Raw genomic sequence first — 55,642 nt, 5'->3', positions numbered from 1 at the left:
CCATCGCGAGGATGGTGATCCACGCGCCGGCCAGGAACTTGGTGATCAGCACGATCACCAGGACGACGGCCGTCATGCCCAGGCCGAAGGCGTTGATCGCCCGCGAGCGCATCATCCGGCGACGCACCGCCGGGTCGCGCTCGGTCCGCAGGTGCCGCGACCAGTGGCGGATCATGCCGAGCTGGCTGAGGTTGAAGGACACGAAGACGCCGACGATGTAGAGCTGGATGAGCTTGGTCGTCTCCGCGTCGAAGATCCAGATCAGCAGGATCGACATCGCCGCGAGGAAGACGATGCCGTTGCTGTAGGCCAGCCGGTCGCCGCGCGAGCCGAGCGACCGGGGCGCCAGGCCGTCCTGGGCGAGGATGGAGCCTAGCACCGGGAAGCCGTTGAACGCCGTGTTGGCCGCGAGCACGAGGATGACGCCGGTGACGGTGACGACGAAGTAGAACCCCGGCGAGAAGTGGTCGAAGACGCCGGCGGCGATCTGGGAGATCACGGGGTGCTGCACGTAGCCGTCGGGGACCGCGCCCGAGGCGGTGCGCAGCCGGTCCAGCTCGTGGGGGTCGACGTAGCGGATCGCCATCTGCTTGGCGAGCACGATGACGCTCATCATCATCGAGATCGCGATCATCCCGAGCAGCAGCAACGTGGTCGCTGCATTACGGCTCTTGGGCTTCCGGAAGGCCGGCACGCCGTTGCTGATGGCCTCGACGCCGGTCAGGGCTGCACACCCGGAGGAGAAGGCCCGCGCCAGCAGGAACATCAGCCCGACCTGGGTGAGCGGACCGTCCCAGCCCTCCTGGGGCCGGATCACCAGGTCGGCGCTCTCCGCGTCGGGCAGGTCGCCGGCGAGCAGCCGGAGCAGGCCGTACGCGCACATGCCGAGGATGGCGACCATGAAGAGGTAGGTCGGGACGGCGAAGAACGAGCCCGACTCGCGCACGCCGCGCAGGTTCATCGCGGTGAGCAGGACCACCGCCAGGATGCCGACCGTCGCCTCGTGCCCGATGAGGAACGGGATCGCACCGGCGGCGTACTGGGCGGCCGAGGAGATCGAGACCGCGACGGTGAGGACGTAGTCGACGAGCAGTGCGCTCGCGACCGTGACGCCCGCGTTGCGACCGAGGTTGACCGTGGCCACCTCGTAGTCGCCGCCGCCGGACGGGTAGGCGTGCACGGTCTGGCGGTAGCTCGCCACCACGGTGAGCATCACGAGCGCGACGGCGAGGCCGATCTTCCACGACCAGACGTAGGTCGACGCGCCGGCGACCGCCAGCATGATGAAGACCTCGTCCGGGGCGTACGCCACCGACGACAGGGCGTCGCTGGCGAAGACCGGCAGTGCGATGCGCTTCGGGAGGAGCGTCTCGCCCAGCTGGCTGCTGCGGAGCTTGCGACCCAGCAGGATGCGCTTCGAGACGTCACCGACACTCACGGTGGGGAAGCCTAGACCCGCGGACGTCGGATTCCCCGCTGGGATACGGTTCTGGCGTGCACGTCGTGATCATGGGTTGTGGCCGCGTCGGATCGACGCTCGCCCGCAGCCTCGAGGACCGCAACCACACCGTGTCGATCATCGACAGCGAGCCGGACTCGTTCCGGAGGCTCGGCCCGGAGTTCAACGGCGACAAGATCACGGGCTACGGCTTCGACCAGCAGGTGCTGGAGAAGGCCGGCATCCGCCGCGCCGACGCGTTCGCCGCGGTCTCGAGCGGCGACAACTCCAACATCATCGCGGCCCGCGTGGCGCGGGAGACCTTCGGGCTGCAGCAGGTCGTCGCCCGCATCTACGACCCGGGCCGCGCGGAGGTCTACCAGCGCCTCGGCATCACGACCGTCGCGACGGTGAAGTGGACCGCCGACCAGGTCCTGCGCCGGATCCTGCCCGCCGGCGCCGAGCCCGACTTCCGCGACCCCTCCGGCACGATCCGCGTCGACCATATCCCCGTGCCCGAGTCGTGGGTCGGCAACCGGACGGTGGAGTTCCAGATGCAGTCCCGCAGCCGGATCGCCTGGATCGACCGGCTCGGCGAGGGCATGCTGCCGACGCGCGAGACCGTCCTCCAGGAGGGCGACATGCTGCACATCGTGATCCGCGAGGAGAACGCCGCGCACGCCTACGCCGTGCTCGACTCCGGCCCCGAAGACGACTGAAGGAACATCTGAGACATGCGCGTCGCCATCGCCGGAGCCGGAGCCGTGGGCCGATCCATCGCCCGGGAGCTGATCGAGAACGGCCACCAGGTCCTGCTCATCGACAAGAACCCGTCCTCCATCCGTCCCGAGCGCGTCCCCAACGCCGAGTGGCTCCTCGCCGACTCGTGCGAGCTCTCCTCGCTCGCCGAGGCACAGCTCGGGAAGTGCGACGTGGTGATCGCCGCGACCGGTGACGACAAGGCCAACCTCGTGACGTCGCTGCTGGCCAAGACGGAGTTCGGCGTCCCCCGCACCGTCGGCCGCGTCAACCACCCCAACAACGAGTGGCTCTTCACCGAGGCCTGGGGCGTCGACGTCAACGTCTCGACCCCGCGCATCATGTCGGCCCTGGTCGAGGAGGCGGTCTCGATCGGCGACCTCGTCCGCCTCTTCACGTTCCGCCAGGGCAACGCCAACCTCGTGGAGCTGACGCTGTCGGCCGACTCCCCCTACGTGGGCACCCCCGCCGGGCTGGTCCCCTTCCCGGACAACTGCGCGCTGGTGACGATCCTGCGCGACGGGCAGGTCTACACGCCCGAGGCGGAACAGCCCCTCGAGTCGGGTGACGAGCTGCTGTTCGTGGTCCCGGCCGAGGTGGAGACCGAGCTCGAGCAGCTGCTGTCGCCGGGGAACCACCCGAGCTGAGCCGTGCCCTGACCTGCCGTGAGTCTCTCGGAGACTCAGGCCGGGGTCGGGTCGGCCGCGACCGGGGTCCGGTTGCGGGAGAGCAGCCAGATCATGCCGCCCAGGGCCGCGAGCTGGAGCGGCCATCCGAGGCCGAGCTTGGCGACGCCGAGGATGGCGATGGCCGTGTCCGGGTCCATCGCGCCCGAGCTGCCGGCCAGCCAGATCGGCGCCTGCACCGCGACGCGGACCAGGCACGGCAGCACCAGGAGCCAGGTGAGGCGGCTGCACAGTTTCACCAGCGGCTTGTCCTCGTGCCACGCCGTGGGGTCGCCGGTGATGCTGCCGACCATGAACCCGACCAGCGGCCAGCCGATGATGCAGGTGAAGGCGAGCACGAGGGCGTACCCGCCGTTGTAGAGGATCCCCGGCAGGAAGTACGCCAACGCGGCCTCCTGCTCCGACCCGCCCGACTGGAGCGTGCGGTAGGCGAAGTAGGCGCCGATGCCGATGCCGAACAGGGCGTTGACGACGAACTGGACGGTGGAGCGCTGCACGAGTCGCACGACGAGCAGGACGAGCGCTGCGCCGACGCTGACCTGGAGCGCGAGGGTGAGGTCCTTCGTGGAGAGCCAAATGACCGTGAAGAGGATCGTCGGGACGGCCGCCTCGGCCATCCCGCGACGCCCGCCGAGCGCCTTGGCGAGCTGCTGGCGCACCACGGCCTCGACCGTGTCGGCCGCCGGTGCCTTGTCCGCCGGTGCCTTGTCCGCCGGTGCCTTGTCCGCCGGTGCCTTGTCCGCCGCGGTCTCGTCGGTCACGGGAGGAGCTCGTAGCGGGGGTTGAACATGATCGGCACCCCGCCCTGGCGACCGATGCAGCCGGCGACCGTGACGGATCGGCCGGGGTCGACGCCGGTGATGCGGCGCCGGCCGAGCCAGACGACGGTGATCACGCCGGAGCCGTCGTCGAGCTCGGCCTCGAGCGCGGGGACCCCGCCGCGGGGGCGGAGGGTGACGGTGCGCAGCACTCCGTTGACCGTGACGCGCTCGCGCTCCGGCGCGTCGGCGATGGCGAGGGCCTCGTCCTTGGCGTGCGTCTGGCGCAGGTCGCGCTGGTGGGCCTCGGAGCTGTCCGCCCACTTCGACAGCGCCTGCCGGAGGCGGCTCTTCTCGGCCACGTGGTCACCTCACCCGTCGGGCGTCGTCCGGAAGCTTCACGGGCAGGGGCTCGCCGACCGGCATGGCGCCCTCGCCGCGGCGTACGACGACCTGCGCGAGGGCGTCCTCCCAGTCGGTGGTGGCGTCGGGATCGATCGCCGGGCGCCCGAGGAACGACGCGCGCAGCATCCACCGCTCGCCGTTGATGCCGATGATCCGCGAGGGCTGGGTCGCCGTGGTGCCGTCGGGGCGCTGGACGGGCATCTGGCAGACGAGCTCGGTGCCCCAGCGGCCCTCACGCTCGGTGGCCTGCCCGCCGCGGCGGACCATGTCCTCGGCGATCTGGGGTCGGACGTCGCCCCAGAGGTCGCCGTTGCGGGGGGCGGCGAAGGCCTGGAACTCGCACGCGCCGTCCTGGCCGGCGAGCATCACGGCCCGGACCTGGCCGCTCTTCTCATCGACCTGGAGCCGCAGCTCGCGCTCGGCGATCGCGGGGACCAGGACCGAGCCGAGGTCGGCGCGCTCGACGCCGTCGCCCTCGACCTGGGACACGTCGAACGGACCCGAGGCCGGGTCCGTCTGCGCTGCCGAGGCAGCGTCGGACGCACCGGCGGTCGCCTCGCCGCCCGACTGGGCGGCCTCGTCCGACTTGCGGCGGAACCTCACGTCACCACTCCTTCGTCACCACCGGTCAGGACCCCTGACCGGTACCTGTAGAACCGTAGCCCCCGGCCCCCCGGGACGACTCGGGCAGCACCCCCACCTCGACGAACCGCGCCCGCTCGAAGCGCTGGACGACGAGCTGGGCGATGCGGTCGCCGCGTGCGAGCGTGATCGCCTCGACGGGGTCGTGGTTGATCAGCAGCACCTTGATCTCGCCGCGGTAGCCCGCATCGACCGTGCCGGGCGTGTTCACGATGGACAGCCCGTGACGCGCCGCGAGTCCCGACCTCGGGTGGACGAGCGCGACGTAGCCCTCCGGCAGCGCGATCGACAGCCCCGTCGGGACGAGTGCCCGCTCGCCCGGCGCCAGGTGGACGTCGACGGTCGTGTGCAGGTCCGCTCCGGCGTCGCCCGGGTGGGCGTACGACGGGAGCGGCAGGTCGGGGTCGAGCCGGACGACGCTGATGTCCAGGTCGTGCTCAGGGTGGAGGTCGGGCACGAGGAGTGAATCTATAGGCTCTGCGCCGTGGACTACGCCGAACGCCTCACCGTCCCGCTGCGCTGGTGGGCGCAGGGCACGATGCTCGTGGCGTCCGTGTGGCTCGCGCTGGTCGTCGCCGTCCCGGGCATCCTCGCGTGGTCCGTCACGGCCGCCGCGCTGGCCCTGATGATTGCCCTCTTCGCCTCCTACGGCGGCGCCCGGGTCGCCGTGGAGGGATCGACCTTCCGCGCCGGTCGCGCGCACATCGGGCTCGAGCACGTCGGTGCCGTCACCGCGCTGGACCGCGAGGGGGTACGCCGGCTGGCCGGCGTGGACGCCGACGCCCGGGCGTACCTGCTCCTGCGGCCCTACCTCAAGCGGGGCGTGCGCGTGGACATCGAGGACCCCGCCGACCCGACGCCGTACTGGCTCGTCAGCTGCCGTCGGCCCGACGCGCTCGCCTCAGCCCTGGAGGCGGGGCGGAGCCGCCGGGCGGCTCGGTAGTGTGACGGACATGGCCTCTTCCTCGAAGGACAGCACCAGCAAGGTCTACTCCGCGTTCTCCCTCGTGGCCGCCATCGGCGCGGCCTCGGTGGCGAAGAAGGCCCTGAACTCGTCCTGGCGCGCTGCCACCGGCAAGAACCCGCCCGCGAACCCGGCGGACCCCGACGTCGGTCTCAGCGAGGCCGTGATGTGGGCCGCCGTCAGCGGGACCCTGATCGGCGTCGCCCGGATGCTCGCCACGCGCCGTGCCGCGCACTACTACGCCAAGTCGACGGGTCACCTGCCCCCGCAGCTGAAGAAGGACGGCCAGGACGCCAAGAAGGCGCCCGCCCCCGAGTCCTGAGCCGCCGCTCCGTCTCACCCTCCTGTGGGCGTCCTTTCCCGTGAGTCTCCCTGCGACTCAGGGTTGCCGGGCGACCCCGGGCCGCCGACCCGAGTCCGCGCACCCTCGCCCGTGAGTCCCTGAGCGACTCACGGGCGAGGGTGGCGTCTGGTCGGAGTACGCCCGGGGCCCGCAGCCGCGGACAGGCCACTGGGTGTCCACAGGGGTGCGACAGGACGTCTCAGCCCACCTGGCTGTGGATGAGCTGCCGGACTTGTCGGTGGTGCGCCGTGGGATGGCTGCACGAGCGCCCGACCGGGGCGCCGGGACAGCCAGTCAGGAGACCACGATGGAGGACACGACCGCACGCACCAGGTCCGGCGACGGCCCGACGACGGTCCGGCTCACGACGGTGCGCGAGCGCCACTACCCGTCGCGGGAGGAGTACGAGCGCCTCACCGACGACGAGCGGGAGTGGTGGTCGTTGGGGCCGTTCGCGGGCGAGGTGCCGGGGCTGGTCCGCAGGATCCGGCGCATCCTCGACGTCTCGCAGCGCGGGCTCGCCGCCCTCCTCGAGGTGTCCCAGTCGGTCGTGGCCCGGTGGGAGACCGGCCGGACCAGCCCCAGGGCGGACGTGCTGCAGCGCATGCTGCGGCTGGCGCGGGTCCGGACGTCCTTCCACGACGAGGAGTCGGGAGAGGTGGTGGAGCCGATGCGGGACGACGGTGCCCGTGACCGGGCCTGTCGCCGGTTCCCGGCGCACTGCGACCTCCGGCTGCGGGGGTGGTGGTTGCCGCGTCAGATGAGGACGTGGACCTCCGCCCACGCGCTGTTCGTCGAGCGGGAGTCGCGGCGGACGGGGCGCGTGGCGATCGGCTACCGGGCCTCTCCGTCCTACAAGCACCTCGAACGCACCCTGCGCGGCACGCCTGTCGACCACGCGGCCCGCCACCAGCTCGTCGCCGAGATGGAGCACCGCGACGAGTGTCACGCGGAGTGGAAGCGGCAGGTGCGCCTGCGCGCGGCGGGCGGTTCGTGAGGGGCCCCGGACACGGCACAGCGCCCGTCCCCCAGAGGGACGAGCGCCGTTGCGTACAGAGGTGGGCCGGGCTCAGATGCAGTCGCGGCAGATGAGCTTCTTCTCGTCGGCGAGCTGCGAGCGGTGGTGCACCAGGAAGCAGCTCATGCAGGTGAACTCGTCGTCCTGTCGAGGCATGACCTCGACGGCGAGCTCCTCGTGCGAGAGGTCGGCACCGGGCAGCTCGAAGGACTCGGCGGCCTCCGCCTCGTCCTCGTCGACCTTGCCGGAGTTCTTGTCGTGCCGGCGCGCCTTGAGCTCCTCGATGCTCTCCTCGCTCTGGTCTTCCTCTGTCTTGCGTGGTGCGTCGTAGTCGGTGGCCATCGGATCCCTCTCCCCATGCTGTGGTCGATGCCGTCCGGATCGCGGCCGGCATGACCCGTTGTGCACGTCGTCGGCGCCAGATTGTGCACCATGGACCGGCTCCGTGGTGAGACGGTCCGCAACGTGTCGCCAGAACAGCGGGTCACGCCCCGCTATTCCCTCCGGACCGGGGTGGCCCGGTGCACCCGTTCAGGCGACGAAACCGGCCGTCCTGAGCGCGACCACGAAGGTGTCCCAGCCGTCGGCCGGAGCGCCGACGACCACGTTGCGCGGGGGGTGCGACCCGAGGGCGAGGGTGCCGTCGAGGAGGTCGAACCGACCCCCGGCCTCACGCAGCACCAGTCCGCCCGCCGACCAGTCCCAGGGCTGGGGACCGGCCTCGACGTACGCGTCCCCGCTTCCCTCCGCGACGTGGCAGAGGTCGAGCGAGCACGAGCCCATCCGGCGGATGTCGCGGACCTCCGGGAGCAGCCTGGCGACGCACCCGGCCTGGTGCTCGCGCACGTGTCGTTCGTAGCCGAAGCCGGTCAGCACCAGGCGTTCCGCGAGCGGCGGGGTCGGACGAACGGCGATCGGCTGCCCGTCGCGGGTCGCGCCGTGGCCGAGCGCGGCGGCGTACTCCGTGCCGGTCGGGATGGTCACCACGGCCCCGGCGACGACCGTGCCCTCGACCTCGGCGGCGATCGACACGGCGCAGTCGGGCAGGCCGTAGAGGTAGTTCACCGTCCCGTCGATCGGGTCGACCACCCAGCGGACCCCCGAGGTGCCGGGGCGGTCGTCACCCTCCTCCCCCAGGATCGCGTCGTCGGGGCGCGCCGCGCTGATGCGCGAGCGGATCAGGGCCTCGACGGCGCGGTCCGCCTCGGTGACGACGTCGACCGCGCTGGTCTTGGTGTCGGCGACGTCGATCCCGCCGCGCCGCATCTCCCGGGCCAGGTCAGCGCCCTCGTGGGCCAGGGCGCGCGCCAGGTCGCGCAGGTCCTGGGGGGCGTCGCTCACGAGTCGCGGCCGCACAGAGCCGGTCGCTGGGGGTTGCGGGCGTTCGGGCAGCAGCCCGCACCGCAGATGTCCGGGCCCGCGGGCAGCGAGCCGACGGCGGGGCGCTCCGGCGACGCGCCGCGCTCAGCAGCCGCCCGCTCGAGGACGAGGTCGCGGACCATCGCCACGAACCGCGGGTCGGTCCCGGCCGTTGCTGCGCGCACCGCCTGGATGCCCAGGCGCTCCGCCGTCGCCATGGCCTCGGTGTCGAGGTCGTAGATGACCTCCATGTGGTCGGACACGAACCCGATCGGGATGAGGACGACCTGGGCGACGCCGTCGCTGGCGAGCTCCTCGAGGTGGTCGTTCACGTCGGGCTCGAGCCACGGCGTCGACGGCGCGCCGGACCGCGAGCAGTAGACGAGGTCGTGCCGGTGCGCGCGACCGGTGGCCGCACGCACCCGGGCGGCCACCTCGTCGGCGGCGCTGCGGTGCTGGCGCACGTAGGCCGGACGGGGCTGGCCGAGGGGGTCCTCCGAGCCGCTGGTCTCGGCCATCTCGGTCGGGATGGAGTGCGTGACGAAGACGAGCCGGGCGGCGTCCCCGTTGGTCGGCAGGTCGGCCAGCGCCGCGAGGCACGCGTCGACGACGGGCTCGAGGAAGCCCGGGTGGTTGTAGTACTGCCGGAGCTTGTCGAGGCGGGGAGCGCCCTCGGTCTGCTCGACGGCGTCCCAGAGGTTCTCGCGGTACTGCCGGCACGAGGACCACGACGAGTACGCCGAGGTCGCGAAGACCGCGGCGCGCTCGACGCCGTCGGCCGTCATCCGGGCGAGCGTGTCGGCCAGGTACGGCTCCCAGTTGCGGTTGCCGAAGTAGATGGGCAGATCGATGCCCTGGTCGGCGAAGTCCTTCTCCAGCTCGGCGATCAGGGCGCGGTTCTGGTCGTTGATGGGGCTCTTGCCGCCGAAGAGGAAGTAGTGCTCCCCCACCTCCGCCAGGCGCTCACGCGGGATGCCCCGCCCGCGCGTCACGTTCTCGAGGAACGGGACCACGTCGTCGGGCTTCTCCGGCCCCCCGAAGGAGAGGACGAGGAGGGCGTCGTACGGCTTCACGTCGGGGTGACCCGCAGGATTCATGTGGCCAGCGTAGAGCGGCCTACCATCCGGGTGATGCTCGACTCCTACCGCCGGGTCCTGTCGCGACCGGGCGCCCTCGCCTTCAGCAGCGCCGCGCTGGTCGCCAGGCTGCCGATCTCGATGGTCGGGCTGGGGATCGTGCTCCTCGTCGAGGGCCGCACCGGCTCCTACGGCCTGGCCGGGACCGTCTCGGCGGTCTTCGTGCTGTCCGAGGCGGCCTTCGCCGTGCTCCACGGCCGCTGGGTCGACCACCACGGGCAGGCGCGCGTGCTGCCGCTGGCCATCTCCGTCTTCGGCGCCGGGCTCGCGCTGATGATGCTCGCGGTCGAGCAGGACTGGGCGCGCCCGTGGACGCACGTCTTCGCCGCCGTCGCCGGCGCCGCACTCCCCCAGGTCGGTGCGAGCGTCCGGACCCGCTGGTCGCACCTGCTCGACGACGCCGGCGAGAAGCAGACCGCGTTCGCGCTCGAGGCGGTCCTCGACGAGGTCGTCTTCGTCGTCGGCCCGGTGCTCGTCACCCTGCTGGCCACGGGCTGGCACCCCGTCGCGGGCCTGACGGTCGCCGTCGTCACCGGCCTCGTCGGGACGTACGCCTTCGCGGCCCAGCGGAGCACCGAGCCTCCTGCCGGGCGGAGCGCGCCGAGCGGCGGCGACAGGACCCCGATGCCGTGGCGGCTCGTGCTCCCCCTCGCCGTCGTCTGCCTGACCCTCGGCGCGCTGTTCGGCGCGGCCGAGGTCACGACCGTCGCGTTCGCCGAGGAGCAGGGCCAGCGGTGGGTGGCCGGCTGGCTGCTCGCCGCCTGGTCGCTCGGCAGCCTGGTCGCCGGGCTCGTCACGGGCGCGGTGGTGTGGCGTCGCGGTCCGGACGTACGGCTCCGGTGGGGCTCCGCCGCGATGGCCGCGACGATGGCCCCGCTGATGTTCGTCTCGTCCGTCCCGGTGATGGCCCTCGTCCTGCTCGTCGGCGGGCTCGCCGTGGCCCCGACGCTGATCAGCGCGATGACGATGGTCGAGCAGGGCGTGCCGTCCGCCCGGCTGACCGAGGGGATGGCGATCCTCCACACGGGGATCGTGGCGGGCGTCGCTCCGGGCGCGAGCATCGCGGGCTTCGTCGTCGACCACAGCGGCGCCTCCGCGGCGTACGCCGTCGCGCTCGCGGGCGGCGTGCTCGGCGCGCTGGCCGCGCAGGCGGCGCGCCCCACGAGGACGCCCCGGAGCGTTAGCGTGCGGGCATGACCTCCCCCGTCCACGGCCACCTCTGGCGCAACTGGAGCGGACTCGAGGAGGCCGTCCCCCGCCACGTCGAGACCCCCGCCGCCGTCGGCGCCGTCGTCGCGGCCGTCCGACGCGCACGCGAGGCCGGCACCACCGTGAAGATGACCGGTACCGGCCACAGCTTCACCGCGATCGCCGCCCCCGAGCACACCCTCCTGCGTCCCGAGGCGATGACGGGGATCCTGGACGTCGACCGTGAGGCGATGACCGTCACCGCCCGCGCCGGCACCCCGCTCAAGGACCTCAACCTGGCCCTCGAGCGCCTCGGCCTGTCGCTGCACAACATGGGCGACATCGCCGAGCAGACGCTGGCCGGGGCGACGTCGACCGGCACCCACGGCACCGGCGGGACGGCCGCCGGCCTCGCCGCGCAGCTCGCCGGCCTCGAGCTCGTGACCGGGACGGGCGAGGTGCTCCGGGCCTCCGCCGAGGAGAACCCCGACGTGCTCGAGGTCGCCCGGGTGGGCCTGGGGGCGCTCGGGATCGTGACGAGCCTGACCTTCCACGTCGAGCCGCTGTTCGTGGTCGAGGCGCACGAGCAGCCGATGGGCTGGGACGAGGCACTCGGGTCCTACGACGAGATGGTCGCCGCGGCCCACCACGTCGACATGTACTGGTTCCCCCACACCGACCGCCTCGTGGTCAAGCAGAACGTGCGCACCGACCTCGACCCCGGCGAGCAGCAGCCGCCGTCCCGACTCGCTGCGTGGTGGGAGGACGAGCTGGTCTCCAACACCGTCTTCGGCGGCCTCTGCCGCCTCGGCGAGAGGGTCCCCGCCCTCGTGCCGCGGATCAACCGGGTCGCGGGGCGCGCCCTGTCCGAGCGTCGCTACAGCGACCTCGCGCACCGGGTGTTCGTCACGCCGCGCCGGGTGCGGTTCCGGGAGATGGAGTACGCCGTCCCGCGCCAGGTCGGCCTCGACGTGCTGCGCGAGTGCCGGCGGATGATCGACGCCAGCGACTGGCGCGTGGCGTTCCCGGTGGAGATCCGCACCGCACCGGCCGACGACATCGCCCTGTCCACGTCCCACGGCCGCGACAGCTTCTACCTCGCGTTCCACGTGCCCGCCGGCACCGACCACAGGGCGTACTTCGGCGGCCTCGAGCCCCTCCTGCGCGAGGCGGGCGGCCGCCCGCACTGGGGCAAGGTGCACACCCGTACGGCCGCGGACCTCGCTCCGGTCTACGACCGCTTCGACGACTTCCTCGCGATGCGGGACCGGCTCGACCCCGACCGGGTCTTCGCCAACGACTACCTGCGCCGGGTGCTGGGTCCCTGAGGTCGAGGCACCTCAGACGTTGGCCGGACCACGCGGCATCGGCGCCTGCCACCCACGCACCAGCGCGAGCAGCCGCCAGCCGAGGCAGGTCGTGAAGCCCGCCGCGGCCAGCCCCGCCCCGGGGACGCCCAGGCGGTCGAGCACGACGACCACGCCCGCGCCCGCCAGGGCCGGGGTGGCGTAGAGGGCACCCTCGAAGATCACCGGCACCCGACCGGCGAGCACGTCGCGCAGGATGCCGCCGCCGATGCCGGTGACCATGCCGAGCAGCGCGGCCGGCAGCGGTCCGAGGCCGTAGTCGATCGCCTTCAGCGTCCCCGTGACGCAGAACAGCGCGAGGCCGAAGGAGTCGAAGAGCGTGACCACCCGCTCGACCCGCCCGATCGCGGGGTGGAAGAAGAAGGTGAGCACGCCGGCGGCGGCCGGCACGAGGAGGTAGCGCCAGTCGGCGAGCGCAGCCGGGGGCGTGGCCCCGATGAGGACGTCGCGGATGAAGCCGCCGCCGAGGCCGGTCACGCCGGCGAGGACGGTGGCGGCGAAGAGGTCGAGGTTCTTGCGGACCGCGACGAGCGCCCCGGTCACCGCGAAGACGAAGATGCCGGTCAGGTCGAGCACCACCAGGGTGGTCGCGAACTCCGTCTCGGGCACATCCGAAGGTTAGGGCCACCGGCGCGCCGCAGGCGTGCCGGCCCGCTGCGATCCGCTGGCGTAGGCTCGCCGGAACGGTGCCGGCAGCGCCGTGATCGCACCCACCAGACCAGGCAGGAGCCCGCCGTCCATGGCCAAGCTGACGTTCACCGGACGCAGCCGGGACGGCAAGCGCCTGCGACTGGTGGACGAGTCGGGCCAGGAGCACAGCCTGGTGATCGACACCCGGCTCCGCCGCGCCCTCTCGAGCGCACCCGACAGCGACGCCCAGTTGGAGATCCCGATGGAATCAAGCCTCCGTCCCCGCGACATCCAGACGCGCATCCGTGCCGGGGAGACCCCCGAGGCGGTGGCGCACGCCGCCGGCACGTCGGTCGAGAAGATCATGCCGTTCGCGGCCCCCGTGCTGGCCGAGCGCGCCCACGTGGCCCAGCGTGCCCAGCTGGCCTCCGTACGCCGTCGCGCCGCCGAGTCGGGCGCCCGCACCCTCGGCGAGGCGGTCGACGCCCACCTGCGCTCGGTCAACGTCGACCCGGGAGCGGTCGAGTGGGACGCCTGGCGCCGTGAGGACGGCCGCTGGACGCTGACCGGCCTCTACGACGTGGCCGGACGCGTCGGCACCGCGACCTTCTCCCACGACCCCCGCGGCAACTACGTGACGGTCGACGACGACGACGCCCGCTGGCTGGTCGGCGACGCCGCGCCCGCCGCGGAGTCCGCCCCGGGACCGACCGCGGAGCCCGCCGCGGACGACCTCGCAGCGGCCCGGCAGCGACGGCTCACCGCGGTCGGTGACGACGTCCCGCTCGGCGACGACGCGATCGAGATGGTCACGCACGAGACGGTCACCGACGAGACGGTGACGGGCGCGTCGGCGACGGACGAGGCGGCCATGGACGAGGCGTCGGCGACCGAGACGACCATGGAGATCCGCGACGCCCCGGCCGAGCCGGCCGACGACGCCGCCGAGTCCGCGGACCTTGCCGGGAAGCCGGCCGAGTCCCCGGCCAAGCCTGCCCGCAAGCGTGGTCGCGCGTCCGTGCCGAGCTGGGACGAGATCATGTTCGGCGGCGGGCCGAGCGAGCGGTGAGGCTGCTCCAGCTCAACGTCCACCCCCTCAAGTCCGGCGCCGTCCGCCCGGTCCCGTCCGCGCAGGTGCTGGCGAGTGGCCTGGCCGACGACCGGTCGTGGATGCTCGTGGACGCCGACGGCCGGCTGGTCTCGGCGCGTGAGGCGCACGAGACGTTCACCGTCACCGCGGACACGCCGGCCACCGACCCCAGCGTCACCTCGGCGCTGCGGCTGCGCGCCCCCGGCCTGGAGGACCTCGACCTGGACGTGCCCACGGGGGACCCGGTCCCCGTGCGGCTCTTCTCGCTCGACCTGCACGCCGTCCCGGCGCCGGCTGCGGACGCGTGGGTCAGGCGGGCGGTCGGTCGCGACGACGTACGCCTGGTGTGGTGCCACGACCCGCAGGCGCGCAACCTCCAGCCCGGGTTCTCCGAGCCCACGGACTTCACCGCCTTCGCCGACGCGTTCCCGGTGACGGTCGCATCACTGGCCTCCTTGCGCCAGCTCGACGACTGGATCACCGAGCGTGCCCTCGAGCTCGGCGAGGAGCCGCACGACCCGATGCCCGTCGAGCGCTTCCGGGCGAACCTCGTGGTCGACGGCGAGGAGCCGTTCGCCGAGGACCACTGGACGAGCGTCGTCGTCGGCGAGGTGAGGTTCCGGGTGGCGAAGCCGACCAGCCGGTGCGTGATGACCACCATCGACCCGCGCACCCTCACCACGGCGAAGGAGCCGATCCGCTCCCTGGCGCGGCACCGGCTCGTCGGCGGCAAGACGATGTTCGCGGCGCACCTCGTGCCCGAGACGTCGGGCCGGATCAGCGTCGGGGACGAGGTCCGCGCCGGCTGACGCGATCGCCGCGCCGGGTCACTCCCCCGTGGCCACGGGACGCGTCGGGTCGGCGATCCACCCGCTCCAGCTGCCGGGGTAGAGCGCGGCGCCGATGCCGGCGACCTCCATCGCGAGGAGGTCGTGGGTCGCGGTCACGCCCGAGCCGCAGTAGACGGCGACGCTCGACGTCGTGTCCGCCCCGACCCGGGCGTACGCCTGGCGCAGACGCTCCGGGGAGCGGAACCGTCCCCGCTCGTCCAGGTTCTCGGTGGTCGGCACGTTGACCGCGCCCGGGATGTGGCCGGCGACCGGGTCGACGGGCTCGGTCTCGCCGCGGAACCGCTCCGCCGCGCGCGCGTCGACGAGCACGTCCACGGCGAGCACGTCGTCCGCCTCCACGAGCGGTGCGTGCGTCGCGGCCGAGACCGCGAAGTCGCCGGGCACGACGTCGGGGGCGCCCGTCTCGACGGGGTGCCCGTCCTCGCGCCACGCGGTCCACCCGCCGTCGAGGACCCGGACGTCGCGGTGGCCGTGGTGCCGCAGCAGCCACCAGGCGCGAGCCGCCGCGCGGCCCTGCCAGTCGTCGTACACCACCACCGGCCGGTCCGCGCGCACCCCCGCGCGGCGCATGGCCGCCTCGAACCGCGCCTCGTCGGGCAGCGGGTGGCGACCACCCGGGCCCGGCGGGTCGGCGAGGTCGGCGTCCAGGTCGACGTACGCCGCGCCCGGGACGTGGCCGGCGGCGTGCAGGTCGCGTCCCGGCGGTCCGCCCATCAGGTAGCGGACGTCCAGGACGGTGACCGAGCCGAGCGTGGCGGCCAGCTCGTCGGGGGTGATCAGTGGTCCGTCCGTCATGTCGGCAGCCTCCCACGGCCGGGCTGTGACAAGATCGCCCGGACATGGCTGAACTGCACTTCTTCACCGGCACGATGGACTCCGGCAAGTCGACGCTGGCGCTCCAGACCAACCACAACCACGCCGCCCGCGGACGGGTCGGCCGGATCTTCACCACCCACGACCGCGCGGGCGCCGCCGTGGTGTCCAGCCGGCTCGGGCTGACGCACGAGGCGCTCGAGGTGGACGGCGAGTTCGACTTCTGGGCGTACGTCGTCGACACCCTGACCCGCGGCGGGCGCATCGACTACCTCGTGTGCGACGAGGCGCAGTTCTACACCTCCGAGCAGATCGACCAGCTCGCGAAGGTCGTCGACGAGCTCCAGATCGACGTGTTCGCCTTCGGCATCCTCACCGACTTCCGCACGCTCCTCTTCCCCGGCAGCGCCCGCCTCGTTGAGCTCGCCGACCGGATGAACGTCCTCCAGGTCGAGGCCCTCTGCTGGTGCGGCAAGCGCGCCACCCACAACGCGCGGACCGAGAACGGCGCGATGGTCGTCGAGGGCGAGGTCATCGTCGTCGGTGACGTCGACCAGGTCGACGAGCCCCCGGCCGACGTGGCCTACGAGGTGCTGTGCCGCCAGCACCACCGCCGCCGGCTGACCGCCGCCCGCGCCAAGGCCGTCTCGCTGGCCCCGGAGCCGCTGCCCTTCGGCTGACCCCTCAGCCGAGGAGGATCGGGATGACCATCTCCGCGGAGGTCAGCGAGCCGTGCAGGCCCACGAGGGTGTCCTCGTAGGCGAAGTCGACGCTCGACACGACGGCGGTGTCGTCGTGGCAGGCCACCATGACGTCGCCGAGCCGCGGCAGCACGCCGGGCGCCACGTCACCGAACCAGCCGCGCGCGACCGCCTCCTCGCGGGTGAGGACCGTCGCCCTCGCCCCCAGCACAGCGCGCCACGTGGCAGCCACGTCGTCGACGGCGCCCGCCGAGCAGTAGAGGTGCCGGAAGCGCGCCTCGCCGCCGAGCAGCGCCACCCCGTCGCGCATGCCGTCCACCTCGTCGACGTCCACCCGCGACCCGCGCGGGCTGTCGACCATCCCGTGGTCGGCGACCACGAGGAGGCGGGTGGAGGGCGGCAGCGCCTCGCGCAGCTGCTCCGCCTCGGCGTCGACCATCGCGAGCTGCTGGAGCCACTGGGTCGAGGCCACGCCGAACTTGTGCCCGGTCCAGTCGAGGTCCGAGTCGTAGACGTAGGTCAGCGACGGGGCGGACGAGGAGGCGCTGACCGTCGCGGCGATCCGCTCGCCCACGCGGTCGGCGCCGACGTAGGTCGCGCCGCGCTGGGAGGCGACCGTCAGGCCCGAGCCGTCGAAGTCGCGCTTGTTGACCGACGTGACCTGCACCCCGGCGTGCGCCAGCCGGCCGAGGGCGGTCGGGTGCGGCTGCCACTCGAGGGGGTCGACGTGCTTGTCCCACCACAGGTGGTTGAGCAGCCGGTCGGTCCCCGGGATGCGGGCGGTGAAGCCGACGAGCCCGTGCGCGCCCGGCGTGAGGCCCGTGCCCAGCGAGGTGAGCGACGTCGCGGTCGTCGAGGGCACCCCGGCCGTACCCGTCGCGCTCTTCTCGAGCAGCGAGGAGAGGTAGGGCGCGGCGTGCGCGTGGCGGGCGAGGAGCTCGGCACCCATCCCGTCGACGAGGAAGACGACGTACGACGGCGCGTCGGGGAGGTCGAGGCCCGCGGCCAGGCCGTCCAGCGGGGACCCCAGCGCCCGGGCGACGGACGGGATGACGTCGGCGAGCGAGCGGTCGCCGTAGGCCGGGGCCGTGAAGCCCGACGGCTCGGGCACCGTCACCGGCCGCTCACCCGCGGGTGCGCGAGGACAGCGCCTCGGCGAAGTCGAGCAGCCCCGCGACCGCGTCGGCGCCCTCGGCGGCAGCGGAGACGCGCAGGGTGTAGTCGTCGCCGGCCAGGGTCCCGGTGTACCCGTGGTCGGCGTCGCAGTCCGGGTCCGAGCAGGCGGCCGGCTCGAGGTCGAGACGCCCGACGCCGCCCCAGCCGATCGTGAGGACGGCCTCGGCCGGCGGCGCGACGCCCGCGGTCGGGTTCGCGACCATCCGGGTCACCACGACCGTGCGGATCGAGGTGAGGGTGACCGCCTCGGTGGTCGTCGAGGTGTACGGCTCGGGCAGCAGGTCGTCGCCCGGGTGCTCGTCGGTGTGCGCGATCACCAGGCGCGTCGGCGTCAGCAGGAGCGCCGTGAGGTGGCGGCGCACCTCCTCGTGGTCGAACGTCGTCTCGTGGTGCACGAAGTAGGAGACGACCTCCTCGCCGCCGGCTGCGGAGAAGACGCCGTCGGCGACGACCTCCGGGTAGTAGCCGGTGCGGTGGATCGCCTGGCGGAGGTCCTGCGAGACGTCCGCGTCACGGGTGGAGCGAGGCATGGCCGCAGTCTGTCACGCGCCGGTCAGTCGGGCAGCGTGTCCCCGGGCATCGTGCTGAGCCGGCGCACGAACCAGTCCGAGCGCGGGTCCTTCACCGGCTCCACCCGCACGGACGCCCCCAGCACGGTCGCCGCGCCGGCACCGGCCAGCACGAGCGGGAGCTGCAGGGCCCGGACCTGCGGCAGGTCGTGCTGGAGCTGGGCGACCTGGCGCAGCAACCGCTCGATCTCGGCCACGTCGACGATCTCGCTGCCCCGGTAGCCGAAGAGCAGCGGTGAGGCCTTGATCTCGCGGACCATGTCCTGCGCGTCGTGGTCGGCGAGCGGCGGGATGCGGAACGAGCGGTCACCGAGCAGCTCGGTCAGCGGACCGCCGATCCCGAACGACAGGACCGGCCCGAAGAGTGGGTCCTCCATCGTGTTGATCGACACCGGGACTCCCGGGGGCGCGTTGCGCTGGACCACGAAGCCGGCCTTCTCGGGGTCGGTGATGATCTCGTTGAGCGCCCGCCAGGCGATCGCCATCTCCTCGGCGGAGTCGATGTTGCGCCACACGTGGGCCAGGTCCGGCCGGTCGCGCAGGTGGTCGGCGGTCGCCTTGAGCACGACGTCCCACCCGAGCGCCTCCCCCGCGGTGCTCGCCTCGTCGAGCGTCTCGACGGCGTAGGTGTCCCAGAGGTCGATGTCGTAGGCGTGCAGCAGGCGGCTGAGCTCGGGGTAGTCGAGGTCGCGGCCCTCGGGGTCGCGCATGAGGACCTCGTTGACGAGGTGGCGGGCGGCGTCGAGGTCGTTGGTGCTCGCCTCGACCGACGCGGCCTGCGGCACGCGCACCCACACGGCGTACTCCACGACGCGAGCCAGCGCGCGGACGGCGGCCTCGACGGCGGGGTACGACGGCACCGACCCGCGGCCGGCGCTCGACCCGGCGACGTCGGGCACGCGCAGCAGCTCGGGAACGCCCTCGGTGCCGAGGAACGTCGAGACGATCGGCTTGTCGGACTGCTCGCCGACGGCCGCGAGCACGTTGGCGACCTCCTCGCGCGCACCGGTGACGTTGAGCGGGGGGATGAAGATCGCGACCACGGCGTCGACCTCGGGGTCGTCGATCGCGGCGTCCAGCGCGTCCTCGAAGTCCTCGGCGGTCGCGTCGGCGCCGAGCGCCTCCTGCCGGTTGACGACCAGGCCCACCGAGTTGGCGGCGTCGGCCGCGAGCAGCCCGAGCGCGTCGGAGTTGCCGACGATCGCGACCCGGCGCCCGCGTGGCAGCGGCTGGTGCGCGAGCAGCTGGGCGACGTCGAACATCTCCTCGAGCGACTCGACCTGGATGATCCCGGCCTGGCGGAACATCGCGTCGACGGCCTGTGCGGGTGCCCCGATCTTGCGGACCGCGTGGCCCATCGGGACGCCCTGGGAGCTGCGCCCGGACCGGACGGCGACGATGGGCTTGCGCCGGCTGACCCGTCGGGCGATCCGGGAGAACTTGCGCGGGTTGCCGATGGACTCGAGGTAGAGCAGCACGACCTCGGTGGCGTCGTCCTCCTCCCAGTACTGGAGGAGGTCGTTGCCCGAGACGTCGGCGCGGTTGCCCGCGCTGACGAAGGTCGTCAGGCCGAGGCCACGGTTCTGCACCTTCTCCAGGATCGCGGAGCCCAGCGCGCCGGACTGGCAGAAGAACCCGGCGCGACCGCGCGGCGGCATGACCGACGACAGCGACGCGTTGAGCTGGACGTCGGGGTCGGTGTTGATGATCCCGAGCGCGTTGGGACCGATCAGGCGCAGGCCGTAGGAGCGGGACAGCCCGACGAGTCGCCGCTGCCGCATCCGGCCCTCCTCGCCCGTCTCGGCGAAGCCGGACGAGATGACCACGAGCCCGTGGACGCCCTTGGCGGCGCAGTCGAGCACCACGTCCTGCACGGACTCGGCGGGCACGGCGACGATGGCCACGTCGACCTCCCCGGGGATCTCCCCCACCGTCTTCCACGCGGGCATGCCGGAGACGGAGTCGGCGCTCGGGTTGACCACGTGGATGCGGCCGGTGAAGTTGCCGAGGACGAGGTGACGCACGAGCGCGCGGCCGATGGTGTCCTGGCGGCGGCTGGCGCCGATGATCGCGACCGACCTCGGGGAGAAGAAGCGCTCGATGGAGGCGTACTCCGCGCGGTGCTCGCGCTGCTCCATCACGCCGATGGCGGTGTCGGTCGGGTCGATGCGGAACACGAGCTCCATCACGCCGTCCTCGAAGGCGCTCTTCACCTGGTAGCCGGCGTCCTTGAAGGTGTGGATCATCGCCTGGTTGTCGGGCAGGACCTCGGCGACGAACTCCTCGATGCCGCGCTCGCGGCCCGCCTGGGCGAGGTGCTCGAGGAGCAGCTGGCCGATCCCGCGGCCCTGGTGGCGGTCCTCGACGAGGAACGCCACCTCGGCGTAGCCGGGGCGGATCGTGTCGTAGCGCCCGACGGCGATCATCTGGCCGGCGACGAGGAGGATCATCGCGACACGCTCGCGGTGGTCGACCCGCGTGAACCGGTCGAGGTCGCGCTCGGACAGCTCGGGCATCGGCGAGAAGAAGCGGTAGTACTTCGACTGGTCCGAGACCCGGCTGTAGAACTCGACGAGCAGCGCGCGGTCCTCCGGCATCATCGGCCGGATGTGCGCCGTACGACCGTCGCGCAGCAGGACGTCCGCCTCCCAGTGCCGGGGAGGCGCCGGGGCGGTCGAGAGCTGGTCCGCTTCGGTCACACCCGCAATCTATCGGCAAGGAACCCGCAAGAGCGCCCGTCCCCTCGGATCCGTGGGTGCCGCCCCGGCGTGCCCCCGCGGGGTGGGCGGGGCGGAGCGGGGACAATGGCGCGCATGGCACGCCGTACGACGAAGCAGCCCCTCCCGGACGACTTCGAGGAGCACATCCTCGACACCGACATCCGCGACGAGATGCAGACGTCGTTCCTGGAGTACGCCTACTCGGTCATCTACTCCCGGGCGCTGCCCGACGCGCGCGACGGCCTCAAGCCGGTCCAGCGGCGGATCCTCTACACGATGGACGACATGAGCCTGCGCCCCGACCGCGGGCACGTGAAGAGCGCCCGCGTCGTCGGGGAGGTCATGGGCCGGCTCCACCCGCACGGTGACGGCGCGATCTACGACGCGCTGGTGCGGATGGCCCAGCCGTGGTCGATGCGGCTGCGGACCGTCGACGGGCACGGCAACTTCGGCTCGCCCGACGACGCTCCCGCCGCGATGCGCTACACCGAGTGCCGGATGGCGCCCGCCGCGGTCGCGATGACCGCCTCGATCGACGAGGACACGGTCGACTTCAAGCCCAACTACGACTCGCGCGAGATGGAGCCGGTCGTCCTGCCGGCCGCCATCCCCCACCTGCTGGTCAACGGCTCGGCCGGGATCGCGGTCGGCATGGCCACCAACATCGCGCCGCACAACCTCGTCGAGGTGGTGCAGGCGCTCAAGCACCTCATCACCCACCCCAAGGCCTCGCTCGACGACCTCATGCGGTTCGTCCCCGGCCCGGACCTGCCGACCGGCGGCAAGATCGTGGGCCTCGACGGGATCCGCGACGCCTACGAGTCGGGCCGCGGCACGTTCCGGATGCGCGCGACCGCCCGCGTCGAGTCGGTCACCCCGCGCCGCAAGGGCATCGTGGTCACCGAGCTCCCCTACGGCGTCGGCACCGAGCGGGTGATGGAGCAGATCAAGAAGCTCGTGCTCGCCAAGAAGCTCCAGGGCATCGCCGACATCAAGGACCTCAGCGACCGCGACCACGGCCTGCGGCTGGTCATCGAGGTCAAGAACGGCTTCGTCCCCGAGGCGATCCTCGAACAGCTCTACCGCCAGACGCCGATGGAGGACTCCTTCGGCATCAACGCCGTCGCCCTCGTCGACGGCCAGCCCCGCACGCTCGGGCTCAAGGAGCTGCTCGACGTCTTCCTGGGCCACCGGTTCGAGGTCGTGCGGCGCCGCTCGGTCTTCCGCCGCAGCAAGGCCGCGGACCGCCTCCACCTCGTCGACGGCCTGCTCGTGGCGATCCTCGACATCGACGAGGTCATCCAGGTCATCCGCGGCTCCGACAACGCCGCCGCCGCCAAGGAGCGGCTGATCTCGGTCTTCGACCTGTCCGAGGCCCAGGCCGACTACATCCTCGACATGCCGCTGCGCCGGCTCACGAAGTTCTCCAAGCTCGAGCTCGAGAAGGAGAAGACCGAGCTCGAGCGCACGATCGAGTACCTCGACGCGATCCTCGCCGACGAGAAGCTGCTCCGGAAGGTCGTGTCCGACGAGCTCACCGACGTCGCCAAGGAGCACGGCACGCCGCGCCGCACGGTCCTGCTCGCCTCGGCCGGCACCACCGTGACCGCGGCGAGCGCCACGCCGCTGGAGGTCGCCGACGACCCGTGCTTCGCGCTGCTGTCCTCCAGCGGGCTGCTCGCGCGTACGACGTCCGCCGCGCCGCCGGGCCACGGCGAGGGCCGCGCCAACCACGACGTCGTCACCAGCGCCGTACGCACGAGCGCCCGCGGCGAGGTCGGGGTCGTCACCAACCGCGGCCGGCTGCTCAAGGTCGGCGTGCTCGACATGCCGGAGCTGCCCGACTCGGCCAACGACCCCAACCTGCAGGGCGGTCTGCCGCTCAGCGAGATCCTGTCGCTCGACGCCGGCGAGCGGGCCCTCGCGCTCAGCGCTCTGCCCACCGACGGCCCCGGCCTGGCCCTCGGCACCCGCGACGGCATCGTCAAGCGGGTCAACCCCGAGGTCCTCGGCCGCGACGAGTGGGAGGTCATCGGGCTCAAGGACGGCGACGAGGTCGTCGGCGTCGTCGAGCTGACCACCGGCGAGGAGGAGCTGTGCTTCATCTCCTCCGACGCCCAGCTGCTGCACTTCCCCGCCTCGGGCGTACGCCCCCAGGGCCGGGCGGGCGGCGGCATGGCCGGCATCAAGCTCGGGGCCGGCCAGCACGTCGCGTTCTTCGGGGCGTTCGACCCCGCCGACGCCGTCGTCGTCACGGCCTCCGGTTCCTCGACGGCCCTGCCCGGCACCGAGGCCGGGGCGGTGAAGGTGACGCCCTTCAGCGAGTACCCCGGCAAGGGACGCGCGACCGGCGGCGTGCGCAGCCACCGCTTCCTCAAGGGCGAGGACGTCCTCGTCGCCGCGTGGGCCGGACCGGGACCGGCACGCGCCGCGGCGTCGAGCGGGGCGCCCATCGACCTCCCCGAGGCCACCGGCAAGCGGGACGGCTCGGGCGTCCCCGCCCCGCAGCCGATCGCCGCCGTCGCCTCGCCGGTCGCCGCCCAGGTGGCGGCCGGCGCGACTCCCGGCGGCGCGCCCAAGCCTGTGGAAGGCTGAGCCCATGCGCACCTCCGGACGTCTCGCCACGACCGCCGCCGCGGTCCTCCTCGCCCTCCCCACCCTCGCCGCCTGCTCCGGTGACGACGGCGGCAGCGGTGGCGGGGGCGACGACGGACCCACCCCCGAGGAGGCGCTGGCGACGGCCGCCACCACGCTCGAGGAGACCAGCGGCGTCGAGCTGACACTCTCCACCGACGCCCTCCCCGAAGGCGTCTCGGGCATCACCCGCGCCGTCGGCACGCTCACCAACGCGCCCGCCTTCGAGGGCTCCATCACGGTCGTCTTCGCCGGCCAGACCGTCGACGTGCCGGTCATCGCCGTCGACGACACCGTCTACGCCCAGCTGCCGTTCACCCCGGGCTACGACAAGGTCAACCCCAAGGAGTACGGCGCCCCCGACCCGTCGGGCCTCATCGGCGCGGACGGGTTCGCGGGCCTGCTCGGCCTCACCGACTCCCCCGTGGCCGGCGAGAGCGTGCGCGGCGGCAGCAACAACACCGAGGTCCTCACCACCTACTCCGGCACCGTGCCCGGCGACGCGATGGACGCGATCATCCCGTCGTCCTCCGGCGACACCTTCGACGTCGAGTGGCAGGTCACCGACGACGGCGAGCTGCGCCGGGCGACCCTCACGGGGATCTTCTACCCGCGCGCCGAGGAGATGACCTACACCGTCGACTTCGCCGACTACGGCACCGAGAAGGACATCACCGCGCCGTGAGCGCCGCCGCCGGCGTGGTCGAGGTCTCGCGCACCTCCCGGGTCCTCCTCGCCATGGCGGCGGTCGCCGTCGCCTTCGCCGCAGCCGACACCTACGTCGTCGTGCTGGCGCTGCCGGACATGATGACCGGCGTCGGCGTCCCGATCGACCAGCTCCAGCGGGCCGCCCCGATCGTCAGCGGCTTCCTGCTCGGCTACGTCGCGATGCTCCCGCTCATCGGCCGGATCGCCGACCAGCGCGGGCGGGTGCCGGTCCTGGTCATGGCGCTGGTGCTGTTCGCGCTCGGCTCGCTCATCACGACGGTCGCCTACGACATGCCCAGCATCGTCGCGGGCCGTTTCCTCCAGGGCGTCGGCGGAGGCGGCCTCGTGCCGGCCACGCTCGCCCTGGTCGCCGACCTCTACCCCGCGGAGCGTCGCGGGATCCCGCTCGGCGTCGTGTCCGCGGTGCAGGAGATCGGCTCGGTGCTGGGCCCCCTCTTCGGTGCGGCGGTGCTCGCCGTCTCCGACTGGCGCGCGATCTTCGCGATCAACCTCGCCGTCGGGCTGGTCCTCGCCGCCGCGATCCGTACGCTCGCGCCGCGCGCGCGCTCGACCGCGGCGGGGGCCGAGCCGGCGCCACGCCCGCCACGCTCCCGCCCGGACGTCGTCGGCGCGCTCCTGCTCCTCGCCACCCTCGCCGCGGCCGCCGTCGTCTTCCTGCGACCCCCCGCGCTCATGCGGGACCTGACCTGGGGCCAGCTCTTCATCCCGTTCGCCGGCGACGGGCGCTGGCTCACCCCGATCGGCGCGGTGACGACCGGCGCGTTCCTGCTGCTCGTGGCGTGGTGCTGGTTCGCGCCGAGACCCCTGCTCGACCTCCGCGGATGGGTCCGCGTGCTGGTCGACGCCGACCTCGCCGGCGCACTGCTCCTCGCCGCGGCCCTCGGCGGCGTGATCCTCGCGTTCGCCACGGCGGACCCCAAGATCGAGGTCTTCTCCCCCCGCGGCCGGTGGTACCTGCTCGGCGCCGTCGTGGCCTCGGCGGCCTTCGCGTGGCACGTGCGCCGCGCCGCGAACCCCCTCGTCCCCCGCGGTGCGCTGCGTCGTACGCCCGCGTGGGGCGCCCTGCTCGTCAGCTTCTTCATCGGCGCCGCGCTCATCGCCGCGCTCATCGACATCCCGCTCTTCGCCCGCACGACCGTCTACCCCGACGACCAGCTCCCGGCGGCACTGGTGCTCGTGCGCTTCCTGCTCGCCCTCCCCGTCGGCGCGGTCGCCGGCGGGTGGCTGATCCGCTCGCTCTCCCCCGGCGTCGTCACGGCGCTCGGCATGGTGATGGCGGCCGTCGGCTTCGTGCTGATGACCCGCTGGGGGCTCACGACCATCGAGGAGCCGGTCGCCAACGTCGCGCTCGTGGTCGGCGGGCTGGGGTTCGGTCTCGCCCTCGCGCCGGTCAACGCCGCCCTCCTCGCCCACACCGACGACGACGTCCACGGGGTCGCGAGCGCGTTCGTCGTGGTGGCCCGGATGGTGGGCATGCTCGTCGGGATCTCCGCCCTCACGACGATCGGTCTGCGGCGCTACTACGCCGAGCAGCGCGCGGTCCCGCCGGTGCAGGAGGTCTGCGACGGGAAGAGCCGGTGCACGGAGTTCTCCGACCTGCTGCGGGTGGCCGGCATCGCCCAGGAGCACGCGGTCTTCTGGGGCGCGGCCGGCTGCGCCGTGGTCGCGGCGGTGCTGGCGCTGGTGCTGTTCCGTCAGGTCGGGCCGACCAGGATCGCCGTGCGCGACGCGGTGGGTAAGGGCGGGTGAGCCTCCCCGGATCCGGGAGGTTGTAGCGCCGGCAGACCGTGGGTAGGCACCTGTCATGAGCTTCGATGTCACCCCACACGTCCTGACGACGGTCGGCGACGAGCTGATCTTCCTCGGCGCCCAGACCATCGGCATGGCCCGCCTGCAGGCCGACCGCATCCCCGACGCCTCCGGCGGGGCGGTCTTCATGCACCTGCAGGACATGCTCGTCGAGAGCCGTGCCCAGCTCATCGAGGCCTACGAGCGCGGCCACCACTACCCGAGGTACTTCGCCAGTGCCGGGTTGGCCATCAAGCAGTGCGCCGACGAGTACCGCTACGTCGACCAGGCAGCACGGGAGCGGCTCGACGCCCTCATGACCGATGCCGAGTCGCTGCCCGACAACCAGAGCCTGGGCGGCGATCCCGACGACCACGGTGCCACGAGGTCGTCCGTCTACGACGCGATGGACTCCGACGCGATGCCGGGCGACTGGAGCGACTGGACCACGGTTCGGGGCTTCCTCGACTACGGGGCCAGCCTGACCGCGTGGCTCTCGCTCGCCAACCTCTACTCCAGCCCGATCGACGGCCTCCTCGACTCCCTCGCGGGCGAGTGGGAGGTCCTGGACGAGACGTGGAACGCGCTGCACCGGCTGGAGCTCTACTGGGAGGCGATCCGCGAGGAGGTGGCGGAGTCGATCGCCTACCTCGACACCGGGTGGAGCGGCAACGCCGCCAGCAGGGTGTTCGACTGGTTCCACCAGTTCGACGACCTGCTGCGCGACCACGCGATCGGGATCAGCGAGCGCAAGGACCGGGTGATCTTCCTCCACGACGGGCTGCAGATCACGATCGAGGGCCTGCGTCCCTACATGGACATGATCGCGGCGATCCTCGAGGAGTTCGCCGCCTCGGCGATCACCTGGGTCGACGCAGCCGGTCGGCTCGTCAACGTCTACTCGTGGGCGCTCATGGTCGTCGACGGCCTCTTCCTCAGCGCGGGCCTCGTCAACCTCGGCTTCTCCCTGCTCCCGGTCCGCGACCTGCGCTACCCCGACGACTCGCTGCCGGTCCTCGCCGCACCCGACGTGGCCGGCCCGTGAGCGGCACCGACGCCCACGACCCGCTCGGCGTGGCACTGGCGGACATCCGTCGGCGCATCGAGTCCGTGCAGCGCTCGCACCCCGCGTCCGCCGACGACGGCGGCGGCCTGCGCAGGATGCTGGAGCAGGCCGACCTCCGGGAGTGCAGCCCGGAGTTCCGCCAGGTCGCCACCCGGTTCCTCAACGGCCACTCCGGCCCCGCCGACGTACGCCGCCATCCCGACTACGCCCGGATCCTGGGCGCCCGGCTGGCCGAGAAGCGCGAGGACTAGCCTGCGGGGCGTGAGCGACTTCGACGACCTCCTCCAGGCCAACCGCGCGTTCGCGGACGACTTCCACCTCGGCGGCTTCGACGGCAAGGCCCACGCGGGCATCGCCCTCGTGACCTGCATGGACTCGCGCATCGACCCCCTCGGCATGCTGGGCCTCAAGCACGGCGACGCCAAGATCTTCCGCAACCCCGGAGCGCGCGTGACCCCGCAAGCGCTCGAGGCGCTGGTGCTCGGCGTGCACCTGCTCAACGTGCAGCGCATCCTCGTCGTCCCGCACACCCGCTGCGCGATGGCGTCGGCCTCGGAGCAGGAGCTGCGCGTGAAGATCGGCGAGTCCGCCGGCGTCGACGCCAGCTGGGCGTCGTTCGGCGTCGTGTCCGACCAGCTCGACCAGCTGCGCCAGGACGTCGCCAAGGTCCGCACGCACCCGCTGATCGGCGAGCGCACCAAGGTGGGCGGCTTCCTCTACGACGTGGACTCCGGACTCCTCACCCAGCACGTGTGAGGAGGCACGTGGGGTCGACCACGGCGAGGCTCGACTCACACTCCGCCGTGTCGTCCGGTCGAGAGGGTGGCCGACCGGCGAGAGGATGGAACCGTGGCAGTGAACCGTGGACCTGACGAGCAGCACGAGAGCGTGGCGCAGCTGCTCGACGAGCGCGCCCGCCTGCTCGCCATCGGCTACCGCATGCTCGGCAGCCGCGCCGAGGCCGAGGACGCGGTCCAGGAGACCTACGTCCGGTGGTACCGCCTGACCGCGGACGAGCAGGCGGGCATCCGCAACCCCGCGGCCTGGCTGACCACCGCCATGACCCGCGTGTGCCTCAACGTCCTCGACTCCGCCCGGCACCGCCGCGAGTCCTACGTCGGCGAGTGGCTCCCCGAGCCGCTCGCCGCAGGCTCCCCGATCGCGCGCGGATCGGGTGCGCCCGCCGACCCGGCCGACCGCGCGGCCCTGGCCGACGAGGTGACGATGGCACTCATGGTCGTCCTCGACGCGTTGACCCCCGGCGAGCGGGTCGCCCTCGTCCTGCACGACGTCTTCGGCTACCCCTTCGACGAGATCGCCGACATGGTCGGGCGCTCGTCGCAGGCGGTCCGCAAGCTCGCGTCGACGGCGCGCAAGCACGTCGAGGAGGAGCGTCGTCGCACCTCCACGCCGCTGCAGCAGCGTCAGGTCGTGGAGTCGTTCGTGGCCGCCTGCCTCACCGGGGACGTCGCGACCCTCGTCGCGCGGCTCGACCCCGGCGCCGTGGCGACGAGCGACGGCGGAGGCCGCGTCAGGGCCGCGCTGCGCCCAGTCGTCGGAGCCGACCGGGTGGCACGGTTCCTCGTCGGGGCGTTCCGCAGGTCGCCCGACCTCACCGCCACCCTGGAGGACACGGGTGACGAGACCCGGTTGGTCCTGCGCAGCGCCGACGGGGTGGCGGCCGTCGCGACCTTCCAGGTGCTCGACGACCGGGTCCGCCACGTCTGGGTCACCCTCAACCCGGACAAGCTCAGCACCTGGCGCGACGACGACCTCGACACGGACGGGTCCTGACGGGTCCTGACCTCACATCCGGGCCCCCTGCCCGGTCGACCTCGTATGAGCAACGAACCCACACCCAGCCCGCAGCCCGACCCTCCAGCACGCATCGCCGTCGCCGGTGGCACCGGCACGGTCGGGCGCCACGTCGTCGAGATCGCCCGGCGTCGCGGGCACGACGTGGTCGTGCTGTCCCGCACCACCGGTGTCGACCTGGTCGCCGGCACCGGGCTCGAGGAGGCGCTGCACGGCGTCCAGGTGGTCGTCGACGTCAGCTCGCAGGTGTCGCAGAAGAGCTCGGAGTCACGTGACTTCTTCGGCACCGTGACGCGCAACCTGCTTGCCGCCGAGGCGGGCGCGGGGGTCGGGCACCACGTCGCCCTCTCGATCGTCGGCATCGACCGGGCGCCCCACGGCTACTACGCCGGCAAGGTCCTGCAGGAGGAGCTCGTCCGTGCGTCCGAGGTGCCCTGGTCCATCCTGCGGGCGACCCAGTTCCACGAGTTCGCGAGCCAGATCCACGGCGCCGTCACGCTCGGCCCCCTCCACGTCGTCCCCCGCATGCTCTCCGAGCCCGTCGCCGCCGCCGAGGTCGCCGACCGGCTCGTGGACGTCGCGACCGCGCCGGCCGCCGGCCGTGTGCGGGACCTCGGCGGCCCGCGTCGCGAGCGCATGGTCGACATGGTCCGCCGGTGGGCCTCGGCGACGGGGCGGCCCGGCCGCGTCGTCGCCGTGCCGCTGCCGGGTGCCCTCGGCAGGGCGATGCGGGACGGGAGCCTGGTCACGGGGGCGGACGCCGACCACGGCACGACGACCTTCGACCAGTGGCTCGAGACCGTCCGATGAGCCTCGCCCTGCGCCGTACGCTCCTGTGGGCGACGGCGCTGATCGGGATCTACGTCGGCGGATGGGCCGCGTCCGCGCCCCGGTCCTTCTACGACTCGTTCCCGGGCCTGGGCCTGATCTGGATCTCGATCGACGGCCCCTACAACGAGCACCTGGTCCGCGACGTCGGGGCGCTCTACCTCGGCCTGGCGGCCGGCACCGCGTTCGCCGCCGCCCAGCGCGCCGAAGCGGCCGCCGTCGTCGCCGGTCGGGTGGTCGGGCTGGCGTGGCTGGTCTTCTCGGTGCCGCACCTCGGCTACCACGCGCTGCACCTCGACGGGCTCGGCGCCGTCGACGTCGTGGCCCAGCTGGTGTCCCTCGGCAGCACGGTCGTGCTCGGGGCCCTCCTGCTCCTCGGGCCCGAGCGCGGGCGTGCCAGGACGCCGTGAGGCCGGCGCCGCGCCACCGCCAGTCTCCTAGGCGTCGAGCGCCTCGACGTCCACCTCGTAGGCGCCCTGGACGATGAACTCCTTGCGCGGCGCGACGTCGGAGCCCATCAGCAGGTCGAAGACCCGCGCCGCCTCGTCGACGTCGTCGATCGTGAGCTTGCGCAGCGTGCGGTAGCGGGGGTCCATCGTGGTCTCCGCCAGCTGGTCGGCGTCCATCTCGCCGAGGCCCTTGTAGCGCTGCACCGGGTCCTTCCAGCGGACGTTCTTCTTCTTCAGCTCCGCCAGCCGGCGCTGCAGCTCGTCGTCGGAGTAGGTGTAGATGTACTTGTCCATCCCCTTCTTCGGGTTGGACAGCTCGATGCGGTGCAGCGGCGGCACGGCCGAGTAGAGCCGCCCGTCGCGCACCAGCTCGGGCATGTACTTGAAGAACAGCGTCGCCAGCAGGCAGCGGATGTGGGCGCCGTCGGAGTCGGCGTCGGCCATCAGGATGATGCGACCGTAGCGGGCCTGCTCGAGCTCGAAGGTGCGTCCGGACCCGGCGCCGACGACCTGGATGATCGAGGCGCACTCGGCGTTCTTCAGCATGTCGCCGACGGTCGCCTTCTGGACGTTGAGGATCTTGCCGCGGATCGGCAGCAGGGCCTGGAACTCGCTGCTGCGCGCCGCCTTGGCGGTGCCCATGGCCGAGTCGCCCTCGACGATGAACAGCTCGGTGCGCTCGGTGTCGGTGCTGCGGCAGTCGAAGAGCTTCGCCGGCAGCGCGGAGGACTCCAGGGCGTTCTTGCGGCGCTGGTTCTCCTTGTGCTGGCGCGCCGCCAGCCTGGTCTTGGACGCCCCGGCGACCTTCTCCATGAGGAGCTTGGCCTGCGCCTTCTCGGCGCGCTTCGTCGAGGTCAGGAAGGACTTGAGCTCCCCCGCCACCACCTTGCGCACGACGCTGCGCGCCGCCGGGGTGCCGAGGATCTCCTTGGTCTGGCCCTCGAACTGCGGCTCGGCCAGGCGGACGGTCACCACCGCCGTGAGCCCCTCCAGCACGTCGTCCTTGATCACGTCGGTGTCGGCGGCCTTGAGCACCTTGGCGCCCCGCATGGCGTCGTTGAACGTCTTGGTCAGCGCAGCCTCGAACCCGCTGACGTGGGTGCCGCCCTTCGGCGTCGCGATCACGTTGACGAACGAGCGCACCTCGGTGTCGTACGCCGTGTCCCACCGTACGGCGACGTCGACGGCCAGCTCGCGCTCGACCTCCTGCGGCGTCATGTGGCCCTTGTCGTCGAGCAGCGGGACCGTCTCGGTGAAGGTGTCGGTGCCTTGCAGCCGCAGGATGTCGGTGACCGGCTCGCCGTGGGAGAGGAAGTCGACGAACTCCGCGATGCCGCCGTCGTGGCGGAACTTCTCCTCCACCATCTCGCCCGAGCGCTGGTCACGGATGACGAGCTCGAGGCCCGGCACGATGTACGACGTCTGCCGCGCGCGGCCGACGAGGCCGTCCATCTCGAAGCGGGCGTCCTTGGTGAAGATCTGGCGGTCCGGCCAGAACCGGATCCTGGTGCCGGTCCTGCCCTTCGCCACGCGCTTGCCCTTGCGGGTCAGTCCCGACTGCGGCGTGAAGCCGGCACCGGGGCCGTCACCGTCGAACACGCCCGGCACGCCCCGCTGGAACGACAGTCCCTGCTGGGTGGGTGAGCGGTCGACGTCGATGTCCATCCGCGACGACAGCGCGTTGACCACCGACAGGCCCACGCCGTGGAGGCCACCGGTCGCGACGTAGGAGCCGCCGCCGAACTTGCCGCCGGCGTGCAGCTTGGTGGCGACGACCTCGACACCCGGCAGGCCCGTCTTGGGCTCCTTGTCCGTGGGGATGCCGCGGCCGTCGTCGAAGACCTCGACCGAGCCGTCGTCGTGCAGGGTCACCTCGACGAGGTGCGCGACGCCGGCCAGCGCCTCGTCCACGCCGTTGTCGATGATCTCCCACAGGCAGTGCATGAGGCCGCGGGTGTCGGTCGAGCCGATGTACATGCCCGGGCGCTTGCGCACGGCGTCGAGGCCCTCGAGGACCAGCAGGTGCGCGGCGTTGTAGGTGTTGTCTGACGGTGCTGCCACAAGGGGAGAACCTACCCGCGACACGCCAGGCGTCGGCGGAGGCACGCCTGCCCCCGGTCGTGGACGCTGCGGTCTAGCGTGGGAGGCACCGCACACGTATCTGTTCTGCAACGGCTCGTCCACGCTTGAGGACAACACCAGCGGGGAACAGTGTGACGTGATTGACTTGAAGAGTTCTCGAACGCGAAACGACAGCAGGGAATCTTTGTCCCACTGGCTACGTTGGGCCAGACACCGATGAACAGAAATGAGGCTGACGTGACCACTGCCACCGCACCCACCCAGGCCGTCCTCACGGCTGGTGACCGCTGCGACCGTTGCGGCGCCCAGGCCTACCTCCGTGTGGAGCTCCAGGCCGGCGGCGAGCTGCTCTTCTGCGCGCACCACGCACGCGAGCACGGCGAGAAGCTCCGCGAGGTCGCCGCGACGGTCCACGACGAGACGCACAAGCTCGCGACCCCGGCCTCCCCGGCCGCGGGCGACGAGGCCTGAGCACCACCCGCAGCACCACCCGCACACCGACTTCCAGGACGACCCCGGACACGCTCTCCGGGGTCGTCCTGCGTCTGCGGCCACGTCTGGGAGGCTGTGACCCGTGAGCCTCACCGAAGTCCTCGTCGCCCTCGCGATCGCCGTCGGCATCGTCGGCATCATCGTCCCGGTGCTGCCGGGCACGATCCTGGTCATGGCGGCGATCCTCGTCTGGGCCGTCCAGGTCGGCACGACGACCGCCTGGGTCGTGTTCGCGGTCGCGGCCGTGCTGCTCGCCGCGGGCTCGGTCGTGAAGTTCCTCGTCCCGGGACGCCGGCTCAAGGCCTCGGGAGTCCCCAACCGGACCCTGCTGGTCGGTGCCCTCCTGGCCTTCGTCGGCTTCTTCGCCGTCCCCGTGGTCGGCATGTTCATCGGCTTCGTCCTCGGCGTCTACCTCGCAGAGCGGGCCCGCCTCGGCGGTGCGCAGGCCTGGCCCTCCACCGTGGGCGCCCTCAAGGCGGTCGGCGTGTCGATCCTCATCGAGCTCGTCGCCGCCTTCCTCGCCACCGTCACCTGGGTCGTCGGCGTCGTCGCGACCTGAGCCGCCACCCAGCCGCCACTGAACCCGCCGAACCAGCCGAACCTGCCGACATGGTCGTCCTCCTCTCCCTCGCCGCCGCGCTCGCGTACGGCCTCTCCGACTTCGTCGGTGGCGTCGCCTCGCGTCGCACGTCCGCCTGGCCGGTCGCGTTCGTCGGCAGCCTCGCGGCCTTCGCCGGAGCCGTCGTCATGGCCCTCGTGGTCGACGGCGACCCCACCCGGGCACACCTGCTCTGGGGCGCGCTCGCGGGCGTCGGGTCGGGCGCCGGTGGCGCCTTCCTCTACCGGGGGCTCGCCGCGGGCCGGATGGGTGTCGTCGCGCCGATCTCGGCCGTGGGCGCGGCCCTGCTGCCGGTCGTCGTGGGCGTCGCTACCGGGGAGCGTCCCGACCTGCTCGTGTGGCTCGGGATCGCGGCGGCGGTCCCCGGCATCTGGTTGGTCAGCCGGGAGCCGGGCGGGACGGGCGACCTCGCCGCCGGCATCACCGACGGCGTGCTCGCCGGCGTCGGCTTCGGCCTGCTCTTCGCGGCCATGGGCCAGGTGCCCGACGACGCGGGCTTCGCCCCCCTCGCCGTCGCGCAGGGCGTGTCCGTCGTCGCGGTCCTCGCGACCGCGGTCGCCCTGGGCGGGCGGTGGCGGCCGTACGACGTCTCGCAGGCGTGGGGCGTCGTCGCGGGCGTCCTCGCCACGGTCGCAGCGACGGCGTTCCTCCTCGCGACCCAGACGGGCCTGCTGACCATCGCGTCCGTCGTGACGTCGCTCTACCCGGCCGTCACGATCGCGCTCGCGGCCGTCGTGCTGCGCGAGCGCATCCACGGCTCCCAGGGCGTCGGACTGCTCCTGTGCGGGATCGCGGTCGGGCTGGTCGCGGCCGCCTGACCTCAGGCGCCGAGCCCGGAGCCGATCGGCAGGCTCCACCGCTGGCGCCTCGGCGCCCAGTCGCGCACCGGCCGGGACCCGTCGCCCTCGTCGACCATCTTGACCGACACGCGCACCGACGGCGCGCGATCGAGGCAGTCGCGGCTGATCACCGCCCGGAAGACGTCCTGGCCCCACTTCGGGCGGGCCGAGTAGTCGCAGTCGACCCGGTCGTCGCTGCCCTGCCAGCCGTCGGCCACCGTGAGGACGTAGTCGGTGCCGTCGCCGAGGCCGCTGCTGAGGACGTACTCGGGGCCCTTCTCCTCGCGATCGGTGTCGAGGAAGACCGACACCCCGGCCGCACTGGAGCGCATGAGCTCGTTGAAGCGGACCTTGACCAGCACGTTGTTGCTGCCGTGGTTGACCTCGAGACCGTAGATGTCGGTGAGCGAGCCCTTCGCGTCGGCGGGGTCGTCGACACGGTAGAACTCCGCGTGCGCCGGCGCGGCGAGCACCACGGAGGCGGCCGCCGCCAGGACGAGCGCGGGGACGGCCGTGAGCGAGATCCGAGTTCTCATGCCCCGAGTGTGGCACTCCCGGCCGCCGCGCCGTCACCCACTTCGGGAGGGCGGACACCCCGGCCGCGTGCCACACTCCAGCGCATGGGGACGTGGGTGCGCAGCTGCACCGGTCTCGCGGCTGCGGTGCTGGTCGCCGGGTGCTCCACCTCCCCGCCCCCGACAGACCGCCCGTCCGTTCCGGTGACGACCTCGGAGCCCCCGTCACGGTCCGTGCCGAGCCCGTCGTCCGCCTCGCCCCCGCGCACGCCCCCGCGCACCCTGGAGCGCCCCGTCACGATCGCCCTCGTCGGCGACGTCCACTTCGAGGGGGTGCTGGCCGACCGGCTCAGCGATCCGGGGACGGCTCTCGGTCCGGTCGCGGACGTCCTCTCGAGCGCCGACCTCACGATCGCCAACCTCGAGACCTCGGTCGGCTCGGGCGGGCGGCCCGAGCCGGGCAAGCGCTTCACCTTCTCCGCCGGGCCCCAGGCGCTGACCGCGCTCGCCGCGGCGGGTGTCGACGTGGCGACGATGGCGAACAACCATGCCCTCGACTTCGGCCGCGCGAGACTGCCGAGCACGTTCGCGGCGATCCGCGACGCGGCCCGCGCGGAGCCAGCCCTGGAGGTCGTCGGGATCGGTCGCGACGCCGCCACGGCGTTCGCACCTGCCGTCCACGACGTCCGGGGCACCCGCGTCGCCACCGTCGGCGCGTCGGCGGCCGACCTGGACCCCACGGCCGACCCGACGGGGCGGTGGGCCGCGACCGGCGGCCGGCCGGGCGTGGCGGACGCGGTGGACCCGCGCCGCCTGCTGCGCGCCGTGCGGCTCGCAGCCGCGGAGGCCGACGTCGTCGTCGCCTACCTGCACTGGGGCGTCCAGGGCGAACGCTGCCCGGGGCCGGACCAGCGCCGGCTCGCCCGGCGTCTCGTCGACGCCGGCGCGGACGTGGTCGCCGGCTCCCACGCGCACGAGCTGCAGGGCGACGGGCGCCTCGGCGACGGCTACGTCGCCTACGGGCTCGGCAACTTCGCCTGGTACTCCCCCGGCCCCACGGGCGTCCTCACCCTCACCGTCCGCCCACCGGACGACCCCGCGGGTCGTGCCCGCGTCGCCGCCGCCGACTGGTGGCCCGGCGAGATCGGACCGGACGGCCTCCCGTCCCGGCTGGGCGGGACTGCCGCACGTGCCTTTCGCGCGGACCGTCGGTCGCTGCGGGCGTGCGCCGGGCTCGCCGACCGGGACGGAGCGGCCGGTTAGCGCGGCGCCAGCCAGGCCAGGAGCAGCCGGCCCGTCCGCTCGAGCTGAGCAGGCGCCACGACCGCCGGGACGTCACCCGCCGAGTGGTAGCCCGCGTAGGGCGTCGATCCCAGCCGCGCCGCCGGAATCCCGGCCCTCACGAACGACCAGTGGTCGCTGCTCCGCTCCTCGGACTCCGGCACGATCGGCACGCCGGCGCGCCGAGCGGCGGCGACGAGCGCCCCGCGGACCGGGTCCGACGTCCCCGCCTCCAGCGCGGACCCGACGGGCACGACCGAGCCGACACCGACCCTGTCGAGGGAGACCATCCCCCTCACCGCTCGGCGCTCGGCGCGGGTGAGGTCCGCGACGTAGTGCCGGGATCCGAAGTGGTGCAGGTCGTCACCGGACCCGCGCGGCTCCTCGGCACCGAACGCGACGAGGACGACCGGCAGCCGCGTACGCCGTCCGGCGACCGCCTCGGCGGCGGCGAGCAGGACACCGACCCCGGACGCGTTGTCCTCGGCCCCCGGCGCCTGCGAGACGGTGTCGAGGTGGGCGCCCACGACGAGGTGCGGCTCGGTGGCGTCGAAGCCCGCCGGGACGGCCACGACGTTGGCGGAACGCCCCGGTGGCAACGGCGCACCCTGCCACGACACCCCGGCGGGCACGTCGACGCGCTGGCGGGAGACGTCGTACCCGAGGCGGACGAGCTCGTCCTCGACCCAGCCCGCCGCGCGGCGGAAGCCGGGGCTCGTCGCCTCACGGGGGCCGACCACGCCGGCGAGGTGACGGACGGCGCGGACCGCGGTCGCGCGGTCGAGGTCATCGGGACGGACCGGGCGAGGCTGCTCGGGGCTGGCGGGCGCCGGCTCCGCCGAGGGCGTGTCGGACGGTGAGGACGTACGCGTCGACGAGGTCGAGTCCGCCGGGGCGGTGGGCGCGGGCGGCTCGTCCGCGGCGGTGCACGCGCTCAGCGTCAGCACGCCCACCGCGCCGACGGCGACCACGCGGCGGACGGCAGGCCTGCGTTCACCGTAGCCGCGCGGCCAGGTACGCCCCGAGCATCCGCTCCACCTCGGTCAGCGCCGCTTGGCGTGAAGGGTCGTCGACCGGGTGGCGGGCCAGGGTGTGGCGCACGGTCTCGATGCAGAGACCGACGACGTCGTGCAGCTCGGCGTCCGGCGTGGTGGCCCCCGCCGCGCGCAGGGAGTCGGCGAAGAGCCGGATGAGCTGCTCGCGCACGGCGTGGGCCGGTGAGTCCGTCCGCTCGGGGGCGACCTCCTCGGTGAGCCGGTAGTAGCCGGGGTGGCGTGCCTGCAGGTCCGCGGCCCGGTGGATCAGCTCGCCGACCACGCCGCCGGCGTCGGCCACCGAGGAGACACCGGCGACCACGTCGGCGTAGGTCGGTGCGACGTCCGCGAGGTAGCGGGCGGCGAGGGCGTCGGCGATCTCCTCCTTGTCGTGGAAGAAGCGGTAGAGGGCACCCACCGAGAGACCGGCGCGCGCGGCGATGCGGGTGGTGCTGGCCCCGCGGAGGCCGCGCTCGCCGATCTCCTGGTCGGCGGCCAGCAGGATCCGGTCCACGGTCTCCTGGGACCGGACCTGCTGGGGGTCACGCCGGGTGGCGCGCTCACTGGACAAGCACGTCTCCGGCCGGTGTGCGTACGCAGGTGACGCGCGCGGCGGCACCGCTCCACGCACCGGCGAGGCAGCGCCCGAGGACCTGGTGCCCGGCGGCGTTGGGGTGCCACGACTCCTGGCAGGTCTGGTAGTAGTCGGAGCAGGTGTCGGTCACCCGCTTGATGTCGAACTTGTCGTAGGGACCGAAGCTCGTCACGTGGACGCCGCTCGGCCCGTCCATCACCCGCAGCGGGGTGGCGAGCGCATTGCCGGGGCTGCCGGGGCTCTCGCAGAGCCGGGCGCCGTCGAAGGCGCGCTGCACGTCGAGGTAGGTGATCTTCGCGCCGGGCCGCTCGGCCTGGAGGGTGCTGGCGACCCCCGAGACGAGGCGGCCGAGGTTCTGGCTGAACCGGTGCGCCGGCGCGAGGCTGTCGATGTCGGCGGGGCAGCCCGCGGCGTACCTCTCGTCGACGAGCCCGCGGTACTTGTCGCGGGTGTCGCTGCGGCCGTCCTCGGTGCGGTACTGCTCGGCGTACGCCTGCGGCAGCGGGTTCGTGTAGTCCTGCAGGACGACGCGGTGATCGCCGTCGGCGTCGACCTCGTCGAGCACGTCGAGCACCTGGCGCACCGCGGCCGTCGTCTCGGCCTGGGCGGCGGAGACCTGGGCGGCCGTGGCGAAGTCGGCGTCGTTGCAGGCCCGCTCGTTGAGCTCGGCCCCGGTGACCCAGTTGGCGAAGTGGATCCAGACCTCCCACCAGCCGGTGTAGCCGTCGGCGACGAACCGGCCCGCGCACTCGGCCGCGACCCCGCCGAAGGTGAACTGGCTGTTGTTGGACCCGAGTCCGAGCAGGACGAGGTCGATGTCGCCGGTCTGCGCGACCTGGCGCAGCTGCTCGACCTGGGCCGCCACCGTACGCCCGGCGGGGCGGGCGCTCGACGCGTTCGCCATGTCGGCGGGCTGGGCGCCCGAGCAGGCCAGGTTGACCCGCTGGACGATGCCGGGGAGCGAGGCGACCTGGATCGATGCGTTCGCCGACCGGTGGCAGAAGTAGGGGTTGCTGTTGTCCGCGGCCCAGCCGGGGAAGCCCTGCTGGACACCGGACTGGTCGGTCACCGCGGTGTAGGCCCCGGCGCCTTCGCCGCTGATGAAGCTGTCGCCCATCGCCACGGCGGTCGGGGGCAGCGGGTCGGCCTGCGCCGGCGGCGCCAGCGCGAGCGGAGCGGCCAGGGCCGCGGTGGTGAGGAGCAGCGCGCCGGCGAGTGCCGACGAGGCGCGTGCGAGGCGTCCGAGCATGGTGAGGTCCCTCCCGAGAGAAACGCGAAGAAGTCTTCGCGTCTCCTGATCGTGCTCCCGGCAGGCGGAGCCGTCAAGAGGCGACGTCGCGAGCTGGGTGGGCGCGGTCGCGGGCGCGGGCGGCTCGCCCGGCTCGGCCGGGGCCGACGCTCAGGCGGCCACCTTGGGCGTACGTGCGGTGGTCACGACGACCGTGGCGTCCGCGGTGCGGGCGGTCACCCGCACCTTGAGCCGCTTGCCCACGAGGTCCTTGGTGACCTTCAGCCTGACACCCGTGGCGTGCTTGATCCGTCGTCCGTCGGCGAGCCACTGGTAGGTGAACGACACGCGGGTCGCGGCCACCCAGTCGCCGCGCGCCACGCGCAGACGCTTGCCCACGACCGCCTTGCCACTGATCGTCGGCTTCGTCTCGTTGGTCAGCGCGAGGGGCGGCGACGCAGGCGCGGCCGGTGCGACCACCGGGGTCTGGGCGGGCGGCGCGACCGGGGTCTGGGCAGGAGGCGCGACCGGAGCGACGGGGGTGAGGACGGCGTCGTGGCCCGGCGAGACGGTGTCCTCCTCGACGGCGATGTCGGACGCGAGCTCGACGGTGGCCGCGTCGTCCCAGAACTCGGGCACGAGCTGGGCCTTCTCCTCGGTGAAACCGATGCGGTAGGTGCCGGCCTTCAGGTTGAGCCGGTAGGTGCCGTCGAAGCTGGTCCAGATGAAGTCGCTGGGGGCCCACGCGCCGTCGGCGAGCTGGTAGGCGGTCACCTTGACCCGGTCGGTCGACCGGAGGCCGCCGACGCTGCCGGTGATGGCACCGCGGATGCCGATGGGCACGTAGGGCGGCGCCAGGACTGCGCTGACGTTCTCGACCGACTCCCCGGCCGACACCTCGAGGTCGTCAGATTCCTCGATCGTCCCCCAGTTGCTCCAGTACTCGTCCACGTACGTCCCCGTGAGGTCGTCGAAGCCGACGCGGTAGGTGCCGGGCTCGACGTCGGAGAGGACGTAGTCGCCGTCGACGTCGGTGGAGGTCGTCGCGACCGACACCCAGGTCGCGTCGGGACCGCTGCGCTCGTAGAGGTCGATCTTCACCCCGGCGAGCGGGGCGCCGCCCGTGGCCAGGACCGTGCCGCGGACGGTGGCGGTCCCGACGGCAGCGCCGGCGTACGACGCCGGGAGCAGCGCGCCGACGAGCGCGAGCAGGACGGTGGTCAGCAGGACTGACGCAGGACGTGACGAACCGAGCACGGGCGGCCTCTCTCGATGTCCTCCCCCTGAGGACGCCTGCCCGGAGGCTAGCCGATCAGGGGCGACGCCGCAGGCGAAGCCGCGACGCGTCGCCCCCGATCTCAGTCCAGGTAGTCGCGCAGCACCTGCGAGCGGCTCGGGTGGCGCAGCTTCGACATGGTCTTCGACTCGATCTGGCGGATCCGCTCGCGGGTCACGCCGTAGACCTTGCCGATCTCGTCGAGGGTCTTGGGCTGGCCGTCGGTGAGGCCGAAGCGCATCGAGACGACGCCCGCCTCGCGCTCGGAGAGAGTGTCGAGGACTGCGTGCAGCTGCTCCTGCAGGAGGGTGAACGACACCGCGTCGGCCGGGACGATGGCCTCGGAGTCCTCGATGAGGTCACCGAACTCGGAGTCGCCGTCCTCGCCGAGGGGCGTGTGCAGCGAGATGGGCTCGCGGCCGTACTTCTGGACCTCGATGACCTTCTCCGGGGTCATGTCGAGCTCCTTGGCCAGCTCCTCCGGCGTGGGCTCGCGGCCCAGGTCCTGGAGCATCTGGCGCTGGACGCGGGCGAGCTTGTTGATGACCTCGACCATGTGCACCGGGATGCGGATCGTGCGGGCCTGGTCGGCCATCGCGCGGGTGATCGCCTGACGGATCCACCACGTCGCGTAGGTCGAGAACTTGTAGCCCTTGGTGTAGTCGAACTTCTCGACCGCACGGATGAGGCCGAGGTTGCCCTCCTGGATCAGGTCGAGGAAGAGCATGCCGCGACCGGTGTAGCGCTTGGCCAGCGAGACGACGAGTCGCAGGTTGGCCTCGAGGAGGTGGTTCTTGGCGCGCCGACCGTCCTCGGCGATCCACTCGTACTCCTCGAGCATCTTCGGGCTGATCCGGCCGCCCTTCGCGAGCTTCTCCTCCGAGAACAGGCCGGCCTCGATCCGCTTGGCGAGCTCGACCTCCATCTCGGCGTTGAGCAGCGGGACCTTGCCGATCTGCTTGAGGTAGTCCTTGACCGGGTCGGCGGTCGCACCGGCGACCATGACCTGCTGCTCCGGCTCGTCGGTCTCGTCGGCCGCGGAGACGGTGAACGCCTGCTTCTCGTCCTCCTTGATGGAGGGGTCGGCGACGACGTCCTTCTCGAACTGGTCGTCGGGGATGTCGGGCAGGACCTTCTTGCCGTCCGGACCGACGGCGGGGGCCGCGACCTCGCCGAGGTCGACGGCGGGCTCGGCCGCCTTCTTCGCAGCGGACTTCTTGGCCGCGGTCTTCTTCGCCGGTGCCTCGGTCGGCGCCGCGGCGGTCTTCTTGGCCGCGGTCTTCTTGGCCGGCGCCTTCTTGGCGGCCGACGACGTGGCGGCCCGCTTGCTGGTCGAGGCAGCGACCGCACGCGCGCCCATGGCATCGATCTGGACCGAGATGCCGAGCCCGCTCAGGTGGACCAGGAGCGCCTTGAGGTGCCGAGGCTCGACACCGGCCTCGTCACTGGCGCGGCGCACGTCCTCGGGGGACACGGTGCCGGAGGGGGTGGCGCCGGCGACCAGGGCGGCGATGGCGGGGTGCGTCAGCACCTCCGCGGGGAGCAACTTGCGAGCGTGTGAGGACACGAACACCTCTCGTCGAACAGCTTTGGGGCGCGGCGATGCCCGGTGACGTCAAGAGCCGCGCCGTCATTCTGCCACGCCCCACCTGATGCGTCCGCACCCGCCCGCCCGGCCGCGCGTGTCGACCACTCAGCCAGCGGTCGGCGCGGTCCCCCCGTCGGCCCCGGGGGCATTGGTGGCCGTGGTGGTCGTGGCGGTCGTGGTCGCCTTCTTCGCCTTCGCGGCCTTCTTGAAGTCGCGCACCTTCTGCAGCGACTCCGCGTCGACCACGTCGGCGACCGAGCGGTGGCCCTCCAGCGCGTAGTCCCCCACGACCGCCTCCCAGCCCTCGGGGCGTACGCCCAGCTGCTTGGCCAGCAGGGCGACGAAGATCTGCGCCTTCTGCTTGCCGAAGCCCGGCAGGGCCATCACCCGCTTGAGGAGGTCCTTGCCGTCGGCGGCCTCGGTCCACAGCCGCGAGGCATCGCCGCCGTAGGTGTCCTCCACGATGCGGGCGAGCTCCTGCAGCCGCGCCGCCATCGAGCCCGGGAAGCGGTGGATCGCCGGCGGCGTCGAGGCCATCGCCGCGAACTCCTCCGGGTCGGCGGCCGCGATCGCCTCGGGCTCGACCGTCCCGAGCCGGTCCAGCACCTTCGCCGGGCCGCGGAAGGCGTGCTCCATCGGGTACTGCTGGTCGAGCATCATCCCGGCGAGCAGGGCGAAGGCGGAGTCGTCGAGAACCTTGTCGGCGGCGGGGTCGCCGGTGATCTGGAAGCCCATGCGCCGATTCTGCCCGATCTCCGGCGGGCCCGACCGGGTGGAGCCCGGCGGCCCCGGTCGGACCGGACTACTGCGCCTTGACGGCCAGGACGGGGCAGGGGGCGTCGAGGAGCACGCGCTGGGCGTTGCTGCCGAGGATGAGCTTGCCGACCGGCGAGCGGCGTCGCAGGCCGATGACGAGCAGCTCGGCGTTGTTGGCCTCGGCGATGCTGATGAGGTCCTCGGCCGGCTCGAAGCCGCGGACGAGCTGGCGGATGTCGTGCTCGACGCCGGCCTCCTGCAGGCGGGCCTGGATGCCGGCGAGGTCGTCCTCGGCGGCGCGGGCGGCGGGGCCGTCGAACTCCTGGCCACCACGGTGCGAGTTCACCACCACGAGCTTGCTGCCGCGCAGCTTCGCCTCGTTGATGCCGGCAGCGAGGGCGGCTTCGCCCTCCGGCTTGGGGACGTATCCGACGACGACGGTGCCCATGGTGTCTCCTCTCGCGGCCACGGGCGCTTCGCCGTGGACCTGTTGGCACCGTAACGGAAACCGACGTGCTTGGGCAGCCTGTGGAGACACGCATGGGACCTCCGGCGGTGCGGCACTCTGGACGGGTGCCTCCGCAGCCCCCTCCCCTGCCGGCGCTGCAGGCACCGGTCGACCGGCGCACCCACGTGCTGTTGCGCGCGGCGGTCGTCGACCTGGTCGAGCGCGAGCAGGCGCGTCGCTTCGCGCCGACGGTGCACGCGGGCGCGCCGGGCCGCTCGGTGCGTCACGTCGACGATCCGGCGCTGGGCGATGCGGGGGCGCGCGCCGACGTCGTGCTGGCGATGCTCCGCGCCGTCTCCGGCCGTACGCCCGACCCGCTCCTGTGGCTCACCCGGCCGGGCGAGCTGAGCCCGCACGACGTCGACCTGCGGTGGTTGGCGCCGGCCGCGTGGGCCAGCCGGGCGTACGGGCTCGACGTCGGACTGGTCGTCGTGACGCGGCTGGGATGGTTCGACCCGGTGAGCGGCGTGTGCCGGGAATGGCGTCGGCTCCGGCCCGGGCCACGCGCCCGGACGATGCCGGGGACGCCCGCCCCCCGGCCGTGACGCCGCCCGGCTCGCCGGGTCGGTCGCTGGGTGGCTCGCTGGGTGAGTCGGTGGGTGTCAGTCCCAGGTGTGCACGGGCTCGTTGCTGTGCATCCGCTCGCGGTAGTCGAGCAGGGTGGCGCGCAGCGCGTCGTAGCGGTCCTCGCCGCGGCGCTCGTGCACCCGGTCGACGAACCAGCCCGCACCGCTCGCCTCGGTCTGGCAGCGCTGCTCGATGATCCCGAGGTAGCGATCGCTCTCCTCGGCCGGCACGCCCCAGGCGTCCAGTCCTGCCTGCGCCATCGGCAGGAGCCGGCGCAGCACGAGCTCCGTCGCGCGGACCTGGCCGATGCCGGGCCAGTACACCTGGGCGTCGACGCCCATCTGGGCGGCGACGTGGAAGTTCTCCTCCGCGGCGGAGAAGGACATCTGGGACCACAGCGGGCGCTCGCTCTCGGCGAGGTAGCGGACCAGGCCGAACCAGAGCGCCGCGTTGGCGATGGTGTCCGCGACGGTCGGCCCGGCCGCGAGGAGGCGGTTCTCCACGCGCAGGTGGGGCCGGCCGTCGGCGATGTCGTAGACGGGGCGGTTCCAGCGGTAGATCGTGCCGTTGTGGAGCTTGAGCTCGTGGAGGGCCGGCGTGCGCCCGGACTCGAGCACCTCGAGCGGGTCCTCCTCGTCGGTGACCGGGAGCAGCGCGGGGAAGTAGCGGACGTTCTCCTCGAAGAGGTCGAACACCGAGGTGATCCACCGCTCGCCGAACCACACCCGCGGGCGGACTCCCTGCGCCTTGAGCTCCTCGCTGCGGGTGTCGGTGGCCTGCTCGAACAGCGGGATCCGGGTCTCGCGCCACAGCTCCTTACCGAGGAGGTAGGGCGAGTTGGAGCCCACGGCGAGCTGCACACCGGCGACCGCCTGGGCGGCGTTCCAGTAGGCGGCGAACTGGTCGGGCGAGGTCTGCACGTGGAACTGGGTGCTGGTGCAGGCCGCCTCCGGGACGATCGAGTCGGCGCTCGTGGTGAGCCGCTCGCGTCCGGAGATGCTGATCGTGATGTCCTCGCCGCGGGCCGCGAGGATCTGCTCGGAGAGCAGCTTGTAGCGCGGGTTGGAGCTCAGCGAGGACAGGTTCATGTGCCCGTCGGCGAGCGTCGGGAGGATGCCGATCATCACCTGGTGGGCGCCGACCTTGGCGGCCTTCTCCTCGGCGTCGTTGAGCGAGCGCCGCAGGCTCGCCTCGAACGTCGACAGCCCGCCCTCGCGCAGCTTGGCCGGCGCGAGGTTGATCTCGATGTTGAACTGCCCGAGCTCGGTCTGGAAGTCGGGGTCGGCGATCGCCTCGAGGACCTCGGCGTTCTTGAGCGCGGGGTCGCCGGCGTCGTCGATGAGGTTGAGCTCCATCTCGAGGCCGGTCATCGGGTCGTCGGTGTCGAACGCCGCCTCGCGGAGCATCCGCGCGAACACGTCGAGGTTGCGGCGCACCTTCTCGCGGTGCCGCGTCCGGTCGGCCCGGCTGAACTCCTGCTGCGCGACCTCTTCTCCCATGACGGCACACTAGCCACGCCCGGCCAAGGCGGGAACCGTCCCGGGGGGGGCTGGTCGGCGCACCTCAGGCCGCCGGGTCACCGCTGGAGGTGAGGGCGGGCCGCAGCTCGGCCCAGCGGTCCGGTGACGTCGCGCTCTCCAGCAGCTGGGCGACGAGGTCGGCCAGCGAGTGCGACGCCTGGGCCTCGCGACAGCGGTCGACGGCGCACCACGCGAGCGCGCCGTCGCCCACCAGCCACGCACAGAACGCCAGCACCGCGGCCGGGCCGGCCACGTGCGAGGTGGGGAGCCGGCGTACGGCGTCGGACCACAGGTCGGCCGCCCTGCGCGCCTGCGCCCGGTCGAGCCACACCCACGCCTCGTCGCGACGCTCGCCGATCGGGACGCTCACCGCGACCGAGGCGAGCTCGGCCCGGGAGAAGGTGGTGGCGAGGTCGACGTGCCGACGGACCAGCGCACCGAGTGCGCCGGGCGCCAGCACCTCGGCGTCGGCGAGGTCGGGCAGGGTGCGCCGCACCGCGTCGGCGTCCGCGGCGATCGTGCCGCGCAGCGCGTCCCGGCTGGCGTGGGTGACCCGCCCCTCGAACACACCGCGCGCCGTGAACGGGTGCTCGGCCAGGGTGAACGGCACCCCGCGGTAGGCGGCGAGCGGCGCGCCCGGCAGGACGGCGTACCAGTGGTCGTCGTGGACGCGCAGCACCTCACGGACGTGGATGCCCGCGGCGGTGAACTCCTCGTGGACGGCCCACGCGGCCTCGTCGGCGACCGTCGTGTCGTCGTCGTAGACCACCACGACGACGGCGCGCACGCCGTTGCTCCGGCACGGACGGAGCAGCGCCTCCACGACGTCGTCGACGTCGTCGGGGTCGTGCGGCAGGTCCACCCGGGCGTGCATCGAGCCGGGGCCACCGATGCCGACGGTCACCACGGACCGGGATGGGACGAAGCCGAGCGCGAGGGGCACGAAGGCCGCGATGTCGGCCGGCGTGCGGGCGCGCAGCGGCACGGAGCCGGGAGCCCGGTCCGCAGGATCGGCGGGGTGGCCGGCTCGGTGGCCGGTGGCGGGAGCGGTGTCGTCTGGTTCCATGCCGACGACGCTTCCCGCGGCCACCGACGCCCCATGCCGACCCGCGCCCGAGCCTGTGGAGATCGCCCTCCGGGACCGGCCTGTGGACGTCTGCTGGCCCGTCGCGGGGGGCTCGGGCGGGGCTCAGGCGGGTGGGTGAGAATGAGGACGTGACGCACGCAGCCGCCGACGCCCCGTTCCCGGGCTGATGCGCAGCACCGCGTCGATCCTCCACCTCGACCTGGACGCCTTCTTCGCCGCCGTCGAGCAGCGCGACAAGCCGTCCCTGCGGGGCAAGCCGGTCATCGTCGGCGGCACGGGTGGGCGCGGCGTGGTGTCGACGGCGTCGTACGAGGCCCGCAGGTACGGCGTGGGCTCGGCGATGTCCGGGCGCGAGGCGCGAGCCCGGTGCCCGCACGCGGCCTTCCTGAGCGGGCGCTTCCACGCCTACCGCGCGACGAGCAAGGAGGTCATGCGGGTGCTGCGCGACCTCTCCCCGCTGGTCGAGCCGCTGTCGCTCGACGAGGCCTTCGTCGACCTCGCCGCGGCCGACCTCCCCGATCTCGAGGTGGCGACCGTGACCGAGGTGGGCGAGCAGCTCCGGGCCCGCGTGCGCGAGGTGACCGGAGGGATCACTGCGACGGTGGGGATCGCCTCGTCGAAGTTCCTGGCGAAGGTCGCGAGCGAGCTGGACAAGCCCGACGGGATGACGGTCGTGCCGCCGGGCACCGAGCTGGACCTGCTGCGACCGATGCGCGTCAACGTCATCCCCGGCGTGGGTCCGGCGACGTCGGAGCGGTTGCGGCGCGCGGGCATCCACACCATCGCCGAGCTCGAGGCGGTGAGCGAGGACGAGCTCGTCCGGCTGCTCGGTCAGGCGCACGGCCACGGTCTCTGGCAGCTCGCCCGCGCCCAGGACCACCGCCCGGTGGTCGCCGAGCGCGAGGCCAAGTCCATCAGCGTGGAGGGCACCTACGACACGGACCTCACCGACCGCCGGCTGATGGAGGGCCTGCTGACCCGGCAGGCCAGGGAGGTCGGCGCCCGGATGCGGAAGAACGGCACCTCGGGCCGGACCGTGACCATCAAGGTGCGCCTCTACGACTTCACCACGCTCAGCAGGTCGAGCACCCTGCCGAGCCCCACCGACGACGGGGCCACGATCGCCCGGGTCGCCCGCACGCTGCTCGGCGACCTCGACACCACCGGTGGCGTACGCCTGCTCGGCGTGGGCGTGTCCGGCCTGGCCGACTGGGTGCAGGAGGACCTCTTCGGGGACACCGGAGAGGACGAGGACGACGAGGTCGTCGTCCCCGAGCCCCCGCGCCGCGCCTGGCCGCCCGGCGCCGACGTCGAGCACGACGAGATGGGGCGCGGCTGGGTGTGGGGGTCCGGGTCCGGCGTCGTCACCGTGCGCTTCGAGACCGCGGACACGCCGCCGGGGCCGGTGCGCAGCTTCCGCGCCGACGACCCCGCGCTGCACCGGTGGGAGCCGCCCGCCGAGGAATGACGCCCCTCACAGCACCCGCAGGGCCACCCGCTCCCCCGGCCGCAGCTGGGCGCAGAGGTCCAGGTCGTCGTCCTCGACGACGGCGACCACGGGGTAGCCACCGGTGGTCGGGTGATCGGCGAGGAAGACGACCGGCTGGCCCGACGGCGGCAGCTGGACGGCGCCGAGCACGATCCCCTCGCTGGGCAGCTCGCCGGGGCGGCGGCGCAGACGGGGACCGTCGAGCCGGAGCCCGACGCGGTCGCTGTCGGGGGCGACGGCGTACTCCGCGCCGTCGAGCGCGTCCCACGACGACGGCTCGACCCAGTCCCCGCGCGGGCCCCGGCGCAGCCGCAGCACGGACGGACGCGGGCGTACGACCGCGGCGGCGGGCGGCTCGGGAAGGTCTCCCGGCCGGCCGAGCGGGAGGACGTCGCCCGCTGCCAGTCGGGGCGGCCCCACCCACGCCAGCGTGTCCGTGGAGCGGGAGCCGAGCACCTCGGGCACCGCCACTCCCCCGGCGAACGCGACGTAGGACCGTACGCCCGACGTGGCGGCCCCCACCCGGACCACCGCGTCCGCGGGCACCGTGACAGGCGCGGAGTGCGCGACGCCGCGCCGGTCCACCGTGACCTCGCAGGGGGCACCGGTGACGGCGAGCGTGAGCGCCCGACGGGTCCTGAGGACGAGCCCGCCCACCGTCGTCTCGACCACCGCGTCGTCCGGCGTCCCGCCGACGAGGCGGCGGGCCAGCGCGGCCGCACCACGGTCGAGCGCCCCGGCCCGCGGGACGCCGAGGTGCGCCCATCCCCGGCGGCCCCTGTCCTGCAGCGTCGACAGCGGGCCGGGGTCCACGACCAGGACGCCGTCGCGCGTCATCCGCGCACCTCGAAGCGGACGCGGGTGCCGGGTGCTAGCAGCGCAGGCTGCTCGCGGGCGACGTCCCACAGCGGCACGTCCGTCGTGCCGAGCAGGAGCCAGCCGCCGGGGGACGCCGTCGGGTAGATGCCGCACCAGGTGTCGGCGAGGCCGACCGACCCGGCGGGGACCCGTGCGCGGGGCGACGACCGGCGCGGGACGGCCCGCTCGGCGGGCAGCCCGGCGAGGTAGGAGAAGCCGGGAGCGAAGCCGCTGAACAGCGCCACGAGCTCCACGGAGGTGTGGATCCGCACGACCTCGTCGACGGAGCAACCCCAGTGCCCGGCAACGTCCTCGAGGTCGGGACCGGAGTAGTCGACGGGCACCCGCACGAGGGGGCCGTCGAGGTCGGCCGCGTCGGGCGACCAATGCCGCAGCAGGGCCGAGACCTCGTCCGGGTCGGTCCCGTCGAAGAGGACCGTCGCGGCGGCGGGCACGACCTCCTCGGACCGCAGCCCGCGTGCGCGGGACCAGGCAGCGAGCGAGGCGGCGGCCACCGCGTCCTCGACCTCGACGAGGCAGGCGCGCGCACCGACCCAGACGACCCTCACGGCGCTCATTGTCCATCGGCTCGTCCGGCGGCGTCGTGCCCGCACCCGGGACATGGGTGAGGGGCTCCCGACGGTATGAGCGTCAGGAGCCCCTCGGTGCGGCCGGGGTGGTGACGTCCGGCCCATCGCACCGGCGTCCCAGTCCCCGCCGACCCCGTCACCGGGCCTGCGCGGCGAGCACGCTCGCCGGGTGGGGCTGTTCGTCCGATCCGATCCCCGACCCCGCCGGAGCGGCGTCGGTAGGGAGAGTTCTATGCCTGTCCCGCGGGCCGCCGCAAGGGGTTGGCACGACGGACTTCGTCGCTCACAGGGTTCCCCACAGAAGTCGTCGCACGCTCCACAGGATCGAGCGGCGCGTCCACAGGAAGGACGTCATCCTGTGGATGGCCGGGCGGACCGCCACGGGCTCTGCACCGCCAGCCCGGCCGCCTCCAGTGCACGGCGTACGGCCCGCGCGGTCTCGACGGCGCCCGGGGAGTCGCCGTGGACGCACACCGAGTCCACGGTCGCCGCGAGCACCACGGCCCGCCCGGCGACCTCGTGGGGATCGGTGACCAGTGCGCCGGGACGGTCGCGCGGCAGCAACCCGCCGTCGTCGTCGTACCCGCGGTCGGGGAAGCCCTCGAGCCGTACGCCCCGACCGCGCGCCGCGGCCAGGGCCAGCAGCCGCGCGCCGGGCATCCCCAGCACGGGGAGGTCGGCGGACCCGTCGAGCACCGCCGCGGCCTGCATCTCGTCGACGGCCACTCGGTGGTAGAGCGCGCCGTGCGGCTTCACGTAGGCGACGCTCGCGCCCTCGGCCACTGCGACGGCCGACAAGAGGCCCACCTGCTCGGCGACCTGGTCGCGCAGCACGTCGGCCGGGACGTCGCGCGCCACCCGCCCGAAGTTCTCGCGGTCGTCGTACGACACCTGCGCACCCACCGCCACCCCACGTCGTACGGCCCCCGCGCAGACCGCCTGCATCGTGGCGCGGGTGCCGGCGTGGAAGCCGCACGCGACGTTGGCGCTGGTGACGACGTCGAGCAGCCCTTCGTCGTCGGTGACCTCCTCGCCGAGGTCGGCATTGAGGTCGACGGTCCCGGTCGGTGCGCGGCGCATGGATCCAGTGTCCCCGGGGCACCCCTGAGAAGTCCCTGAGAGTTCGACGATCGTGCAACTCACGGGGTCGCTGGCTCGTCAAGGCAGGTGAAGGCACCACAACTCGACCGGGAACACCGGGTCGGCAATCGGTGTTGGACCAGGTGTGCGACACGGGGTGGTCGCACGAGAAGCAGGAGGACGAAGATGAGCACTGCACAGGCCAAGCGCACGACCACCACTCGCGAGATCGAGGGCCGCGACAGCGTCGGTCTCTACCTCGACGAGATCGCTCGCACCCCGCTCCTCGACGCCGAGACCGAGGTCGAGCTCTCCAAGACCATCGAGGCCGGGCTGCTCGCGCAGCACCTCCTCGACACCGGCCGCACCGGCCGCAAGAAGGGCGGCGCCCCGATGAGCGCCAGCGAGGCCGAGCTCGAGTGGCTCGCCGAGCAGGGCCGGATGGCGGTGGACCGCTTCATCGAGGCCAACCTGCGCCTCGTGGTCTCGATCGCCCGCAAGTACGGCCGCTCCCAGATGCCGATGCTCGACCTGATCCAGGAGGGCAACACCGGCCTGATCCGCGCGGTCGAGAAGTTCGACTACACCAAGGGCTACAAGTTCTCCACCTACGCCACGTGGTGGGTCCGCCAGGCCATCACCCGCGGCATCGCGCAGCAGGCCCGCGTCGTGCGCCTGCCCGTGCACGTCGTCGAGGAGCTCAACCAGGTCGGTAGCGCCCGGCGTACGCTCGAGCGCCAGCTCGGCCGCGAGCCCGAGCCGCAGGAGATCGCCACCGAGCTCGGCATGGACCTCGACCGCGTGCTGGACCTGATGAGCTGGGGCCGCGACCACGTCTCCCTCGACACTCCGGTGGACGAGGACGGCGACACCTCGCTCGGCGACCTGATGGCCCAGGAGACCGCTCCCGGACCGGACCTCAACGTCCTCGACGCCGAGGCCCGCCAGCGCCTCGACGACCTCGTCGGGATCCTGGACGACCGGTCGGCCGACATCGTCCGGGCCCGCTACGGCCTGGCCGACGGGCGCCAGCACAAGCTCGCCGACATCGGCGCACGCCACGGCATCTCCGCCGAGCGTGTCCGCCAGCTCGAGCGGGAGGCGCTGCAGAAGCTCCGCCGTGCCGGCGACCCGGACCTCGCGGCCTGATCGCCGCGCCCCGGTGAGGCCTGCTGGGCACCCGAGTTCCGGGGTTCGGTGCCGAGATCTCCACCTCGAAGCAGGGCGGTCACCGGACATCCGGTGACTCCAGAGCAGCCAGGTCGGCCGTCGGCCCAGACCTGACACACCCTCAGTACGCCGCGGACTCCAGGTCGGCGCTCGCGGCCCGTGCCTTCTCGACCACGTCGGGGGGCACGGGCCGTTCTGCTGCCACCCGCGCCTGCCACGCCTGGACCGCCACGACGCGCGCGGCGGCCTCCTCGACCCGGTCGCGGGAGATCTCGCCGGACTCGATGGCGTCGACGACGATCTGGTGGGTGACGGCCGTGTCGACCGGCATCAGCAGCAGGTCGGCGCCTGCCGCCAGGGCCTGCAGGGCGGGCTTGGGGCGCCCGCCGACGGCGCCCATGCCGAGCGAGTCTGTGATGGTGACGCCCTCGAAGCCGAGGTCGTCGCGCAGCAGGTCGTAGACCTCGGGCGCCATGCTGGCCGGGACCCCGGGGGCGATGGACGTCAGGTCGAGGTGGCTGAGCATGACCGCCGGAGCCGCGTGGCGGATGGCGGAGTCGAACGGCGGCAGGTCGTGGGCCTCGATCTCCGCGAGGGTCGAGTCGACGAGCGGCAGCGTGTCGTGGCTGTCGGCGGTCGCGGTGCCGTGACCCGGGAAGTGCTTGACGGTGGACACGATGCCGGCGTCGTCGTAGCCCTTGACGGCCGCGCCGACGGCCTGCGACGCGACCTTCGGGTCCATGGACGGCGAGCGGGCGCCGATCGTCGGGTCGGCCGCGCCGACGGTCACGTCCGCGACGGGGGCGAAGACCCACGTGAAGCCGAGGTCGCGGAGCTCCAGTCCGGTCGTCAGGGCCGCGGCCCGCGTCACGCGGCGGCCGAGGCGCGCGTCGGACTGGATCGCCAGCCCGGCGGACTGGAAGTGGGGGAAGTCGGTCGCGACCCCGCGCAGGTGCGACACGTAGCCGCCCTCCTGGTCCACCCCGATGACGGGCGGGACGTCCCGGCCGTCGGCGGCCGCGGCGTCGGCGATGGCCGTGGTCATGGCCACCACCTGGTCGTGGTCCGCGACGTTGTCGCCGGTGACCGAGACCCCCGCGAGGTGCATCTCGCGCACCATCCGCGCGGGCTCGGCGGGGTCGGTGCCGTGGAAGCGCCCGACGATGACGCCGCCGGCGAGCTGGGCCGGTGTCCACCCGCTCACGAGCGCGCGGGCGTCCTCGAGCTCGCCGAACGTCGGTCCCCACGTGGTGGGGGCGTCGCGGTCGACCTCGGGCGTCGGCTTCGTGGTGGGAGAGCTGGACGGGGACGTCGACGACGGCTCCGAGCCCTGCGGGGCCGGTGTCGGCGACCGGTCGTCGGAGGTCGTGCCGAGGCCGGCGCAGCCGCTCACGAGCAGGACTCCGGTGGCCACCACAGCCAGTCGGGGTCGGATCGGGCGCACGGCCCGGAGGCTACCCGCCGGACCCTGCGGGACCCGAAACGCTGGGCGCCTCACGCGCGCGCGGCGAGCTCGGCGTGGACCTCCTCCACGCGCCGCCGCAGGTCCTCCATCGACCCCGAGTTGTCGACGACGTGCGTGGCGACGGCGAGGCGCTGCTCCCGCGTGGCCTGGGCGGCGATGCGGGACTCGGCCTCCTCGCGGGACCACCCGCGGTCGCGCACCATGCGCTCCACCTGGACCTCGGTCGGCACGTCGACGACGACGACCGCGTCGAACTGGCCGGCCCGCCCGACCTCGGCGAGCAGGGGGATGTCGTGGACGACCAGCGCTCCGGGCGCCGCCGCCTCCTCGACCTCGGCGCTGCGGCGGTGGACGAGCGGGTGCACGATCGCCTCGAGGCGCTTGCGTGCGTCCGGGTCGCCGAACACCAGCGCCCCCATCGCGGGCCGGTCGAGGTCTCCCTCGGGCGTCAACAGGCCGGACCCGAACTCCTCCACCACGGCCGCGAGCCCCGGCGTCCCGCGCGCCACGACCTCGCGGGCGATCAGGTCCGCGTCGACGACGACCGCGCCGAGCTCGGCGAGGATCGCGGACACGGTGCTCTTGCCCGAGGCGATGCCCCCGGTCAGTCCGACCCGGACGGTCACTGGTCCTCCCCCACGACGACGGTCAGGATGTCGTGGAGCGTACGGCGTTGGGCCGGGGACAGCACGGCGAGGGCCCGCTGCGAGGCCTCCCGTCGGGCGACGTCCACCCGGGCGACGAGCCCGCGTCCCTCGTCGGTGAGGGTCAGCAGCGTCGCGCGACGGTCGGCGGGGTCCGGTGACCGGCGTACCCAGCCCCGGTCCTCCAGCGCGTCGACCACCTCGGTCGCCGAGCGGGGCGCGATGCGCAGCACCTCGGCGAGCGTCGACGGACGCATGCCGTCCCCGCCTGCGGCGACCACGCGCAGCGCGCGCGACTGCGACGGGGTCACGTCCCACTCGGCGAGGGCGTCGAGCGTGGCGCGCCGCACGCGTCGCGCGAGGGCCATCACCAGGTCGCCCGTGTCGGGAGAACGGTCCACGGGAATACCTCCGTCACGCACGTCGTTGTCACCTCATAGTGAGGCTACCTCACCTTTGTCCCTGAACCACGAGAGGAGCTGGTCGCATGACAGACCGCCCTGACTCCCCGCACTCCGCAAGCACTCGCGGAGCCCGCGGCTCCCGCGCGGGCCGACCCGACCCCGCCGACCTCCGCCAGCTGGCGGACTCCCCCGTCTCGCTGCGCCGCATCGCGCGCCTGTTCGCACCGCACCGGGCGACGCTGGGCGTCGTCGTGGCGCTGATCGTGCTGAGCTCCGCGGTCGGGCTCGCGCAGCCCTTCCTCGTGCGCCACGTCATCGACGACGCCCTGCCGCGCCAGGACGTACGCCTCCTGCTCCTGCTCGTCGCCGCGATGATCGGCGTCGCCGTCGCGACCGCGGTCATCGGCGTCGTGCAGACCTGGCTGTCCACCGCGGTCGGCCAGCGCGTCATGCACCGCCTGCGCAGCGACCTGTTCGCCCACCTGCAGCAGCAGTCCCTGGGCTTCTTCACCCGCACCCGTGGCGGCGAGGTGCAGTCCCGGCTGGTCAACGACATCGGCAGCATGCAGGGCGTCGTCACCCAGACCGCGACGTCCATCGCCGCCAACCTGACCGTCGTGGTCGGCACGGCCGTCGCGATGGTCGCCCTCAGCTGGCGCCTCGCGCTGCTCTCGCTGGTGGTGCTGCCACCCGCCGTGCTGCTGACCCGCCAGGTCGCGCGGATGCGCCACGCGGTCACCGGCGAGCGCCAGCGCCGCCTCGCCGACCTGCACGTGCAGATCGAGGAGGGCCTGTCCGTCAGCGGCGTGCTGCTCACCAAGACGCTCGGCGCCTCCCCCCGCCTGACCACCCGGTTCGAGGAGACCTCCGCCGACCTCGTCGGCCTCGAGATCCGCTCGCGCCTGGCGGGCCGGTGGCGGATGGCCACGATGAACATCGTCTTCGCAGCCGTCCCCGCCGCGATCTACCTCGCGGCCGGCTTCCCGGCCACCTCGGGCGGGATGACCATCGGCACGCTGGTCGCCTTCGTCGCGCTGCAGGGCAACCTGTTCCGCCCCCTGATGGGCCTGCTCAACGTCGGCGTCGACATCACCGCCTCGCTCGCGCTCTTCAGCCGGATCTTCGAGTACGCCGACCTGCCGGTCGAGATCGCCGAGTCCCCGGACCCCGTCCGGCTGCCCCGTCGTGCCGCCGCGGGCGAGGTCCGGTTCGAGGGGGTCGGGTTCGCGTACGACGCCGACCGGCCCGTGCTCGACGGCATCGACCTGCACGTCCCCGCAGGCTCCACGCTGGCGCTGGTGGGCGAGACCGGCAGCGGCAAGTCGACGCTCGCCTCCCTGGTCCCCCGACTCCACGACGCGACGTCCGGCCGGGTCACCATCGACGGTGTCGACGTGCGCGACCTGGCCGGCACCGACCTCGCCGACCTCGTCGGGGTGGTCACCCAGGACACCTACCTCCTGCACGCCAGCGTGCGCGACAACCTGCGCCACGCCCGTCCCGGGTCCACGGACGCGGAGATCGAGCAGGCCTGCCGCGACGCGCGCATCCACGACCTCGTGTCCTCGCTCCCGGACGGCTACGACACCGTCGTCGGCTCCCGCGGACACCGCTTCTCGGGCGGCGAGCAGCAGCGCCTCGCGATCGCGCGCACGCTCCTGCGCGACCCTGCCGTCCTGATCCTCGACGAGGCGACCAGCGCCCTGGACAACGCCACCGAGCGCTCGATCCTCGCGACCCTCGACGAGGTGACCCGCAGCCGCACCACGATCATCATCGCGCACCGGCTCTCCACGGTGCGTGACGCCGACCAGATCGCCGTGCTGCACCGCGGCCGGGTCGTCGAGCTCGGGACGCACGAGGAGCTGCTCCTGCGCGGCGGGAGGTACGCCGACCTCGTCCGCGGCGGTCTCGGCAGCGAGCCGGCAGCCGCCTAGCTGTAGTTCCCCGTGACGTTGTGAATGCGGTCTGCGGGGACGAGGCCCTCGATGCCGGTGTGGGGTCGGTGGTGATTGTAGAAGTGGAGCCAGTCG

57 protein-coding genes (1 of these 57 cut by a window edge) are annotated in these 55,642 nt (G+C 73.2%); 27 read left to right on the top strand and 30 right to left on the bottom strand.

The features are described 5' to 3' along the window. Positions 1–1,438: the 5' portion of an APC family permease gene (locus F4692_RS15265; RefSeq protein WP_179620577.1), read on the bottom strand. 611 nt of this gene lie to the left of the window's left edge; the window shows 1,438 of its 2,049 coding nt (coding positions 1–1,438); it begins with the start codon at positions 1,436–1,438; the stop codon falls past the left edge of the window. A gap of 56 nt (positions 1,439–1,494) precedes the next feature. Between F4692_RS15265 and F4692_RS15260 the strand changes: the two genes are divergently transcribed. Together F4692_RS15260 and F4692_RS15255 are read left to right on the top strand one after the other, a co-directional pair. After that, complete coding sequence (locus F4692_RS15260) at positions 1,495–2,157, top strand: potassium channel family protein (RefSeq protein WP_179620576.1); 663 nt, start codon at positions 1,495–1,497, stop codon at positions 2,155–2,157. Positions 2,158–2,172: 15 nt separating this feature from the next. After that, positions 2,173–2,844 carry a potassium channel family protein gene (locus tag F4692_RS15255; protein WP_179620575.1) on the top strand — a complete coding sequence of 224 codons (672 nt, stop codon included), beginning with the start codon at positions 2,173–2,175 and terminating at the stop codon, positions 2,842–2,844. Positions 2,845–2,879: 35 nt separating this feature from the next. Here the strand turns inward: F4692_RS15255 and F4692_RS15250 are convergent, their stop codons facing one another. Genes F4692_RS15250 through dut form a run of 4 tightly spaced genes read right to left on the bottom strand, consistent with a single transcriptional unit; the run spans position 2,880 to position 5,145 of the window. Then, complete coding sequence (locus tag F4692_RS15250; protein WP_308645336.1) at positions 2,880–3,644, bottom strand: DUF3159 domain-containing protein; 765 nt, start codon at positions 3,642–3,644, stop codon at positions 2,880–2,882. After that, positions 3,641–4,003 carry an OB-fold nucleic acid binding domain-containing protein gene (locus F4692_RS15245; RefSeq protein WP_179620574.1) on the bottom strand — a complete coding sequence of 121 codons (363 nt, stop codon included), beginning with the start codon at positions 4,001–4,003 and terminating at the stop codon, positions 3,641–3,643. Before F4692_RS15245 ends, F4692_RS15250 begins: the two co-directional genes overlap by 4 nt. A gap of 4 nt (positions 4,004–4,007) precedes the next feature. Next, positions 4,008–4,649 (bottom strand): DUF3710 domain-containing protein, encoded by a 642-nt coding sequence (locus F4692_RS15240; protein ID WP_179620573.1) that lies wholly within the window; start codon positions 4,647–4,649, stop codon positions 4,008–4,010. A 25-nt stretch (positions 4,650–4,674) separates the two neighbouring features. Further along, positions 4,675–5,145 (bottom strand): dUTP diphosphatase, encoded by a 471-nt coding sequence (gene dut, locus F4692_RS15235; RefSeq protein ID WP_308645335.1) that lies wholly within the window; start codon positions 5,143–5,145, stop codon positions 4,675–4,677. A gap of 27 nt (positions 5,146–5,172) precedes the next feature. On the opposite strand from dut, the gene F4692_RS15230 reads away from it, so the two are divergent. The 3 genes from F4692_RS15230 to F4692_RS15220 all read left to right on the top strand — a co-directional run bounded on the left by F4692_RS15230 (position 5,173) and on the right by F4692_RS15220 (position 6,992). After that, positions 5,173–5,631, top strand: coding sequence for a DUF3093 domain-containing protein (locus tag F4692_RS15230; protein ID WP_308645334.1), 459 nt, complete (start codon positions 5,173–5,175; stop codon positions 5,629–5,631). 10 nt (positions 5,632–5,641) lie between these two features. After that, positions 5,642–5,974 carry a DUF4235 domain-containing protein gene (locus tag F4692_RS15225; protein ID WP_179620572.1) on the top strand — a complete coding sequence of 111 codons (333 nt, stop codon included), beginning with the start codon at positions 5,642–5,644 and terminating at the stop codon, positions 5,972–5,974. Positions 5,975–6,302: 328 nt separating this feature from the next. Continuing rightward, positions 6,303–6,992, top strand: a complete 690-nt coding sequence (locus F4692_RS15220) for a helix-turn-helix domain-containing protein (protein WP_179620571.1) — start codon at positions 6,303–6,305, stop codon at positions 6,990–6,992. A gap of 72 nt (positions 6,993–7,064) precedes the next feature. Here F4692_RS15220 and F4692_RS15215 read toward each other — a convergent pair whose 3' ends face one another. The 3 genes from F4692_RS15215 to F4692_RS15205 all read right to left on the bottom strand — a co-directional run bounded on the left by F4692_RS15215 (position 7,065) and on the right by F4692_RS15205 (position 9,469). Next, on the bottom strand, positions 7,065–7,355 hold the full coding sequence (locus F4692_RS15215; RefSeq protein WP_179620570.1) for a DUF4193 domain-containing protein: 291 nt from the start codon (positions 7,353–7,355) through the stop codon (positions 7,065–7,067). Between the two features lie 189 nt (positions 7,356–7,544). Further along, on the bottom strand, positions 7,545–8,354 hold the full coding sequence (locus tag F4692_RS15210; protein WP_308645333.1) for an inositol monophosphatase family protein: 810 nt from the start codon (positions 8,352–8,354) through the stop codon (positions 7,545–7,547). Then, a complete protein-coding gene (locus F4692_RS15205) occupies positions 8,351–9,469 on the bottom strand; it encodes a ferrochelatase (protein ID WP_179620569.1) in 1,119 nt (372 codons plus the stop codon). Before F4692_RS15205 ends, F4692_RS15210 begins: the two co-directional genes overlap by 4 nt. A 33-nt stretch (positions 9,470–9,502) precedes the next feature. On the opposite strand from F4692_RS15205, the gene F4692_RS15200 reads away from it, so the two are divergent. Then, positions 9,503–10,705 (top strand): MFS transporter, encoded by a 1,203-nt coding sequence (locus F4692_RS15200; protein ID WP_179620568.1) that lies wholly within the window; start codon positions 9,503–9,505, stop codon positions 10,703–10,705. Further along, complete coding sequence (locus tag F4692_RS15195) at positions 10,702–12,024, top strand: D-arabinono-1,4-lactone oxidase (RefSeq protein ID WP_179620567.1); 1,323 nt, start codon at positions 10,702–10,704, stop codon at positions 12,022–12,024. Before F4692_RS15200 ends, F4692_RS15195 begins: the two co-directional genes overlap by 4 nt. A gap of 12 nt (positions 12,025–12,036) precedes the next feature. Here F4692_RS15195 and F4692_RS15190 read toward each other — a convergent pair whose 3' ends face one another. Continuing rightward, on the bottom strand, positions 12,037–12,672 hold the full coding sequence (locus F4692_RS15190) for a trimeric intracellular cation channel family protein (RefSeq protein ID WP_179620566.1): 636 nt from the start codon (positions 12,670–12,672) through the stop codon (positions 12,037–12,039). A 130-nt stretch (positions 12,673–12,802) separates the two neighbouring features. Between F4692_RS15190 and sepH the strand changes: the two genes are divergently transcribed. Next, positions 12,803–13,762: a septation protein SepH gene (gene sepH, locus F4692_RS15185; protein WP_179620565.1), complete on the top strand. Its 960-nt coding sequence runs from the start codon at positions 12,803–12,805 to the stop codon at positions 13,760–13,762. Then, positions 13,759–14,592: an MOSC domain-containing protein gene (locus F4692_RS15180; protein WP_179620564.1), complete on the top strand. Its 834-nt coding sequence runs from the start codon at positions 13,759–13,761 to the stop codon at positions 14,590–14,592. The genes sepH and F4692_RS15180 overlap by 4 nt, the downstream gene beginning before the upstream one ends. An 18-nt stretch (positions 14,593–14,610) precedes the next feature. Here F4692_RS15180 and F4692_RS15175 read toward each other — a convergent pair whose 3' ends face one another. Beyond that, entirely contained in the window at positions 14,611–15,429 is an 819-nt protein-coding gene (locus F4692_RS15175; protein ID WP_179620563.1) for a sulfurtransferase, read from the bottom strand. A 44-nt stretch (positions 15,430–15,473) separates the two neighbouring features. Here F4692_RS15175 and F4692_RS15170 point away from each other — a divergent pair, with 44 nt between their 5' ends. Beyond that, positions 15,474–16,127 carry a thymidine kinase gene (locus tag F4692_RS15170; RefSeq protein WP_179620562.1) on the top strand — a complete coding sequence of 218 codons (654 nt, stop codon included), beginning with the start codon at positions 15,474–15,476 and terminating at the stop codon, positions 16,125–16,127. Between the two features lie 4 nt (positions 16,128–16,131). On the opposite strand, the gene F4692_RS15165 is transcribed toward F4692_RS15170, so the two are convergent. The 3 genes from F4692_RS15165 to F4692_RS15155 are packed head-to-tail and all read right to left on the bottom strand — an operon-like array spanning position 16,132 to position 20,592. After that, positions 16,132–17,265, bottom strand: a complete 1,134-nt coding sequence (locus F4692_RS15165; RefSeq protein WP_179620561.1) for an alkaline phosphatase family protein — start codon at positions 17,263–17,265, stop codon at positions 16,132–16,134. Positions 17,266–17,272: 7 nt separating this feature from the next. Next, positions 17,273–17,854, bottom strand: a complete 582-nt coding sequence (locus tag F4692_RS15160) for a DUF5998 family protein (protein ID WP_179620560.1) — start codon at positions 17,852–17,854, stop codon at positions 17,273–17,275. Between the two features lie 23 nt (positions 17,855–17,877). Continuing rightward, positions 17,878–20,592, bottom strand: a complete 2,715-nt coding sequence (locus F4692_RS15155) for a GNAT family N-acetyltransferase (protein WP_308645332.1) — start codon at positions 20,590–20,592, stop codon at positions 17,878–17,880. Between the two features lie 114 nt (positions 20,593–20,706). On the opposite strand from F4692_RS15155, the gene F4692_RS15150 reads away from it, so the two are divergent. The 9 genes from F4692_RS15150 to F4692_RS15110 all read left to right on the top strand — a co-directional run bounded on the left by F4692_RS15150 (position 20,707) and on the right by F4692_RS15110 (position 29,883). Beyond that, positions 20,707–23,208: a DNA gyrase/topoisomerase IV subunit A gene (locus F4692_RS15150; RefSeq protein ID WP_179620559.1), complete on the top strand. Its 2,502-nt coding sequence runs from the start codon at positions 20,707–20,709 to the stop codon at positions 23,206–23,208. A gap of 4 nt (positions 23,209–23,212) precedes the next feature. Continuing rightward, positions 23,213–23,932 (top strand): LppX_LprAFG lipoprotein, encoded by a 720-nt coding sequence (locus tag F4692_RS15145; protein WP_179620558.1) that lies wholly within the window; start codon positions 23,213–23,215, stop codon positions 23,930–23,932. Then, positions 23,929–25,725, top strand: a complete 1,797-nt coding sequence (locus F4692_RS15140) for an MFS transporter (RefSeq protein ID WP_308645331.1) — start codon at positions 23,929–23,931, stop codon at positions 25,723–25,725. The genes F4692_RS15145 and F4692_RS15140 overlap by 4 nt, the downstream gene beginning before the upstream one ends. A gap of 55 nt (positions 25,726–25,780) precedes the next feature. Next, entirely contained in the window at positions 25,781–26,809 is a 1,029-nt protein-coding gene (locus tag F4692_RS15135) for a hypothetical protein (RefSeq protein ID WP_179620557.1), read from the top strand. Next, a complete protein-coding gene (locus tag F4692_RS15130) occupies positions 26,806–27,081 on the top strand; it encodes a hypothetical protein (protein ID WP_179620556.1) in 276 nt (91 codons plus the stop codon). Before F4692_RS15135 ends, F4692_RS15130 begins: the two co-directional genes overlap by 4 nt. 10 nt (positions 27,082–27,091) lie before the next feature. Beyond that, positions 27,092–27,586, top strand: coding sequence for a beta-class carbonic anhydrase (locus tag F4692_RS15125; RefSeq protein WP_308645330.1), 495 nt, complete (start codon positions 27,092–27,094; stop codon positions 27,584–27,586). 93 nt (positions 27,587–27,679) lie between these two features. Continuing rightward, the gene (gene sigJ / locus F4692_RS15120; RefSeq protein WP_308645329.1) at positions 27,680–28,624 is read left to right on the top strand and encodes an RNA polymerase sigma factor SigJ; all 945 of its coding nucleotides are present in this window, start codon (positions 27,680–27,682) and stop codon (positions 28,622–28,624) included. 45 nt (positions 28,625–28,669) lie between these two features. Then, positions 28,670–29,455, top strand: coding sequence for an SDR family oxidoreductase (locus F4692_RS15115; RefSeq protein ID WP_179620555.1), 786 nt, complete (start codon positions 28,670–28,672; stop codon positions 29,453–29,455). Further along, positions 29,452–29,883 (top strand): hypothetical protein, encoded by a 432-nt coding sequence (locus tag F4692_RS15110; RefSeq protein ID WP_179620554.1) that lies wholly within the window; start codon positions 29,452–29,454, stop codon positions 29,881–29,883. The genes F4692_RS15115 and F4692_RS15110 overlap by 4 nt, the downstream gene beginning before the upstream one ends. Before the next feature lie 27 nt (positions 29,884–29,910). On the opposite strand, the gene F4692_RS15105 is transcribed toward F4692_RS15110, so the two are convergent. Beyond that, on the bottom strand, positions 29,911–31,983 hold the full coding sequence (locus F4692_RS15105; protein ID WP_308645328.1) for a DNA gyrase/topoisomerase IV subunit B: 2,073 nt from the start codon (positions 31,981–31,983) through the stop codon (positions 29,911–29,913). Positions 31,984–32,220: 237 nt separating this feature from the next. Here F4692_RS15105 and F4692_RS15100 point away from each other — a divergent pair, with 237 nt between their 5' ends. The 3 genes from F4692_RS15100 (at position 32,221) to F4692_RS15090 (ending at position 33,933) form a co-directional block, all read left to right on the top strand. Then, on the top strand, positions 32,221–32,475 hold the full coding sequence (locus F4692_RS15100) for a DUF7455 domain-containing protein (protein WP_218858638.1): 255 nt from the start codon (positions 32,221–32,223) through the stop codon (positions 32,473–32,475). A gap of 103 nt (positions 32,476–32,578) precedes the next feature. Then, complete coding sequence (locus F4692_RS15095; RefSeq protein ID WP_179620551.1) at positions 32,579–33,055, top strand: DUF456 domain-containing protein; 477 nt, start codon at positions 32,579–32,581, stop codon at positions 33,053–33,055. Positions 33,056–33,105: 50 nt separating this feature from the next. Beyond that, positions 33,106–33,933, top strand: a complete 828-nt coding sequence (locus F4692_RS15090) for an EamA family transporter (protein WP_179620550.1) — start codon at positions 33,106–33,108, stop codon at positions 33,931–33,933. A 2-nt stretch (positions 33,934–33,935) separates the two neighbouring features. Here F4692_RS15090 and F4692_RS15085 read toward each other — a convergent pair whose 3' ends face one another. Continuing rightward, positions 33,936–34,490: a hypothetical protein gene (locus tag F4692_RS15085; protein WP_179620549.1), complete on the bottom strand. Its 555-nt coding sequence runs from the start codon at positions 34,488–34,490 to the stop codon at positions 33,936–33,938. Positions 34,491–34,574: 84 nt separating this feature from the next. Here F4692_RS15085 and F4692_RS15080 point away from each other — a divergent pair, with 84 nt between their 5' ends. Further along, positions 34,575–35,732 (top strand): CapA family protein, encoded by a 1,158-nt coding sequence (locus F4692_RS15080; protein WP_179620548.1) that lies wholly within the window; start codon positions 34,575–34,577, stop codon positions 35,730–35,732. On the opposite strand, the gene F4692_RS15075 is transcribed toward F4692_RS15080, so the two are convergent. The 7 genes from F4692_RS15075 to F4692_RS15045 all read right to left on the bottom strand — a co-directional run bounded on the left by F4692_RS15075 (position 35,729) and on the right by F4692_RS15045 (position 42,675). Beyond that, entirely contained in the window at positions 35,729–36,721 is a 993-nt protein-coding gene (locus tag F4692_RS15075; protein ID WP_308645327.1) for a M28 family metallopeptidase, read from the bottom strand. The genes F4692_RS15080 and F4692_RS15075 overlap by 4 nt on opposite strands. Positions 36,722–36,743: 22 nt before the next feature. After that, positions 36,744–37,355: a TetR/AcrR family transcriptional regulator gene (locus F4692_RS15070; protein ID WP_179620547.1), complete on the bottom strand. Its 612-nt coding sequence runs from the start codon at positions 37,353–37,355 to the stop codon at positions 36,744–36,746. Further along, a complete protein-coding gene (locus F4692_RS15065; protein ID WP_179620546.1) occupies positions 37,345–38,628 on the bottom strand; it encodes an SGNH/GDSL hydrolase family protein in 1,284 nt (427 codons plus the stop codon). The genes F4692_RS15070 and F4692_RS15065 overlap by 11 nt, the downstream gene beginning before the upstream one ends. 150 nt (positions 38,629–38,778) lie before the next feature. Beyond that, a complete protein-coding gene (locus tag F4692_RS15060) occupies positions 38,779–39,864 on the bottom strand; it encodes a carboxypeptidase regulatory-like domain-containing protein (protein ID WP_179620545.1) in 1,086 nt (361 codons plus the stop codon). 101 nt (positions 39,865–39,965) lie between these two features. Beyond that, the gene (locus F4692_RS15055) at positions 39,966–41,243 is read right to left on the bottom strand and encodes an RNA polymerase sigma factor (protein ID WP_257029965.1); all 1,278 of its coding nucleotides are present in this window, start codon (positions 41,241–41,243) and stop codon (positions 39,966–39,968) included. A gap of 333 nt (positions 41,244–41,576) precedes the next feature. Next, on the bottom strand, positions 41,577–42,206 hold the full coding sequence (locus F4692_RS15050; protein WP_179620543.1) for an HhH-GPD-type base excision DNA repair protein: 630 nt from the start codon (positions 42,204–42,206) through the stop codon (positions 41,577–41,579). 67 nt (positions 42,207–42,273) lie between these two features. Further along, on the bottom strand, positions 42,274–42,675 hold the full coding sequence (locus F4692_RS15045) for a universal stress protein (protein WP_179620542.1): 402 nt from the start codon (positions 42,673–42,675) through the stop codon (positions 42,274–42,276). A 125-nt stretch (positions 42,676–42,800) separates the two neighbouring features. Here F4692_RS15045 and F4692_RS15040 point away from each other — a divergent pair, with 125 nt between their 5' ends. Continuing rightward, positions 42,801–43,280, top strand: a complete 480-nt coding sequence (locus F4692_RS15040) for a hypothetical protein (protein ID WP_308645326.1) — start codon at positions 42,801–42,803, stop codon at positions 43,278–43,280. A gap of 57 nt (positions 43,281–43,337) precedes the next feature. On the opposite strand, the gene F4692_RS15035 is transcribed toward F4692_RS15040, so the two are convergent. Together F4692_RS15035 and F4692_RS15030 are read right to left on the bottom strand one after the other, a co-directional pair. Next, positions 43,338–44,801 (bottom strand): glutamate-cysteine ligase family protein, encoded by a 1,464-nt coding sequence (locus tag F4692_RS15035; RefSeq protein WP_179620541.1) that lies wholly within the window; start codon positions 44,799–44,801, stop codon positions 43,338–43,340. Positions 44,802–44,865: 64 nt separating this feature from the next. Next, the gene (locus tag F4692_RS15030; protein WP_179620540.1) at positions 44,866–45,888 is read right to left on the bottom strand and encodes a DUF4192 domain-containing protein; all 1,023 of its coding nucleotides are present in this window, start codon (positions 45,886–45,888) and stop codon (positions 44,866–44,868) included. 187 nt (positions 45,889–46,075) lie between these two features. On the opposite strand from F4692_RS15030, the gene F4692_RS15025 reads away from it, so the two are divergent. After that, on the top strand, positions 46,076–47,377 hold the full coding sequence (locus tag F4692_RS15025) for a DNA polymerase IV (RefSeq protein ID WP_179620539.1): 1,302 nt from the start codon (positions 46,076–46,078) through the stop codon (positions 47,375–47,377). A gap of 6 nt (positions 47,378–47,383) precedes the next feature. Here F4692_RS15025 and F4692_RS15020 read toward each other — a convergent pair whose 3' ends face one another. From F4692_RS15020 to F4692_RS15010, 3 genes are all read right to left on the bottom strand, one after another. Further along, a complete protein-coding gene (locus tag F4692_RS15020; protein WP_179620538.1) occupies positions 47,384–48,235 on the bottom strand; it encodes a 5-oxoprolinase subunit C family protein in 852 nt (283 codons plus the stop codon). Continuing rightward, positions 48,232–48,825 (bottom strand): 5-oxoprolinase subunit B family protein, encoded by a 594-nt coding sequence (locus F4692_RS15015; RefSeq protein ID WP_308645325.1) that lies wholly within the window; start codon positions 48,823–48,825, stop codon positions 48,232–48,234. Before F4692_RS15015 ends, F4692_RS15020 begins: the two co-directional genes overlap by 4 nt. Before the next feature lie 372 nt (positions 48,826–49,197). Continuing rightward, positions 49,198–49,926 (bottom strand): 5-oxoprolinase subunit PxpA, encoded by a 729-nt coding sequence (locus F4692_RS15010; protein ID WP_179620536.1) that lies wholly within the window; start codon positions 49,924–49,926, stop codon positions 49,198–49,200. A 186-nt stretch (positions 49,927–50,112) separates the two neighbouring features. Here F4692_RS15010 and F4692_RS15005 point away from each other — a divergent pair, with 186 nt between their 5' ends. Next, a complete protein-coding gene (locus tag F4692_RS15005) occupies positions 50,113–51,075 on the top strand; it encodes a sigma-70 family RNA polymerase sigma factor (protein ID WP_179620535.1) in 963 nt (320 codons plus the stop codon). A 142-nt stretch (positions 51,076–51,217) separates the two neighbouring features. Here the strand turns inward: F4692_RS15005 and F4692_RS15000 are convergent, their stop codons facing one another. Genes F4692_RS15000 through F4692_RS14990 form a run of 3 tightly spaced genes read right to left on the bottom strand, consistent with a single transcriptional unit; the run spans position 51,218 to position 53,606 of the window. After that, entirely contained in the window at positions 51,218–52,540 is a 1,323-nt protein-coding gene (locus F4692_RS15000; RefSeq protein WP_179620534.1) for a glycoside hydrolase family 3 N-terminal domain-containing protein, read from the bottom strand. A gap of 50 nt (positions 52,541–52,590) precedes the next feature. Continuing rightward, positions 52,591–53,187 (bottom strand): dephospho-CoA kinase, encoded by a 597-nt coding sequence (gene coaE / locus F4692_RS14995; RefSeq protein ID WP_179620533.1) that lies wholly within the window; start codon positions 53,185–53,187, stop codon positions 52,591–52,593. After that, positions 53,184–53,606, bottom strand: a complete 423-nt coding sequence (locus F4692_RS14990; RefSeq protein ID WP_308645324.1) for a MarR family winged helix-turn-helix transcriptional regulator — start codon at positions 53,604–53,606, stop codon at positions 53,184–53,186. Before F4692_RS14990 ends, coaE begins: the two co-directional genes overlap by 4 nt. 86 nt (positions 53,607–53,692) lie before the next feature. On the opposite strand from F4692_RS14990, the gene F4692_RS14985 reads away from it, so the two are divergent. After that, positions 53,693–55,546 (top strand): ABC transporter ATP-binding protein, encoded by a 1,854-nt coding sequence (locus F4692_RS14985; protein WP_179620532.1) that lies wholly within the window; start codon positions 53,693–53,695, stop codon positions 55,544–55,546. The last annotated feature ends 96 nt before the right edge of the window (positions 55,547–55,642 follow it).

This window comes from Nocardioides cavernae (genome assembly GCF_013410035.1).
Lineage (GTDB): Bacteria > Actinomycetota > Actinomycetes > Propionibacteriales > Nocardioidaceae > Nocardioides > Nocardioides cavernae_A.
This window is presented reverse-complemented; position numbering and strand designations above follow the sequence as displayed.

Excerpts from the sequence above, each read along its gene's own strand:
- F4692_RS15160 (WP_179620560.1), bottom strand. The coding sequence starts at position 17,854 with ATGCCTCGCTCCACCCGTGACGCGGACGTCTCGCAGGACCTCCGCCAG.
- F4692_RS15200 (WP_179620568.1), top strand. The coding sequence starts at position 9,503 with ATGCTCGACTCCTACCGCCGGGTCCTGTCGCGACCGGGCGCCCTCGCC.
- F4692_RS15025 (WP_179620539.1), top strand. The coding sequence starts at position 46,076 with ATGCGCAGCACCGCGTCGATCCTCCACCTCGACCTGGACGCCTTCTTC.
- F4692_RS14985 (WP_179620532.1), top strand. The coding sequence starts at position 53,693 with ATGACAGACCGCCCTGACTCCCCGCACTCCGCAAGCACTCGCGGAGCC.
- F4692_RS15035 (WP_179620541.1), bottom strand. The coding sequence starts at position 44,801 with ATGGGAGAAGAGGTCGCGCAGCAGGAGTTCAGCCGGGCCGACCGGACG.
- F4692_RS15085 (WP_179620549.1), bottom strand. The coding sequence starts at position 34,490 with ATGAGAACTCGGATCTCGCTCACGGCCGTCCCCGCGCTCGTCCTGGCG.
- F4692_RS15205 (WP_179620569.1), bottom strand. The coding sequence starts at position 9,469 with ATGAATCCTGCGGGTCACCCCGACGTGAAGCCGTACGACGCCCTCCTC.
- F4692_RS15065 (WP_179620546.1), bottom strand. The coding sequence starts at position 38,628 with ATGCTCGGACGCCTCGCACGCGCCTCGTCGGCACTCGCCGGCGCGCTG.
- F4692_RS15115 (WP_179620555.1), top strand. The coding sequence starts at position 28,670 with ATGAGCAACGAACCCACACCCAGCCCGCAGCCCGACCCTCCAGCACGC.
- F4692_RS15220 (WP_179620571.1), top strand. The coding sequence starts at position 6,303 with ATGGAGGACACGACCGCACGCACCAGGTCCGGCGACGGCCCGACGACG.
- F4692_RS15255 (WP_179620575.1), top strand. The coding sequence starts at position 2,173 with ATGCGCGTCGCCATCGCCGGAGCCGGAGCCGTGGGCCGATCCATCGCC.
- F4692_RS15170 (WP_179620562.1), top strand. The coding sequence starts at position 15,474 with ATGGCTGAACTGCACTTCTTCACCGGCACGATGGACTCCGGCAAGTCG.
- F4692_RS15150 (WP_179620559.1), top strand. The coding sequence starts at position 20,707 with ATGGCACGCCGTACGACGAAGCAGCCCCTCCCGGACGACTTCGAGGAG.
- F4692_RS15020 (WP_179620538.1), bottom strand. The coding sequence starts at position 48,235 with ATGACGCGCGACGGCGTCCTGGTCGTGGACCCCGGCCCGCTGTCGACG.
- F4692_RS15225 (WP_179620572.1), top strand. The coding sequence starts at position 5,642 with ATGGCCTCTTCCTCGAAGGACAGCACCAGCAAGGTCTACTCCGCGTTC.
- F4692_RS15030 (WP_179620540.1), bottom strand. The coding sequence starts at position 45,888 with ATGGAACCAGACGACACCGCTCCCGCCACCGGCCACCGAGCCGGCCAC.
- F4692_RS15175 (WP_179620563.1), bottom strand. The coding sequence starts at position 15,429 with ATGACGGACGGACCACTGATCACCCCCGACGAGCTGGCCGCCACGCTC.
- F4692_RS15195 (WP_179620567.1), top strand. The coding sequence starts at position 10,702 with ATGACCTCCCCCGTCCACGGCCACCTCTGGCGCAACTGGAGCGGACTC.
- F4692_RS15100 (WP_218858638.1), top strand. The coding sequence starts at position 32,221 with ATGAACAGAAATGAGGCTGACGTGACCACTGCCACCGCACCCACCCAG.
- F4692_RS15145 (WP_179620558.1), top strand. The coding sequence starts at position 23,213 with ATGCGCACCTCCGGACGTCTCGCCACGACCGCCGCCGCGGTCCTCCTC.
- F4692_RS15080 (WP_179620548.1), top strand. The coding sequence starts at position 34,575 with ATGGGGACGTGGGTGCGCAGCTGCACCGGTCTCGCGGCTGCGGTGCTG.
- F4692_RS15215 (WP_179620570.1), bottom strand. The coding sequence starts at position 7,355 with ATGGCCACCGACTACGACGCACCACGCAAGACAGAGGAAGACCAGAGC.
- sepH (WP_179620565.1), top strand. The coding sequence starts at position 12,803 with ATGGCCAAGCTGACGTTCACCGGACGCAGCCGGGACGGCAAGCGCCTG.
- F4692_RS15055 (WP_257029965.1), bottom strand. The coding sequence starts at position 41,243 with ATGGGCGCGCGTGCGGTCGCTGCCTCGACCAGCAAGCGGGCCGCCACG.
- F4692_RS15050 (WP_179620543.1), bottom strand. The coding sequence starts at position 42,206 with ATGGGCTTCCAGATCACCGGCGACCCCGCCGCCGACAAGGTTCTCGAC.
- F4692_RS15135 (WP_179620557.1), top strand. The coding sequence starts at position 25,781 with ATGAGCTTCGATGTCACCCCACACGTCCTGACGACGGTCGGCGACGAG.
- F4692_RS15010 (WP_179620536.1), bottom strand. The coding sequence starts at position 49,926 with ATGCGCCGCGCACCGACCGGGACCGTCGACCTCAATGCCGACCTCGGC.
- F4692_RS15005 (WP_179620535.1), top strand. The coding sequence starts at position 50,113 with ATGAGCACTGCACAGGCCAAGCGCACGACCACCACTCGCGAGATCGAG.
- F4692_RS15110 (WP_179620554.1), top strand. The coding sequence starts at position 29,452 with ATGAGCCTCGCCCTGCGCCGTACGCTCCTGTGGGCGACGGCGCTGATC.
- F4692_RS15090 (WP_179620550.1), top strand. The coding sequence starts at position 33,106 with ATGGTCGTCCTCCTCTCCCTCGCCGCCGCGCTCGCGTACGGCCTCTCC.
- F4692_RS15045 (WP_179620542.1), bottom strand. The coding sequence starts at position 42,675 with ATGGGCACCGTCGTCGTCGGATACGTCCCCAAGCCGGAGGGCGAAGCC.